At 72.5% G+C, this 57671-nt stretch carries 51 protein-coding genes (1 of these 51 running past the window's edge); 37 read left to right on the plus strand and 14 right to left on the minus strand.

What is annotated here, in order from left to right; all coding sequences use genetic code 11:
* The first annotated feature begins 200 nt into the window (after positions 1-200).
* The 9 genes from NMN56_RS21255 to NMN56_RS21295 all read left to right on the plus strand — a co-directional run bounded on the left by NMN56_RS21255 (position 201) and on the right by NMN56_RS21295 (position 10359).
* Positions 201-1367 carry an inositol-3-phosphate synthase gene (locus NMN56_RS21255; protein WP_274041971.1) on the plus strand — a complete coding sequence of 389 codons (1167 nt, stop codon included), beginning with the start codon at positions 201-203 and terminating at the stop codon, positions 1365-1367.
* Between the two features lie 5 nt (positions 1368-1372).
* Positions 1373-2239 carry an SCO3242 family prenyltransferase gene (locus tag NMN56_RS21260; RefSeq protein WP_430542667.1) on the plus strand — a complete coding sequence of 289 codons (867 nt, stop codon included), beginning with the start codon at positions 1373-1375 and terminating at the stop codon, positions 2237-2239.
* On the plus strand, positions 2236-3105 hold the full coding sequence (locus NMN56_RS21265) for a sugar phosphate isomerase/epimerase family protein (protein ID WP_274041973.1): 870 nt from the start codon (positions 2236-2238) through the stop codon (positions 3103-3105). The genes NMN56_RS21260 and NMN56_RS21265 overlap by 4 nt, the downstream gene beginning before the upstream one ends.
* Entirely contained in the window at positions 3099-3917 is an 819-nt protein-coding gene (locus NMN56_RS21270; protein WP_274041974.1) for an EboA domain-containing protein, read from the plus strand. Before NMN56_RS21265 ends, NMN56_RS21270 begins: the two co-directional genes overlap by 7 nt.
* 5 nt (positions 3918-3922) lie before the next feature.
* Positions 3923-4774: a TatD family hydrolase gene (locus NMN56_RS21275; RefSeq protein WP_274042281.1), complete on the plus strand. Its 852-nt coding sequence runs from the start codon at positions 3923-3925 to the stop codon at positions 4772-4774.
* Between the two features lie 13 nt (positions 4775-4787).
* Positions 4788-5969, plus strand: a complete 1182-nt coding sequence (gene eboE / locus NMN56_RS21280; RefSeq protein WP_274041975.1) for a metabolite traffic protein EboE — start codon at positions 4788-4790, stop codon at positions 5967-5969.
* Positions 5966-7393, plus strand: coding sequence for an alkaline phosphatase family protein (locus tag NMN56_RS21285; RefSeq protein WP_274041976.1), 1428 nt, complete (start codon positions 5966-5968; stop codon positions 7391-7393). The genes eboE and NMN56_RS21285 overlap by 4 nt, the downstream gene beginning before the upstream one ends.
* On the plus strand, positions 7390-8469 hold the full coding sequence (locus NMN56_RS21290) for a sugar phosphate isomerase/epimerase family protein (protein ID WP_274041977.1): 1080 nt from the start codon (positions 7390-7392) through the stop codon (positions 8467-8469). Before NMN56_RS21285 ends, NMN56_RS21290 begins: the two co-directional genes overlap by 4 nt.
* A gap of 246 nt (positions 8470-8715) precedes the next feature.
* Positions 8716-10359, plus strand: a complete 1644-nt coding sequence (locus tag NMN56_RS21295; protein WP_274041978.1) for an aldehyde dehydrogenase family protein — start codon at positions 8716-8718, stop codon at positions 10357-10359.
* 46 nt (positions 10360-10405) lie between these two features.
* On the opposite strand, the gene NMN56_RS21300 is transcribed toward NMN56_RS21295, so the two are convergent.
* Positions 10406-11254: a helix-turn-helix transcriptional regulator gene (locus NMN56_RS21300; RefSeq protein ID WP_274041979.1), complete on the minus strand. Its 849-nt coding sequence runs from the start codon at positions 11252-11254 to the stop codon at positions 10406-10408.
* Positions 11255-11566: 312 nt separating this feature from the next.
* On the opposite strand from NMN56_RS21300, the gene NMN56_RS21305 reads away from it, so the two are divergent.
* From NMN56_RS21305 to NMN56_RS21315, 3 genes are all read left to right on the plus strand, one after another.
* Positions 11567-13105, plus strand: coding sequence for an MFS transporter (locus tag NMN56_RS21305; protein WP_274041980.1), 1539 nt, complete (start codon positions 11567-11569; stop codon positions 13103-13105).
* Entirely contained in the window at positions 13102-13911 is an 810-nt protein-coding gene (locus NMN56_RS21310) for an SDR family NAD(P)-dependent oxidoreductase (protein ID WP_274041981.1), read from the plus strand. The genes NMN56_RS21305 and NMN56_RS21310 overlap by 4 nt, the downstream gene beginning before the upstream one ends.
* Before the next feature lie 229 nt (positions 13912-14140).
* Positions 14141-15433 (plus strand): APC family permease, encoded by a 1293-nt coding sequence (locus tag NMN56_RS21315; RefSeq protein ID WP_274041982.1) that lies wholly within the window; start codon positions 14141-14143, stop codon positions 15431-15433.
* Positions 15434-15575: 142 nt separating this feature from the next.
* Here NMN56_RS21315 and NMN56_RS21320 read toward each other — a convergent pair whose 3' ends face one another.
* The 3 genes from NMN56_RS21320 to NMN56_RS21330 all read right to left on the minus strand — a co-directional run bounded on the left by NMN56_RS21320 (position 15576) and on the right by NMN56_RS21330 (position 19908).
* Positions 15576-16340 (minus strand): S1 family peptidase, encoded by a 765-nt coding sequence (locus tag NMN56_RS21320; protein WP_274041983.1) that lies wholly within the window; start codon positions 16338-16340, stop codon positions 15576-15578.
* A 785-nt stretch (positions 16341-17125) separates the two neighbouring features.
* A complete protein-coding gene (locus NMN56_RS21325) occupies positions 17126-18061 on the minus strand; it encodes a PEP/pyruvate-binding domain-containing protein (protein ID WP_274041984.1) in 936 nt (311 codons plus the stop codon).
* Positions 18058-19908 (minus strand): PEP-utilizing enzyme, encoded by a 1851-nt coding sequence (locus tag NMN56_RS21330; protein ID WP_274041985.1) that lies wholly within the window; start codon positions 19906-19908, stop codon positions 18058-18060. The genes NMN56_RS21325 and NMN56_RS21330 overlap by 4 nt, the downstream gene beginning before the upstream one ends.
* A 162-nt stretch (positions 19909-20070) precedes the next feature.
* On the opposite strand from NMN56_RS21330, the gene NMN56_RS21335 reads away from it, so the two are divergent.
* Entirely contained in the window at positions 20071-21252 is a 1182-nt protein-coding gene (locus tag NMN56_RS21335; RefSeq protein ID WP_274041986.1) for a hypothetical protein, read from the plus strand.
* Here the strand turns inward: NMN56_RS21335 and NMN56_RS21340 are convergent.
* Positions 21191-21994, minus strand: coding sequence for a methyltransferase (locus NMN56_RS21340; RefSeq protein WP_274041987.1), 804 nt, complete (start codon positions 21992-21994; stop codon positions 21191-21193). The two genes, NMN56_RS21335 and NMN56_RS21340, sit on opposite strands and share 62 nt — an antisense overlap.
* A 113-nt stretch (positions 21995-22107) precedes the next feature.
* Here NMN56_RS21340 and NMN56_RS21345 point away from each other — a divergent pair, with 113 nt between their 5' ends.
* The 4 genes from NMN56_RS21345 to NMN56_RS21360 are packed head-to-tail and all read left to right on the plus strand — an operon-like array spanning position 22108 to position 25971.
* Positions 22108-22899, plus strand: coding sequence for an aminoglycoside 6-adenylyltransferase (locus NMN56_RS21345; RefSeq protein WP_280842722.1), 792 nt, complete (start codon positions 22108-22110; stop codon positions 22897-22899).
* Positions 22900-22907: 8 nt separating this feature from the next.
* Positions 22908-24206 (plus strand): protoporphyrinogen/coproporphyrinogen oxidase, encoded by a 1299-nt coding sequence (locus NMN56_RS21350; RefSeq protein WP_274041989.1) that lies wholly within the window; start codon positions 22908-22910, stop codon positions 24204-24206.
* Positions 24203-25390, plus strand: coding sequence for a glycosyltransferase (locus NMN56_RS21355; protein ID WP_274041990.1), 1188 nt, complete (start codon positions 24203-24205; stop codon positions 25388-25390). The genes NMN56_RS21350 and NMN56_RS21355 overlap by 4 nt, the downstream gene beginning before the upstream one ends.
* Positions 25387-25971, plus strand: a complete 585-nt coding sequence (locus NMN56_RS21360) for a 2'-5' RNA ligase family protein (RefSeq protein ID WP_274041991.1) — start codon at positions 25387-25389, stop codon at positions 25969-25971. The genes NMN56_RS21355 and NMN56_RS21360 overlap by 4 nt, the downstream gene beginning before the upstream one ends.
* Positions 25972-26008: 37 nt before the next feature.
* Here the strand turns inward: NMN56_RS21360 and NMN56_RS21365 are convergent, their stop codons facing one another.
* Positions 26009-27154: a cytochrome P450 gene (locus NMN56_RS21365; RefSeq protein ID WP_274041992.1), complete on the minus strand. Its 1146-nt coding sequence runs from the start codon at positions 27152-27154 to the stop codon at positions 26009-26011.
* 285 nt (positions 27155-27439) lie between these two features.
* Here NMN56_RS21365 and NMN56_RS21370 point away from each other — a divergent pair, with 285 nt between their 5' ends.
* The gene (locus NMN56_RS21370; RefSeq protein WP_274041993.1) at positions 27440-28201 is read left to right on the plus strand and encodes a class I SAM-dependent methyltransferase; all 762 of its coding nucleotides are present in this window, start codon (positions 27440-27442) and stop codon (positions 28199-28201) included.
* Positions 28202-28296: 95 nt separating this feature from the next.
* Here the strand turns inward: NMN56_RS21370 and NMN56_RS21375 are convergent, their stop codons facing one another.
* On the minus strand, positions 28297-29043 hold the full coding sequence (locus tag NMN56_RS21375; RefSeq protein ID WP_274041994.1) for a glycosyltransferase family 25 protein: 747 nt from the start codon (positions 29041-29043) through the stop codon (positions 28297-28299).
* Positions 29044-29308: 265 nt separating this feature from the next.
* Here NMN56_RS21375 and NMN56_RS21380 point away from each other — a divergent pair, with 265 nt between their 5' ends.
* Positions 29309-31075 (plus strand): ABC transporter ATP-binding protein, encoded by a 1767-nt coding sequence (locus NMN56_RS21380; protein WP_274041995.1) that lies wholly within the window; start codon positions 29309-29311, stop codon positions 31073-31075.
* Positions 31072-32919, plus strand: coding sequence for an ABC transporter ATP-binding protein (locus NMN56_RS21385; RefSeq protein ID WP_274041996.1), 1848 nt, complete (start codon positions 31072-31074; stop codon positions 32917-32919). The genes NMN56_RS21380 and NMN56_RS21385 overlap by 4 nt, the downstream gene beginning before the upstream one ends.
* Positions 32920-33023: 104 nt before the next feature.
* On the opposite strand, the gene NMN56_RS21390 is transcribed toward NMN56_RS21385, so the two are convergent.
* The gene (locus NMN56_RS21390; protein ID WP_274041997.1) at positions 33024-33785 is read right to left on the minus strand and encodes a class I SAM-dependent methyltransferase; all 762 of its coding nucleotides are present in this window, start codon (positions 33783-33785) and stop codon (positions 33024-33026) included.
* A gap of 207 nt (positions 33786-33992) precedes the next feature.
* Between NMN56_RS21390 and NMN56_RS21395 the strand changes: the two genes are divergently transcribed.
* The 4 genes from NMN56_RS21395 (at position 33993) to NMN56_RS21410 (ending at position 38001) form a co-directional block, all read left to right on the plus strand.
* The gene (locus NMN56_RS21395) at positions 33993-34511 is read left to right on the plus strand and encodes a class I SAM-dependent methyltransferase (RefSeq protein WP_274041998.1); all 519 of its coding nucleotides are present in this window, start codon (positions 33993-33995) and stop codon (positions 34509-34511) included.
* Complete coding sequence (locus tag NMN56_RS21400) at positions 34508-35416, plus strand: NAD-dependent epimerase/dehydratase family protein (RefSeq protein ID WP_274041999.1); 909 nt, start codon at positions 34508-34510, stop codon at positions 35414-35416. The genes NMN56_RS21395 and NMN56_RS21400 overlap by 4 nt, the downstream gene beginning before the upstream one ends.
* Positions 35417-35524: 108 nt before the next feature.
* The gene (locus NMN56_RS21405; protein WP_274042000.1) at positions 35525-37003 is read left to right on the plus strand and encodes an endonuclease/exonuclease/phosphatase family protein; all 1479 of its coding nucleotides are present in this window, start codon (positions 35525-35527) and stop codon (positions 37001-37003) included.
* 149 nt (positions 37004-37152) lie between these two features.
* Positions 37153-38001 carry an SAM-dependent methyltransferase gene (locus NMN56_RS21410; RefSeq protein ID WP_274042001.1) on the plus strand — a complete coding sequence of 283 codons (849 nt, stop codon included), beginning with the start codon at positions 37153-37155 and terminating at the stop codon, positions 37999-38001.
* 763 nt (positions 38002-38764) lie between these two features.
* Here the strand turns inward: NMN56_RS21410 and NMN56_RS21415 are convergent.
* The 4 genes from NMN56_RS21415 to NMN56_RS43040 form a co-directional block, all read right to left on the minus strand.
* Positions 38765-38887 (minus strand): hypothetical protein, encoded by a 123-nt coding sequence (locus NMN56_RS21415; protein ID WP_274042003.1) that lies wholly within the window; start codon positions 38885-38887, stop codon positions 38765-38767.
* A 376-nt stretch (positions 38888-39263) separates the two neighbouring features.
* A complete protein-coding gene (locus tag NMN56_RS21425; protein ID WP_274042004.1) occupies positions 39264-39719 on the minus strand; it encodes a GNAT family N-acetyltransferase in 456 nt (151 codons plus the stop codon).
* A 207-nt stretch (positions 39720-39926) separates the two neighbouring features.
* On the minus strand, positions 39927-41558 hold the full coding sequence (locus NMN56_RS21430) for an amidohydrolase (RefSeq protein ID WP_274042005.1): 1632 nt from the start codon (positions 41556-41558) through the stop codon (positions 39927-39929).
* A 180-nt stretch (positions 41559-41738) separates the two neighbouring features.
* Entirely contained in the window at positions 41739-42755 is a 1017-nt protein-coding gene (locus tag NMN56_RS43040) for a TetR/AcrR family transcriptional regulator (protein ID WP_347178628.1), read from the minus strand.
* A 171-nt stretch (positions 42756-42926) separates the two neighbouring features.
* Here NMN56_RS43040 and NMN56_RS21440 point away from each other — a divergent pair, with 171 nt between their 5' ends.
* From NMN56_RS21440 to NMN56_RS21455, 4 genes are all read left to right on the plus strand, one after another.
* Positions 42927-44366, plus strand: a complete 1440-nt coding sequence (locus tag NMN56_RS21440) for a purine-cytosine permease family protein (RefSeq protein ID WP_274042006.1) — start codon at positions 42927-42929, stop codon at positions 44364-44366.
* 160 nt (positions 44367-44526) lie between these two features.
* Complete coding sequence (locus NMN56_RS21445; RefSeq protein ID WP_274042007.1) at positions 44527-45552, plus strand: agmatine deiminase family protein; 1026 nt, start codon at positions 44527-44529, stop codon at positions 45550-45552.
* A gap of 138 nt (positions 45553-45690) precedes the next feature.
* Complete coding sequence (gene ureA, locus NMN56_RS21450; RefSeq protein ID WP_274042008.1) at positions 45691-46419, plus strand: urease subunit gamma; 729 nt, start codon at positions 45691-45693, stop codon at positions 46417-46419.
* Positions 46416-48149, plus strand: coding sequence for an urease subunit alpha (locus tag NMN56_RS21455; RefSeq protein WP_274042009.1), 1734 nt, complete (start codon positions 46416-46418; stop codon positions 48147-48149). Before ureA ends, NMN56_RS21455 begins: the two co-directional genes overlap by 4 nt.
* 15 nt (positions 48150-48164) lie before the next feature.
* On the opposite strand, the gene NMN56_RS21460 is transcribed toward NMN56_RS21455, so the two are convergent.
* Positions 48165-48560: a GNAT family N-acetyltransferase gene (locus tag NMN56_RS21460; protein ID WP_274042010.1), complete on the minus strand. Its 396-nt coding sequence runs from the start codon at positions 48558-48560 to the stop codon at positions 48165-48167.
* Positions 48561-48920: 360 nt separating this feature from the next.
* On the opposite strand from NMN56_RS21460, the gene NMN56_RS21465 reads away from it, so the two are divergent.
* The 8 genes from NMN56_RS21465 (at position 48921) to NMN56_RS21500 (ending at position 55977) form a co-directional block, all read left to right on the plus strand.
* Complete coding sequence (locus NMN56_RS21465; RefSeq protein WP_274042011.1) at positions 48921-49061, plus strand: lasso RiPP family leader peptide-containing protein; 141 nt, start codon at positions 48921-48923, stop codon at positions 49059-49061.
* Positions 49062-49281: 220 nt separating this feature from the next.
* A complete protein-coding gene (locus NMN56_RS21470) occupies positions 49282-51216 on the plus strand; it encodes an asparagine synthase-related protein (protein WP_274042012.1) in 1935 nt (644 codons plus the stop codon).
* Complete coding sequence (locus NMN56_RS21475) at positions 51197-51457, plus strand: lasso peptide biosynthesis PqqD family chaperone (protein WP_347178629.1); 261 nt, start codon at positions 51197-51199, stop codon at positions 51455-51457. Before NMN56_RS21470 ends, NMN56_RS21475 begins: the two co-directional genes overlap by 20 nt.
* A complete protein-coding gene (locus tag NMN56_RS21480; RefSeq protein WP_430542661.1) occupies positions 51454-51900 on the plus strand; it encodes a lasso peptide biosynthesis B2 protein in 447 nt (148 codons plus the stop codon). The genes NMN56_RS21475 and NMN56_RS21480 overlap by 4 nt, the downstream gene beginning before the upstream one ends.
* A 383-nt stretch (positions 51901-52283) precedes the next feature.
* Positions 52284-53603, plus strand: coding sequence for a cytochrome P450 (locus tag NMN56_RS21485; RefSeq protein ID WP_274042013.1), 1320 nt, complete (start codon positions 52284-52286; stop codon positions 53601-53603).
* A 5-nt stretch (positions 53604-53608) separates the two neighbouring features.
* Positions 53609-54256: a TetR/AcrR family transcriptional regulator gene (locus NMN56_RS21490; protein ID WP_274042014.1), complete on the plus strand. Its 648-nt coding sequence runs from the start codon at positions 53609-53611 to the stop codon at positions 54254-54256.
* A 142-nt stretch (positions 54257-54398) separates the two neighbouring features.
* Entirely contained in the window at positions 54399-54599 is a 201-nt protein-coding gene (locus NMN56_RS21495) for a ferredoxin (protein WP_274042015.1), read from the plus strand.
* Positions 54600-54738: 139 nt separating this feature from the next.
* Positions 54739-55977 (plus strand): cytochrome P450, encoded by a 1239-nt coding sequence (locus tag NMN56_RS21500; protein ID WP_274042016.1) that lies wholly within the window; start codon positions 54739-54741, stop codon positions 55975-55977.
* A gap of 110 nt (positions 55978-56087) precedes the next feature.
* Here the strand turns inward: NMN56_RS21500 and NMN56_RS21505 are convergent, their stop codons facing one another.
* Positions 56088-56537: an SRPBCC family protein gene (locus NMN56_RS21505; RefSeq protein WP_274042017.1), complete on the minus strand. Its 450-nt coding sequence runs from the start codon at positions 56535-56537 to the stop codon at positions 56088-56090.
* 423 nt (positions 56538-56960) lie between these two features.
* On the opposite strand from NMN56_RS21505, the gene NMN56_RS21510 reads away from it, so the two are divergent.
* On the plus strand, positions 56961-57671 hold the beginning of the coding sequence (locus NMN56_RS21510; protein WP_274042018.1) for a sugar porter family MFS transporter. The gene runs 726 nt beyond the window's last position; only the first 711 of its 1437 coding nucleotides appear in the window; it begins with the start codon at positions 56961-56963; its stop codon lies beyond the right edge, outside the window.

The raw sequence follows: 57671 nt of genomic DNA on the forward strand, positions 1-57671 counted from the left end.
ACCCACCCGTTTCCCTCTCCCTGTTGCCCGGGTCGGGGGGTTCCTCTCCCGTTCCTGGGGCGGGGTTTCCTCTCCCGGGGCTCTGCTCCTGTTCGGTGGTCGTGTGCTTGTGCAGGCGGCATACCGGTGGGGAGCTGGACAGGGCAGTGTGGGGGGATCAGCTGCCGCAGACGTACCACCCGCACACAAAGGGAGGCATCGTGCCTGACGCCTACAGCAACCCCGTTGAATCCCACGACAAGGTCCGCACGGGCATATGGCTGATCGGCGCGCGGGGTTCCGTCGCGACGACGGCCGTGACCGGAGCCGCGGCGCTCGCGGCGGGGCTGCATCCGCCGACGGGGATGGTGACGGAGGCGGCGCCGTTCGCCGCGTGCGGGCTCGCTGGGCCTGACACGTTTGTGTTCGGGGGCCATGACACGGTGTCGGCGCCCCTGCCCAAGCGGGCCGAGGCGCTGGCCGAGGGTGGCGTGATTCCGCACGGGCTGCCCTCGGCCGTCCGTGCCGAACTCGCGGCTGCCGACGCCGCGATACGTCCTGGAGGCGGGGCCTCGGACCTGCGCGGCGAGGACGAGTTGGTCGAGACGTACGCGGCTGACCTCGTCGAGTTCACACGGGAGCACGGGCTCGCCCGTACCGTCGTCGTGAACGTCGCGAGCACCGAGGCGCACACGGAGAGGGAGGACACGCTTCCGCCCAGCGCGCTGTACGCGGCGGCAGCGCTGCGCGCCGGCTGCCCCTATGTGAACTTCACGCCCTCGACGGGCCTGCACCACCCGCGGCTCGCCGAAGCGGCGCGTGCGGCGGGCGTGCCGTACGCGGGCCGGGACGGCAAGACAGGGCAGACACTGCTGCGTTCGGTGCTGGCGCCGATGTTCGCGCAGCGTGCGCTGGCCGTACGGGCGTGGTCGGGCACCAACCTGCTGGGCGGCGGCGACGGCGCTGCGCTCGCCGACCCGGCAGCGGCTGCGGCGAAGAACGCGGGCAAGGCGAGGGTGCTCGCCGACACGCTCGGTGAGGTGCCGGACGGCCAGGTGCACATCGACGACGTACCGGCGATGGGCGACTGGAAGACCGCGTGGGACCACGTCGCCTTCGACGGGTTCCTGGGCTCCCGGATGGTGCTCCAGACGATCTGGCAGGGCTGTGACTCGGCGCTCGCCGCACCGCTCGTGCTGGACCTCGCACGGCTGCTGGCGCGCGCGCACGAGGTGGGCATCACGGGACCCGTGGACGGGCTCGGCTTCTACTTCAAGGACCCGGACACGGGGCCCAGCGATCTGCCGGGACAGTGGTGCGCGCTGCTGGAGCTGGCGGAACGGCTGTCCCGCGGGCAGGCGGAAGCGCCGACCGGGGTGGAGCGGTGAGCCGGGTGACGGCGTGGGCCGAACTCCTGCGGGTCTCCGCGCTGTTCACGGTGCCGGGTGACGCGGTCGCCGGTGCGGCGGCCGTGGGGCGCGCGCCGAACCGGGGCACCGCGCTGGCCGCCGCCTCGTCCGTGTGCCTGTACGAGGCGGGCATGGCGCTCAACGACTGGGCCGACCGGGAGACCGACGCGGTGGAGCGCCCCGAACGTCCCCTGCCCTCCGGCCGTATCAGTCCTCCCGCCGCCTTCCTCGCGGCCGGGGCCCTCACGGCGGCCGGTCTCGCGCTCGCCGCGCGTGCGGGGCGCCCCGCGCTGCTGACGGCCACCGCGCTCGCCGGCACCGTGTGGGCCTACGACCTGCGCCTCAACCACACCCGCGCGGCCCCCGCCACCATGGCGACGGCCCGCGCACTCGATGTGATCCTCGGCGCAGCCGCCACCTCGACGGGCACGCCAACGGCAGCCGCGGCACGCGACGTTGCCGGTGCGGCCGGACTCATGGGCGTGCACACGTGGGCGGTGACGGCGGTCTCGCGGCGCGAGGCGGAGGGCGGAGCGCCCGCCGTGCCGCTGGCCGCGCTCGGCGTGGTGGCGGGCATCGCCGCCGTGGTGACGCGGCAGCGCAGGCCACAGGCGCTCGGCGCTGCGGCGGCGTACGTCGCCGGCGCTGCACGCCCCCTCGCGCATGCCGCGCTGAACCCCTCGCCACCGCTGCTCCAGCGCGCGGTCGGCGGCGGCATCCGCGCCATGATCCCGTTGCAGGCCGCGCTCACGGCCCGTACGGACCGCAGGGGCTCGGCGGCGACGGCCGCCGCCCTGCTCGCGCTGCTCCCTCTCGCCCGCCGGCTGTCCAGGAAGGTGAGCCCCACATGACCGGAGCGCTCCGTTACGCCTACGGCACCAACGGCCTCGCCGACCTGCGCCTGGAGGACGCGCTCGCGCTCCTGGCCGACCTCGGGTACTCAGGTGTCGGCCTGACGCTCGACCACATGCACCTCGACCCCCTCGCGCCGGGTCTGGCGGCCCGTACGGCCGAGGTGGGCCGGGCGCTGGAGCGGTACGGGCTGTCGGTGACCATCGAGACCGGGGGCCGCTACGTCCTGGACGCGCGGCGCAAGCACCACCCCACGCTGCTCGACCCGGACGCCGGGGCCCGCGCCTCCCGTACGGAGCTGCTGCTCAAGGCGGTACGGGTCGCGGCCGACCTCGGCGCGCACGCCGTGCACTGCTTCAGCGGGAAGCTGCCTCCCGGCACGGACCCGCACGAGGCGTGGCCCCGGCTCGCCGACGGCATCGGATCGGTGCTCGTGGCGGCCGAGGCCGCGGGGGTGCCTCTGGCCGTCGAGCCGGAGCCCGGTCATCTGCTGGGCGACCTGGCGGGGTTCCACCGGCTGCGTACGGCACTGGACAGTCCCGAACTGCTCGGGCTGACCCTGGACATCGGCCACTGCCAGTGCCTGGAGCCCGAACCGCCGGCCGACTGTGTGCGGGCCGCGGCTCCGTGGCTGCGGCATGTGCAGATCGAGGACATGCGGCGCGGTGTGCACGAGCACCTGCCGTTCGGCGCCGGGGAGATCGACTTTCCGCCCGTGCTCGATGCGCTGCGCGAGGCGCGGTACGGCGGGCTGGTCACCGTCGAGCTGCCACGCGATTCGCACGCCGGGCCCGAACGGGCCGCAGAATCCCTGCACTTCCTGACGACGGCCGAGGCCAAGACGGGAGACAACACCCCATGCTGACCCCTCTCGCCACCCTCCGTACCGGCCTTGAGCTGCGGCTCGGCGCCGGCGCTCGCGCCTGGCTGCACCAGGCCCTCGCCACGGCGGCCGACGCGCCGCACCACGTGAACGAGCCCGGACTGCCGCCCTGGGAGCGCGACTTCGCCCAGGCGGGGCGCCAGTGCGGCCCGCACGCGTTACGGCCCGAAGGGGAGGCGGGTGTCGCTGAGGCAGCCGTGCCGCCGCGCGATCCGGCCGACACCGCACGCGTGCTGATCCTGCACGCCGCGGCACCGGACACCGCGACCCTCGCCCGCCTCTACGAGCACGGCACGGCAGCCGAGCGCCGCGCCGTACTGCTCGCGCTCCCGCACCTGGACCCGCCACCTGAGCGGGAGGGTGCGCTGACCCTCGTCGAGGACGCGCTGCGCACGAACGACACGCGGCTGGTCGCCGCCGCGCTCGGCCCGTACGCCGCCGCGCACCTGGACGCGCACCAGTGGCGGCAGGCGGTGCTCAAGTGCCTGTTCACCGGCGTGCCGTTGAGCGCCGTCGCCGGTCTTGAGCACCGTGCGGCGGGGGACGGCGAGCTGGCCAGGATGCTGGAGGACTACGCGCGCGAACGCACGGCCGCGGGCCGCGAGGTCCCCTCCGACCTGCACACCGCACTGGACCTGGCCCGCTTCCCGCACACCGCCGAAGGCCCGGCGGCGCAGGGCACAGGGACGGACCCCGGAGCCCTCGCCGCTCCCGGCACCGGGGGCGCCGAAGCCCCCGAAGCCGGGGAAGCCCCCGACTCCCACCGCACCCCCCGCTCGCCCCAGGAGCCGTGATCGCGTTGCGCATCTTCGATCCGCACATCCACATGACCTCCAGGACAACCGACGACTACGCGGCGATGCACGCGGCCGGAGTGCGTGCGCTGGTCGAGCCCTCCTTCTGGCTCGGCCAGCCCCGCACCTCGCCCGCCTCGTTCTACGACTACTTCGACTCGCTCCTCGGCTGGGAGCCCTTCCGCGCCGCCCAGCACGGCATCGCGCACCACTGCACGCTGGCCCTCAACCCCAAGGAGGCCAACGACCCGCGCTGTACGCCCGTGCTCGACGCGCTGCCGCGCTACCTCCTCAAGGACAACGTCGTCGCCGTCGGCGAGGTCGGCTACGACGCGATGACACCCGCCGAGGACACGGCCCTCGCGGCGCAGCTCCAGCTCGCGCGCGAGCACGGCCTGCCCGCGCTCGTCCACACCCCGCACCGGGACAAGCTGGCGGGGCTGCACCGCACCCTGGATGTGCTGCGCGAGTCCGGGCTGCCACCGGAACACGTCGTGCTCGACCACCTGAACGAGACGACGCTGGGCGCCGCGTCCGACAGCGGCTGCTGGCTCGGCTTCTCCGTCTACCCCGACACCAAGATGGACCCCGAGCGGATGATCCGCATCCTGCGCGTGCACGGAACCGACCGGGTCCTCGTCAACTCCGCTGCCGACTGGGGCCACAGCGACCCCCTCAAGACCCGGCACGTGGGCGACGCCATGCTCGCCGCCGGCTTCGGTGAGGACGAGGTCGACCAGGTGCTGTGGCGCAACCCGGTCGCCTTCTACGGCCAGAGCGGACGTCTCGTCCTCGACTCCGCGCCCCCGGAAGGCCAGTCGTACGAGGGCAACTCCATCCTGCGCGGCGGAGAGTGAGGAGGGAGCGCACATGCGGTTCCGGCACCCGGACGGCTCGACCGTCCACCTCTCGTACTGCACCAACGTCCACGCGGCGGAAGAACTCGACGGCGTACTACGGCAGTTGACCGAATACGCGGAACCCGTACGGCGCCGGCTGCACCGCGACAGGCTCGGCATCGGCCTGTGGCTGGCCCGCGACGCCGCCCGTACGCTCACCCACGACCCGGCGCGGGTGAGGGAGTTGCGCGCCGCGCTGGACCGCGCCGGTCTTGAGGTGGTCACGCTCAACGGGTTCCCGTACGAGGGCTTCGGCGGCCAGCACGTCAAGTACCGCGTCTACCGGCCCGACTGGACCGAGGACGCGCGCCTCGACCACACCACCGACCTCGCCCGCCTGCTGGCAACCCTGCTGCCCGACGACGTGCCCTGGGGCACGATCTCCACGCTGCCGCTCGCCTGGCGTACGGACTTCGACGCCGGCAGGCGCGGCGCCGCGCTCGCCCGGCTGACCACGCTCGCCCAGCGCCTGGACGCGCTGGAGGAGCTGACGGGGCGCAGCATCCGCGTCGGCCTCGAACCCGAACCCGGCTGCACCGTCGAGACCACGGCCGACGCCATCGCGGCACTCACGGGCGAGGGTGCCCCGCCCGCGCACCGTATCGGCGTGTGCGTGGACACGTGCCACCTGGCCACCGCGTTCGAGGACCCCGCAACCGCCGTGGGCGCGCTCACGGGCGCGGGGGTGCCGCTCGTCAAGTCCCAGCTCTCCGCCGCGCTGCACGCCGAGCACCCTGAGCGCGAGGACGTACGGGCCGCGCTCGCCGAGTTCGCCGAGCCGCGCTTCCTGCACCAGACCAGGGCCCTTACGCGCGACGGCACCCTGCGCGCCACCGACGACCTGGACGAGGCACTCGCGCCGGGTGCGCTGCCCACCGAAGGGCCGTGGCGCTCGCACTTCCACGTCCCGCTGCACGCGCCCCTCGTGCCGCCCCTCACGGCGACGCTGCCGGTGCTGCACGACACCCTCGCCCTCCTGGTTGGCGGGCCCGTCCCGCTCACGCACCACCTGGAGGTCGAGACGTACACCTGGCAGGCGCTGCCCACCGCGCTGCGCCCCACGACGCGGGCCCAGCTCGCCGACGGCATCGCCGCCGAACTGGCCACGGCACGCGACCTGTTGACCGGGCTCGGCCTCAAGGAGCTGCCATGATCCGGCCCCCGGCCGCCGCGCCGCGCGCCCACCCCCTGCTCGTCATCGACGTGGTCGGCCTCACCCCCTCGCTGCTGGAGCACATGCCCAGGCTGCGCGCGCTGGGCCGCGAGGGCTCCTACAGCCCGCTGCGCACGGTGCTCCCGGCGGTCACCTGCGCGGCGCAGTCCACCTTCCTGACGGGCGAGCTGCCCTCGGGGCACGGCATCGTCGCCAACGGCTGGTACTTCCGCGAGCTGGGCGACGTACTGCTGTGGCGCCAGCACAACCGGCTCGTCGGCGGCGAGAAGCTGTGGGACGCGGCGCGTGCGCTGCGGCCCGGCTCCTCCTACACGGTGGCGAACGTGTGCTGGTGGTACGCGATGGGCGCCGACACCGACTGGACGGTCACCCCGCGCCCCGTCTACTACGCCGACGGCCGCAAGGAGCCGGACTGCTACACCAGGCCACCTGAGCTGCACGACGAACTGGTCGCCGAGCTGGGCGAGTTCCCCCTGTTCACCTTCTGGGGCCCCGGTGCGAACCTCACCTCCTCCGAGTGGATCATCGGCGCCACGCGGCACCTCCTGCGCACCCGCCACCCCGACCTCGCGCTGTGCTACGTGCCGCATCTCGACTACGACCTCCAGCGCTACGGCCCCGATGACCCCCGCTCGCACCGCGCGGCGGCCGAACTGGACGCCGCCCTCGCTCCGTTGCTCGACCAGGCCAGGGACGAGGGCCGTACGGTCGTCGCGCTCTCCGAGTACGGGATCACGCGCGTACGCCGGCACGTCGACATCAACCGGGTGCTGCGCCGCGCCGGACTGCTGAACGTCTACACGCAGGACGGCATGGAGTACCTCGACCCCTGGACCTCGCGCGCCTTCGCCGTCGCCGACCACCAGATCGCGCACGTCTACGTCAGCGACCCCGCCGACCTGCCCGCCACCCGCGAGGCGCTCGACGGGCTCCCCGGCCTGGCCCGGCTCCTGGACGAGGGCGGCAAGAAGGAGAACGGCCTGGACCATCCGCGCTCCGGCGAGCTGGTCGCGCTCGCCGAGCCCGACGCGTGGTTCACGTACTACTACTGGCTCGACGACGCCCACGCGCCCGACTTCGCGCAGTTGGTCGAGATCCACCGCAAGCCCGGATACGACCCGGTCGAGCTGTTCATGGACCCCCACGACCCGTACGTCAAGCTGCGGGCCGCAGCCGCGCTGGCCCGTAAGAAGACCGGCATGCGCTACCGCATGGCCGTCGTACCCCTGGACCCCTCACCGATCCGCGGCAGCCACGGCCTCCTGCCCTCACGTACGGAGGACGGACCCGTGCTGCTGTGCTCGCGCCCCGACGCACTCGGCGAGCGCCGGGACGCGCAGCCCTTCCCCGCAACCGACGTGAAGCGCCTGCTTCTCGACCTGGCACTGGGAGACCTGACATGACACACAGACCCGAACACCCCGAGCTGGACAGCGCACTGCGCCGCCGCGGCTTCCTCGGCGTCGCGGCGGGCGCGACGGCCGCAGCCCTGCTCGGCACCACGGCCGCACACGCCGGCTCCCGTACGGACGCGGCCTCCACGGCGAGCACAACCCAGGGCCACGGTCACGGCCGCCGCCCGATCGTGCCGCGCGGCAAGCTCGGCATCCAGCTCTACACGATCCGGGACCAGACCAAGGCCCTGGGATTCGCCCGCGTCTTCGAGGAACTGCGGCGCTACGGCTACGACTCCGTCGAGTTCGCCGGCTACACCCAGGGCACGGGCGACATCAGCCTGCGGCAGCTCAAGAGGCTGATGCGCGACAACGGCCTGCGCGGTATCGGCAGCCACGTCGGCTACTACTCCGGCAATCCCGCCGACTACACCTTCGCCACGCAGCTCGACAAGGTCGTCGACGACGCGGCTGCGCTCGGCGTCCCGCACGTCGGTACGGCGGCCAGCCCCGACCGCTACGGCCGCACGGTCGACGCCTGGAAGCGCGCGGCCGAGGACTTCAACACCTACGGCGCTGCGGCTCGCAAGCGCGGCCTGAAGTTCTACCAGCACAACCACCAGATGGAGTTCGGCTTCGCCGAGGACCGGCCCGACGTGCGCCTCTACGACGTGCTCCTCGCCGAGACCGACCCCGAACTGGTCTATCTGGAGATGGACATCTACTGGGCCTACGCGGGCCAGCACCGCTTCAGCGTCCGTCCCGACGGCACCCCGGCACCCTTCGAGCCCCTGGACTACGTCCTGGCCGCCCCGCACCGCTATCCGCTCTTCCACGTCAAGGACGGCGAGCACGACGAGGCGTCGGCCGACGGCTACCACATGGTGGACGTGGGGGACGGTGACATCGACTACGAACGGTTCATCGGCCGCGTCCTGCGCCACAAGGGGCGGCACGGCCACGGTCACCGCACCGACCACCACTGGCTGATGGAGCGCGACGACGCCGTCGACCCCAACGCCAACCCGGCGGGGTCCCTCAGCTCGGCCCGCCGCTCCGCCGCCTACCTGCGCCGCAAGAGGTAGCAGGGCAGCCGCACTTGAGGCACGTAGGGGGCGGGTGGGGCACGCACCGGTTGCGCGTACCGACGGCACAGCGCCGGTACGCGCACGCGGTACGCGAGGCCGGCTCGACCGGCGCACGTGACGCATCGCATATCCGTGTCAGGCACGGTGCCCGGGGCTCACCGAGTCGCTACCGTTCGGTAACGCAAGCGGTATCGCGTCACCAACCGCACCCGCCCCGTACGTGCAACGAGAGCGGAGAAGACGATGGGACCCACACCCGCGCCCACCCTCACCCTCAAGCCCGGCACCGCCTGGTCCGACGCGTGGCAGCGCTGCGTCGCGCTGGCCCCCGAGGCATTCGCCGGCGGCGACCCCGCCGCGGAGCACCGCCCCACCACCGAGTCAGGCCGCGCTGCCACCGAGTTCGGCCCCGCCACCGAGTACCGCGTCCGCAATCTCTGGGCAGGCACCTGGCACACCGACGGCGACCCCCTGCCCGCCACCAGCCCCGTCGACGGCACCCCGATCGCGGGCCCGCCCCGCCTGGACGCACCAGCGGCGCACCAGGCCGTGCGCGCCGCCCTCGACACACACCGCGAGTGGCGCCACACGCCACTCGCCGAGCGCCGTGCGCGCGTCAACGCCGCCCTCGACGCGCTCACCGAACACCGTGAACTCCTCGCGCTGCTCCTCGTCTGGGAGATCGGCAAGCCGTGGAAGCTCGCGCGGGCCGACGTGGACCGGGCGATCGAGGGAGTGCGCTGGTACGCCGACCACATCGGGCCCATGACCGAGGGCCGCACCCCGCTGCACGGCCCCGTCAGCAACATCGCCAGCTGGAACTACCCCATGAGCGTGCTCGTCCACGCCATGTTCATCCAGGCGCTCGCGGGCAACGCCGTCATCGCCAAGACCCCCACCGACGGCGGCCTCGCCTGCCTCACCCTCGCCTGCGCGCTCGGCGTCCGCGCCGGCCTGCCGCTCACGCTCCTCAGCGGCAGCGGCGGCGAACTGTCCGAAGCGCTCGTGCGCTCCCCGCACGTCGGCTGCGTCTCCTTCGTCGGCGGCAGGGACGCCGGGGCGCGCGTCGCCACCGCCGTCGCCGACCTCGGCAAGCGGCACATCCTGGAGCAGGAGGGGCTCAACTGCTGGGGCGTGTGGGACTACACCGACTGGGAAGCGCTCACGCCGCTGCTGCGCAAGACCTTCGACTACGCCAAGCAGCGCTGCACCGCCTACCCCCGCTTCGTCGTCCAGCGCAGCCGCTTCGCCGACTTCCTGAACGCCTACCTCCCCGCCGTACGCGCCGTCAGCTTCGGTCACCCGCTCGCCGTCGCCGACCCCGGAGACCCGCTGCCCGAGCTGGACTTCGGCCCCCTCATCAACGCGGGCAAGGCACGGGAGCTTGCGGGGCTCGCCGACGACGCCATCGACCGCGGCGCCATACCCCTCCACCGGGGCACCCTCGCCGACGGGCGCTTCCTCCCCGGCCAGGACCTCTCCGCCTACCTGCCGCCCACCACCCTCTTGGGCCCGCCCCCCGCCTCGCCGCTCCACCACGCGGAACCCTTCGGGCCCGTCGATACGATCGTCCTCGTCGACACCGAGGCCGAACTGCTCGCCGCGATGAACGCCAGCAACGGCGCCCTCGTCGCCACCCTCTCCACCGACGACCAGCACCTCTACGACCGCCTCGCGCCCCAGATCCGGGCCTTCAAGACCGGCCACGGCAGGCCCCGTTCGCGCGGTGACCGCGACGAACTCTTCGGCGGCTTCGGCGCCTCGTGGCGCGGCGCCTTCGTCGGCGGCGACCTCCTCGTACGCGCCGTCACCCAGGGCCCGCCCGACGAGCGCCTTCCCGGCAACTTCCCCGACTACCGCCTCCAGCCGGAGGCCATGGCCGCCTGACGGAGCCCCCACCGCCCGGTGCCGAACCCTGGTCCCGCCGCTGGCTTCAGTGGTGGGGGCGGGGTTCGGCCCCGTGCCGGGTGGCGTGGAGGGAGCCCAGGAGATCGAGGGCCTGGGCGCTGGGGCTGCCGGGTTCGGCGTGGTAGATGACGAGTTGCTGACCCGGGGCGTCGCGCACGTCGAACGCCTGGTACGTGAGGGCGAGGGGGCCGACGTCCGGGTGGACGAGCTGCTTGGCGTCCCGCGTCTTGCCGCGCACGGTATGGGTGTCCCACAGGCGGGCGAAGTCCGCGCTCTGCTCGGTGAGGGTGCGGACGAGTTCACAGAGCCGCGGGTTGTCCGGGTCGAAGCCGGCCGCCTGGCGCAGGTTGGCGACGGCTGCCTGGGCGGCCCGGTCCCGGTCCGCGAAGAAGTGCCGCCCCGCGGGGTCGGCGAACGTCATACGGGCCAGGTTGTCCGCCGGCTCGAACGGGGAGTACAAGGCGTCGGCCAGCGCGTTGGTGGCCAGCAGGTCCAGCGTCCTGTTCATGACGAAGGCCGGAGTGTTCGGGTAGCCGTCCATCAACTGCCGCAGCGCCGGGCCGACCTGCTCGACGGCGTGTGCGGAGGCCCCGTCGCGCGGCGCTGTCCCGGCCAGCCGGAACAGGTGAGCCCGCGCGTCCTCGTCCAGCCGCAGCGCACCGCCGAGCGCCTCAAGCACCTGCGGTGACGGGTTGCGCTCACGCCCCTGTTCCAGGCGCGTGTAGTAGTCGGCGTTCACCCCGGCCAGCACGGCGACCTCCTCACGGCGCAGCCCGGCGACCCTGCGGGCCCCGTAACTCGCCATGCCGACGTCTTCGGGCCGCAGCCGCGCGCGGCGTGTGCGCAGGAAATCTCCGAGGTGGTTGCCGTTCATACCTCCAGACTAGGCGGCTGCCCCGAGACCTGCCTGGGTGTGCCGCACCCAGGCAGCAACCGTCCTGGTTGACCCCCGCCGACCGGCCCAGACTCGCTGGAGCAGTACGCAATCGCAGCCACCGGGCAGCCCCGCACCGCGAGCGGAACCCGCACCGCAGAGGGGCCGGCCCCCGTGAACGGAACCCGCACCGCAGCGGACCCGCACCGCAGCGGGGTCGGCCCTGTGAGCGGAACCCGCACCGCGGCGGGGCCGGATCCACAAGCGGGCCCGGCCCTCGCAAGCGGGGCCCCACCACAAGAGAGCAAGCCTGTGCAGCAGAGAACCGATGAACCCGTTCCCACCCCCGGCGCCTCCGCCGGCAATGCCGCCACCGGCGCCGCCGGAGCCGCTACCAGCGCCGCCACCGGCGCTTCCGCCACCGGCGCCTTGCCCAAGGCGCCAACCAGGGACGGGCCCGCGTCCGTGCCCGGCGCCCTGGCGCTCCTGGTCCTGTGCGCCTCCCACTTCATGGACGCCATCGACCTGTCCGACGTGGGCGTCGCCCTGCCCGCCATCCAGCACGACCTGGGCATGACGTCGGCCTCGCTGCAGTGGATCGTCTCGGCGTACGCGCTCGGCTACGGCGGTTTCCTGCTGCTGGGCGGCAGGGCGGCCGATCTGTTCGGGCGCCGGCGTACCTTCATGGCCGCCGTCGCCGTGTTCGCCGTGGTGAGCGTGCTGGGCGCGCTCGCACCGAACGGGGCGCTCCTGATCGCGGCACGCCTGGTCAAGGGGATCGCGGCGGGCTTTCTCGCCCCCGCTGCGCTCTCCCTCATCACCACCGGCTGGCCCGAGGGGCCGCAGCGTGGGCGTGCGCTGGGCTGGTACGCCACGGCCGGAGCCAGCGGCTTCATCAGCGGCCTCGTGCTCGGCGGCGTACTCACGGAGATCTCCTGGCGGCTGGTGTTCGCGCTGCCTGTGCCCATCGCCGCGGCGGCGCTCCTCGCCGGACGCCGTCTCCTTCCCGCCGATCCCCCTGTCACCACGCGCGGGAAGATCGACCTGCCCGGCGCCCTGACCGCGACCGGCGGCCTGGTGACCTTGGTCTACGCCCTCGCGCAGGCACCGGAGCACGGGTGGGGGTCGGTCCGCACCGTCGTCCTGTTCGCCGCCGCTGCCCTGCTCCTCGCCCTGTTCCCGCGGATCGAGGCCAGGTCACGCAGGCCGCTGGTGCCGCTGCTCTTCCTGAAGCGGCGCAGCACAGCGGGCACGAATCTGACGATCTTCGCGATGTGGGGTGCCTACACCTCCTTCGCTTTCCTCGCCACGCTCTACCTGCAGAACGTGCTGCACTGGACACCGCTGCAGACCGCGGGCGCCTTCGTCCCGCTCGGCCTCGTCAACGGCGCGCTGGCGCCCTTCGCGGGACGGCTCGCCGCACGGTTCGGCGCCCACCGGATGATCGGGGCCGGGATGCTGCTGCTGGCGGCGTCCTATGCGCTCTTCTTCCGTATCGGGCCCGACTCCGCCTTCCTCACCGTCGTCCTGCCCGTCATGGCCCTCAACGGACTCGGCACGGCGGCGACCTTTCCCGCCCTGAACATGAGCGCGGTCGCCGGGGTGCCCGACCGGGACCAGGGACTCGCGGGCGCACTGCTCAACACCTCCATGCAGATCGGCGGCGCCGTGGTGCTCGCCGTCGTCACCGCTGTGGTCGAGGCGGGGCAGCGCGCGAACGGCGGTGGCGATCCCCTGGCCGGCTACGCCCCCGGCACCGCCGTCATCGTCGGCACCGTACTGGCCGGCCTGGGCGCCACACTCCTGATCCGGCACCGACGCCCCAACTCACCCTCAAGGAACGCCACATGACCCCCACCACACCGTCCGCAACCACCGCGACCCCGCACACGGACCCCGCGCGGCCGTCCACCGGAGCCGCCGAGTTCGCGGAGAAGACCGCCCTCGTCACCGGGGCCGCGCGCGGCGTCGGCAGGGCGACCGTCGCGCTCCTGCACGCCCGCGGCGCCCGTGTCCTCGCCGTCGACGTGCGTCCCGGCGTCGGCGCCCTGGCGGAGGACTTCCCCGGCGTCCGGACCATGACCGGCGACGTCACACGGGAAGAGACCGCCACCCTGGCCGTACGGTCGGCCGTCGAAGCGTTCGGCGGACTGGACGTCCTGGTGAACAACGCCGGACGCACCCTGAACAAGCCCGTCACCGAAACCACCGCCGAGGACTGGGACGCCGTGATGGCGGTCAACGCGCGCGGCTCCTTCTTCTTCGCCCGCGAGGCGTTCCGGGCCATGAAGGCACGCGGTGGCGGCGCCATCGTCAGCACCGGCTCGTACGCCTGCACCGTCGCGCTGCCCGAAGGCGTCGCCTACAGCGCGTCGAAGGGCGCCCTGGCCCAGCTGACCAAGGTACTTGCCGTCGAGGGCGGACCGCTGGGCATCCGCGCCAACCTCGTCGCCGCTGGCGTCATCGAGACCGACTTCCTCGATACGTTCCGCTCCGACAGCCGCGCGTACCTGGCGTCCTTCGCCGACGCGCAGCCCCTGGGGCGCGTCGCGCAGCCCGAGGAGATCGCCGAGGCACTCTGCTTCCTCGCCTCGCCCCGCTCCAGCTTCGTCACCGGAGCCCTGCTCCCCGCCGACGGCGGCTTCACCGCGCTCTAGCGCGGCTCGCCGGATTCACGCCGGGCGGCCCGCGACGCCTCGTACCCCGGTACGTACCGCACCTCACGGCGTCCGGGTACGCACCGCACTCTGCGGCGACTCCGGACGCACGGCGGCACTTGACGCACGGCGACTCCCGACGCGGCGGCGGCCCCGGCGGGCGGCGTGGCCGGTATCGTCGCGTGGCGGTTCCGCAGGGTGCGTGGTCGCTGGCGCGAGGGAGTGGGCGATGGGCGAGCCGACGGGGCCGGCCGGTGCGGCGGGTGAACTGCGGCGGCGGCTGGGGGTGTTCGACGCGGTGGTCATCGGGCTCGGGGCGATGATCGGCGCCGGTGTCTTCGTGGCGTTCGGCCCCGCTGCCGAGGCCGCGGGGTCAGGGCTGCTGCTCGGGCTGGCGGTCGCCGGGCTGGTCGCGTACTGCAACGCGACATCCTCGGCGCGGCTGGCCGCCCGGTACCCGACCTCGGGCGGCACCTATGTCTACGGCCGTGAGCGGCTGGGCGACTTCTGGGGGTACCTGGCCGGGTGGGCGTTCGTGGTCGGCAAGACCGCGTCCTGCGCGGCGATGGCGTTGACGGTGGGCGCCTACGTGTGGCCGTCCCAGGCGCACCCGGTGGCGGTGGGCGCTGTCGTCGCGCTGACGGCGGTGAACTGTGCGGGCGTACGCAAGTCCGCCTGGTTCACCCGGGCCGTCGTCGCCGTGGTGCTGGCGGTGCTCGCCGCCGTCGTGTGCGCCTGCCTGCTCTCGGGCCCGGCCGAAGCGGCCCGGCTCGGCATCGGCGCCGGGGCGGGGCCTGGCGGCGTACTGCAGGCCGCGGGCCTGCTGTTCTTCGCGTTCGCCGGTTACGCGCGCATCGCCACACTCGGCGAAGAGGTACGCGATCCGGCCCGTACCATTCCGCGCGCCGTGCCGCTCGCGCTCGGCATCACCCTGGCCGTCTACGCGGCCGTCGCTGTTGCCGCGCTTTCCGTACTGGGCGGCGCCGGGCTCGGCGGCAGCACGGCGCCGCTGGCCGACGCGGTACGTGCGGCGGGGGCCGGGTGGCTGGTGCCCGTGGTGCGGACCGGCGCCGCGGCGGCGGCCGTTGGCGCGCTGATGGCCCTGCTGCTGGGGGTCTCGCGCACCGTACTGGCGATGGCCAGGGACCGGCATCTCCCGCATGCGCTGGCGGCGGTCGAGCCACGGTTCTCGGCGCCGCGCCGTGCCGAACTGGCCGTCGGCGCCGTCGTTCTGGTCATCGTGCTGGCGGGCGACGTACGCGGCGCGATCGGCTTCTCGTCCTTCGGCGTGCTCGTCTACTACGCCATCGCCAACGCCTCGGCCTGGAACCTCGCCACGCACACCGCACCCACCACGCCCTCGCGCCGCTTGCGGCACGTCGTACCCGCCGTGGGCCTGGCCGGCTGTGTGGTGCTGGCGGGCGCGCTGCCCGGTCCGTCGCAACGTGCGGGCGCCGCCGTGCTCGCGCTCGGTGCGCTGGCCCATCTGGTGCGGCGCGCCGCGGCGGCCCGTGCGGGGTGACGGCTGTCCGGCTGCGGCAGCCGTCACCCCCGGCGCCTGCCCACCCCGCGCTCGACCGGGCGGGGCGGGCGGACGGAAGGGCCCGGGTTCGGTCGCCGGTCAGGGCGAACTGCCGGGCAGGGGAAGGGAGTTGGCCCTACGGTCAGACGCCGGCGATGGACCGGATCCAGGAGCGGTACTGCGTCACGTTCGTGTAGGCGGTGGTGGTCTGCCGGTCACTGGTGGACGCGACGCCGACCTGGACGCCGTTCGCCATCATCGGGCCGCCCGAGTCGCCGCCGGCCGTGATGCCGTTGCCCCGCCGGGCGCAGATCGCGTTGCCGCCGTAGGCGTCCGCGCAGCCGCCGGTCACGGTGACGTTCGCGTACTTCAGCAGCTGGGACTGACAGTTGATCTCCGGGCTGCACCGGGCCGTGGCGCCCCACCCGTAGACCTGCACGCTCTGGCCGACCGAGACGGAGCCCGGCTGGCCGAGGGTGGCGTAGGTCCCCTGGACGGACCGGTCGAGGCGGACCAGCGCCAGGTCGGACGAGTGCGTGTGGACCTGTGCGCCGTTGGCCATGGTGCCGCCGGAGGTCTGGTCGAGGCTGCCGATACGGAACGACAGCTGGCCGCCGCTGACGCAGTGCTTGGCGGTGAGGATCCAGGTGGGGGCGATGATCGTCGCGCTGCACGTCTGTCTCCCGGCGGAGAACAGCCGTGCTGCCCAGGGGCCGCTCTGCGCGTACCCGCCGCCGATGATCGGTTTCGGGCCGCCGTTGCCGCTGTCGGCGGCGCGGTTCTCGGTCGTGACACCCGCCGGGGCGCGGTCACCGGGGGAGCGGTCCTGGGCGACCGCTGCGGTACTGAGCGTGAGGGCAGCCATTAGAGCGGCTATGAGCGTGGGGAGTAACCTGGTGATTCTCAAGGCTCCTCGTTTCTGAAGGCGCGCGCTGTGTCGCGCGTGCTGTCCGGGGAAGTACCAGGGGACAGGATCCCGGAAGCCGAGAGATTCGGGTAATACCACTTGGCCATAACGCGCGTTTATGGAACGCCGTCGGCGCCCGGAATGAAAGACCTTGAACTTCCCGCACTCGCAGCCGCGTTCACGAGGTCCATTCCCGCGTCCCCCGTCCGGTGGCTGAAGGGCGGGATTCCGCGCCACAGTTACCACACAGGTTGTCTCCCACCGCGCCGGCCGGTCTCCGCCGCACGGCAAGGGGCAGCTCGAATCCGGTGCGTTTCCAGCGCCCGGAAGAGTGCGGCTGCGCGGTATTGCCGGAACTCCCCGTCACGCCGCCAATCGGCGACGAGTAGCTTGAGCAGTGGCATTTACCAGAACTTACTGGAACTTACCGGTACTTCCTGTGAGAACGTGAAGGCCGGGACGCAATGGTCTTTTTGACGGCGATGGCGATTTCCGTGGTACTTATCGTCTGTTTCGCCACGGCCGTACTGGCACGCCGCGAGCGGCGGAGGGACGGTGCCTGTCCCGAAACGCGGCGGACCGAGTCGGCGGCGATGAGGAAGACCCTCGAAGTACGAATCACGGCTCGCGCCTTCCGCGCGTACCCGTCGGCCGCAAACGTGAGCACCCTGCGACGGCGTGACCCGACAATGTGGCGCCTGTGACGCCACCCCTGGCTTGCGCCGGGTACGGCGGAGCGAGGGACGGCGTCACAGCCAGGGCCACAGCCAGGGCCACAGCCAGGGTCACAGCCAGGAGAGCGTCTCCGCGACGGTCGCTGCCGGCCCCGAGGACGTTGGCAGCGTGGTGACGGCCCGGGACTGCAGGACCGTCACCTCGGGCACCGCGCCGCTGTCCGTGGCCCACTCGACGTCCTGCGGCCCCCCGAGTACGCGTTCCAGCGCCAGGCCCGTGCGCGCCACTTCCGCGATGAGCGCGGTGCCGGGGGCCGGCCCGGCGTCGGGTCCGGGCCCGTCGAGCACGGTGAGGGACACCCGGTCGACCCGGTACCGCAGCGGGTTGGCGGTGCCGTCGCACACGGAAGCTGCCGACTCCGGTGCCGCGTCCACCACGAGCACGGCGGGGTCGGGGCGCACCGGGTCGACGGAGAACAGCACACCCGCCCACTCCGGACGCACCATGCGCTGCACGAGAACGGGCATGGCGGGCGCGACGGGTGCGGAGGCGCCGCCTTCGCCCCCGTTCTCGCCTTCGCCCGCGTCCTCGGCTTCGCCCTCGCCCCGGTGGCCGTTCGTCCGCTCCTCCCGGCCGTCCATCCGGCGCCGGTAGCGCTCGGCGCGCCCGTCGGAAGCACCGGCCCTGCAGCGCGCCACGGCAGCGGCGAGCGCGTCGGTCCCGCGGACGTCCAGGACGCTGACGAACTGTCCCGCGTAGGACAGCGCCGGGCCGTCCTCCGCCCGCGCGCTGGAGCGTACGGCCAAGGGCACGTCCGGGTCCGGGCCGATCCACGCACGGCAGGCGGCGGCGAGTCGCGCACGCGCGGACGCCTCCTGGGGCGGGAAGGCCCCGGGCGCCCCCGGGGTGGGGAAGCCCGCGGTCAGTACGAACCCGTCCGGCACCTGGAACCCGTGACGGCGCAGCCGCGCGAGGGTGTGGGCCTTGGCACCGACCGGCCCGCGCTCGGTGCGCCGGTCGTCCAGGGACAGGATCGCGGGCGTCATGGAGCACCCTCACCGTTCTCGCCGCGCGCCCCGCCCTCCCCGCCTTTCCCGCCCTCCCCGTTCTCGCCGACGGGGGTGACCGTGCCCGTTGTCCCGTCGAGTACGACCAGTTGGCCGGTGGAGAGCCGGCCGCGTGCCGAGGGCACGCCGACGACAGCGGGGACGGCGTACTCGCGGGCGACGATGGCCGCGTGTGCCATCACACCGCCGATCTCGGTGACGAAGCCGCCGATCACATCGAAGACGCCCGTCCATACGGCGGAAGCGGTCCGCGCCACCAGAATCTCGCCGGGCTGTACGTATGTCAGGTCGGTGTCGTTCTCGACGAGCCGCACGGGCCCCGTGGCGCGCCCCGGGCTGGCCGGGTGGCCGGACAGTCCGTGCCGCGGCTGCGGAAGAGCGGTGCCGGTGCCGAACAGCATCCGCATCGCCGGGTCGCCACCCGAGGTCGGTTCCTCGCCGAGGTGCGCGGGCGGCTCCCAGCGCTCCAGCGCGGCGATGATGCCGCGCCGGCGCCGGACGCGCTCGCCGAGCCGCCGCCCCGCACCGGTGGGAGCGCCGGTGCCCCAGGAGGCCGCGGTCTCGTACAGGGCCTGTGCGACCTCGAAGCGGTTGAGGAGGAACACGTCGTCCCGTGCCGCCAGCAGGCCGGCTCCGGCCATCACGTCGGCGAACTCCCTGATCTTGCGCCAGAAGGCGAGGTGGAACCAGTTCTCCAGGTAGAAGGAGTGGTCCTCCACGAAGGCGCTGACCCGGCGGGCCAGCGAGAGCGCCTCGTCGAACTGTTCCCTGGCGTCGGGTGACGGCAGCAACCGCCGGTAGGAATCGGCCAGTTCGCCGGCCCGCCGCCTGCGCACCGCCGCCTCGGGCGCCCGGGCGCCGGGCGAGGTGTCGTCGAGGCGCCGGCGGATGTGCTGCCATACGACATCGGGGTGGTCGCGCCACGACCTGCTCCGGTGGTTCAGCCCGCTGTCGGTGGCGATGTTGAACCAGGGGTCGGAGAGCTTCCGCCACGACTCCAGCCAGTCCCGGCCCTCCTGGCGCCCCCGCAGCAGGGGTACGGCCTCCGCGTAGCCGTGCGCACGCACCAGGCCGTCGAGCCCTGACTCCACGGCGGCGGCGGTCAGTTGTGCGACGCCCTCCTGCGCGCGGAACAGCCGGCTGTCGTGCCCGGCGAGTAGCTGCGCCACCGACTGGTCCGTCACTCCGGGGAAGTGCTGCCGCGCCCAGTGGTAGAGCTTGAGGTAGGCCGCGTACCCGAGCGTCAGCAGCTCGAAGTGGTGCTGCCACGCGGCGAAGAGATTCGCCAGCACGGCGTCGTACCGTTCGAGCAGGAGCCTGCTGCTCGCCGCGACGGCGCCCTCGTGCAGTACCCGGTCGTCCTCCAGCCCGGGGAGCCCCGGTACGTGGAGTGCCTCGGTCTCGGAGATGAGGGCCAGGACGCGGTCGAGCCAGCGCTGGTGCAGCTGCTCCCACTGCGCGTAGTAGGTGCGGGACCTGGCGGCGAAGACCTCGGCGCGTGCGGCACGCTCCGCGGCGTCGGTCACCGGCACCGGACTGAGGTAGGAGTACCCGTTGAGGATGCGGTGTTCGGTGCCGTAGCCGCCGGGCAGCGCGAAGACACGGGATGTCCACTGCCCCTTGGTCAGCCGGATGGCCTCATTGACCACCGAGTCGAAGGGGTACTTCACGCCGGGGTGGTGCAGGCTGTCGTGGAGCCAGAACGCGCTGTTCTCCCAGTCGCCGTTCTCCTCGGTGAACAGCAGATGCTCGGGGTACATGTCACGCCAACCCGCGGCGCCGGGCGGCGTCGTGACGTCGCGCGGTGCGGACCAGCCCGCCTGCATGCGGCCTCCTGCGGGTACGAACGTGAGGCGTCGCGAGAGCGTCGGACGCAGGAACGGTAACACCGGCCGTCCACGGCGTGGAAGACGGCAAGGCCGGCCCGGCGGCTGCCCAACACGCCTGCTGGGAAGGACAGTTGGCGAGCTGACCGGGAGGTGGCCGACATGCGGGACGAGCCCCTGGACATGGACGTGGGCGCCCGCCAGGACGCGGGCGCTGACGAGCCCATGGGCGTGGACGTGAGGGAACGCGAGGGGTGGCAGCTGTGCGCGGTGCGGCTGTTGTCCGCGCGGGCGCTGCTGCACGACGCCTCCGTGCCGGTCGCGCTGTGGCGTCAGCGTGAGCGGTACGCGCTTCTGGTCGCCGTCACGCGCGCCCTCGGGCGCTGTGCACGCGCCGCCTCGCCCCGTTGGTGCCTGCCGATCCACGCGACGCCGGGGCACAGCGTGCCGATGTACCACCGGAGCGCGGCGCCGCACGTCGAGGCGGCCGTCGAGGCGGCACGTGCCTGGCTCGCGGACTTGGGCCTGGACACGGAGGTGCGCCGCGCGCCGGCGACGGCGGGGCTGGACGCCGCGTCCTGGCCGCTGTTCGTGGCGGCCTGGCACGACGTCCAGCGCGACCACGGCCCGAAGGCGGCCCTGCGCACGGGCTTCGCTGACAGGGCACCCGCCTCGCTCGACACCGTCCGGGACACGCTGGCCGCCGCCACCGGTCCCGGGCGCACCCCCGCTCCCTGGCCCTCTCCCGCTCCCGGAGCTGCCCGCGCTCCCGCCACCGCCCCCGCTTGCGGGTCCGCGCCCGGATCTGCCTCCGGCGCGTGGCCCATGGCCCGGCTGGTCGCCGAGGAGCTGCGGAGGGTGCTGCGGGCCTGGCGGCGTGCCGAGGTGCCCGCGTTCCTCGCGCACATGCCGGTCGGCGAGCTGCTCGCGGGCAACGTGGTGCCCGGCGGGCTCGCTGTGGCCCGCCTGGACGTGTCCGGGTTCCGGGCGGGGCTGGTACGCGGCGCCGCGAGCGGGCGGCAACTGCTGAACCGGGGCGCGCTGCTGGGCGGTTGGTTCCTCGGCGAGGTGCCCAGGCTGGTCGCGTCCGTCAACCGGGGCCGCCCTGCCGCGTGCCGTGCCGGAGTGCTGCTGTCGGTCTGCGACGACGTGGTCCTCGTGGGCAGCGCGCCGACCCTCGCCGCCGCCAGGCGGGCCCTCGCCGGCGCGTGGGCCGCACACGATGTGGGCGAGCTGTGTGCGGGCACCTCGCCGCCTGGCAGCGGTACGACACTGAGCGCGCTCAGCCGGGCAGCGCTGGCGGATCTGAGCGCGCGGACGGACGATGGCCGACCACATGGATGAGCCGGGCCGTCGCCCGGTACGGGTCCCGCCTGGCGGCCTCGTACTCCACGGCCTGGAGCAGCCGGAGCTGGTCGTCGGGCAGGTCCTCCAGATCCGTACGGTGGTCGCTGAACACGCCCACCCCGTACCAGTCGCGTACGCACACGCCGTACTCGCGCAGCCCGACCGTCAGGTCCTCCACGGTGTCGCCGCGCGTGGGCGCCCCGAGCCAGCCCGTACTGGTCCGTGCGCCGAAGCCGTTCAGGGCCTCGGCGTAGTCACCCTGGAGCGCGGGGCGGAACGCCAGCGCGGCGGCGTTCTTGGTCACCACCGACACCAGCCCGCCGGGCGCGCAGAGTTGGGCGAGGGAGCGCAGCAGCGGGCCGGGCGACGGGAGGTACATCAGCACTCCATGGCACAGCACGCCGTCGTAACCGGCGGCCGGCAACCGGTCGGCCGCCTCCTGCGCGGACATCCGGTGCAGCGACATCCGGCCGCGCACCTCCTCGGGGAGCCCGGCGATCGTCTCCTCGGCCCGCGCCAGCATCAGCGGCGAGGGCTCCACCAGGGTCACCCGGTGGCCCTCCCGTGCGAGCGCCGCCGCCTGCTGGCCGCCCCCCGCGCCGATGTCCACGAGGTGGGCGGGGCCCGGCGGCAGATGCTCGGTGACATGACGGGCGACCAGCTGGATGCGCACCAGCCCCCGAGGCGACTGATAGTGCCTCAGAAACCGTTCGGCGGCCTCGTGATCCTCGTTCCACATGGGCGGACAGCGTAGGGACAGGGGGCACCCGGCGGCCAGGACGGCGCATCGTTGTCATACGCTCACGTAGCGTTTATGGTGCCGCGATGACGCCGGAGCGGACAGAGGGAACGATGGATCCAGACGGTCTCATCAGCAGGATCAGCCAGGTGCTCCAGGACGAGCAGCGGGTGCTCGCCGCGTGGCTGAGCGGCAGCCGGGGGCGCGGTACGGCCGACGCCTACAGCGATGTGGACGTCTGGCTCGTGGTGGCGGCCGACGACGTACGGGACTTCACCGAGGACTGGCCCAAGCTGTGCGACCGGATCACCCCGACCGTGCTGCGCCAACAGGTGCGCGGCGGACCGGTGTTCAACGCCGTCACCCCCGAGTGGCTGCGCTTCGACGTCGCCATCGGCACCCCCGAGGACGTTCCGTCCCGCAGCCGTTCCACCCTCAAGCCGCTCTTCGACCGCGCCGGCCTGACCGAGCGGCTCAAGCCCGAGGGTGAGCCGCTCGGGCCCGATGCCGCCAAGGTCGCGGGGCTGACCACCGAGTTCCTGCGCGTGCTGGGTCTGCTGCCCGTGGTGATCGGCAGGCAGGAGTACGTGGTCGCCGCCTCGGGCGCCGGACTGCTGCGGCAGCTGCTGATCCAGCTGATGCTGGAGGACGTCGCCGTCGAGGACCGCGGCGGCGTGCTGCACCTGGACGGGCTGCTGCCGCCGGAGCGCATGCGGACGCTCAGCGGTCTGCCGCCGATCGAGGCCACCCGCTCGGCCGCCGTCGAGGGACACCTCGCCTGCGCCCGCGCCTTCCTCCCGCTGGCCAGGGAACTGCACGGGCGGTGCGGTCTGGAATGGCCGCGGGAGCTGGAGGAGGCAGCGCGCAGGCATCTGCGTACCGCACTCGACCTCGAACTCGGCTGAGGCCCGCCATGCGGACCGTGATCGTCGGTGCGGGGCCCGCCGGACTCGGTGTCGCCCACGCGCTCGGCGCAGCCCGTACCCCGGCGCGGGACTGTGTGCTGCTGGAACGCGAGGCCGAACCCGCAGGGCTGTGCAGGTCGTTCACGGTGGGAGGCGCGACCTTCGACTACGGGGGACATGCCTTCTTCACCAAGCACCCCGAAGTCGACGAACTCCTCGGCCGGCTCGCCCCGCACGGCCTGTACCGCCAGCCCCGCAACGCCTGGGTCCACTCGCACGGCACCTACGTGCCCTACCCCTTCCAGTCGAACCTGTTCGGGCTGCCCGTCGACGTGGTCGCCGACTGTCTGCTCGGTGCGACACGGCAGGCCGCCGTGCCCGCGGGCGCCCCGCCGGCCCATCTGGCGGAGTGGGTCACCGCGTCGTTCGGCGAGGGCATCGCGCGGCACTTCCTCACGCCCTACAACAGCAAACTGTGGGCGCACCCTCTCGACATGGTGACGCCGCACTGGACCGGTGAGCGCATCGTCCAGCCCGACCTCGACGACATCGTGCGCGGAGCGCTCTCCCGGCGCGAGTACCGCAAGTACCCGAACGCACAGGTGCGTTACCCGGCGCGGGGCGGTTTCAGCGAGCTGTACCGGCCGTTGGGCGAAGCGCTCGGTGACCGCATCCGGCACGACGAGCTGGACCGGCTGGACCTGGCCCGGCGCACGGCGCACACCCGCTCAGGCGCCACGCTGGAGTTCGACACCCTGGTCGCGACCCTGCCGCTGCCCGACCTGGTGGCCCGTACCGCCGACGCGTCCGACGAGATCCGCGACCTGGTCGGGCTGCTGCGCTACAACTCCCTCCACCTGGTGAGCCTCGCGGTCGACCCGGCCAACGCGACGGACAAGCACCGCGTCTACGCGGCCGATCCGGAGATCCCGTTCCACAAGCTGGTGCTCAACAACAACTCCTCGCCCGCGCTCTCCGCCGCTCCCGCCTTCGGCATCCAGGCCGAGGTGTCCTTCTCCCCGTACAAGCCCGTCGCCCGCGAGGGGCTCGTCGACCGCGTCGTGGGCGCGCTGGTCGCGATGGGGCTGCTGCGGACACCCGGGGACGTGCGGGCCGCGGACGTACGCGAGATCCCGTACGCCTACCCCGTCGCCACCGCCGACACGGCACGCGTGGTGACGGCGCTCAGGGAGTTCTACGGACGGCACGGTGTGCTGCTCGCCGGACGGTTCGGGGAGTGGGCGTACATCAACTCCGACAGCGCGCTCCAGCGCGGCCTGGACATCGGCAAGGAACTCGCCCGGTGACCCCAGGCGTGCTGGTGGTCGTGCCGCCCACCGCCGGGCACGTCAACCACGGCATCGCGCTGGCCGGAGTCGTCGGCGCGGCCGGGTGCGAACCGGTACTGGTCACCGGTACAGCCGCCGCCTCCCACCTCGAACGGCTCCGCCCCGGCCACCCCTGGCACTGCCTGCCCAGTCACGACCTGGAGCGGCTCGACCGGTCGGACCCGCGCCGCAGGCCGCACCTTGAGCAGCTGTGCGACCCCGCCCTCGTACGCCCCGCGCTGCGCGACGAACGCGAACTCGCCGACAGGTACGGCGCCGCGCTGGTCATCGGCAAGGACTACTTCGCCGCCGTGCTCGCCGCCGCGGCCCGCGGGATCCCGTACGCGTCCTACTACACCGACGGGATCGAGTCGGTGCTCAACGCCACGTCGCGGCAGACGGTCTCCGACCCGGTGGCGCTCACCCGGCAGCTGCGCGCCGTCGCGGCCGAGGAGTCGATCGACGTCGAACTGGCGCCCGTACCCGAGACGTTGCGCTCCCCGGTGCTCAACATCGTCCGCGGATTTCCCCGCACGGCCGCCGTGTCACCCGGCGCCTGGCAGGCGTACGAGCCAACGGTCGCGTTCGCCGGCGCGCTCACCTACGACGCCTCCCCGGACGAACTCGACCGGTGGACCGCGCGCCTGTCCGGGCTCGAAGGCCCGGTGCACTACGCGACGTTCGGCACCGTCCTGCGCGACCGGAGCCGCTTCACCGCGCTGACCGACGCGGCACGCCTGGTCCCGGGCACCTGGCTCGTCGCCGACCCCGGCGGCGACCTCACGGGTGCGCTGCCGCGCAGTGTCGTCGCCGCACCCTATGTGCCGAACGGCGCCGCGCTGGCCCGCGCGGACGTGGTGATCCACCACGGCGGCTACGGCACCACGCTCTCGGCGCTGCTGGCGGGTGTGCCGCAGCTCGTGGTGCCGGACAACCCGCGCACACAGCAGCGCACCCACGGGCAGGTGCTGCGTGACCTGGGTGTCGGCCGCCTCCTCGCGGCCGGGGACTGCTCGGGCGAGGCCGTGGCGGAGTCCGTCACCTGGCTGCGCGAACCGGACGTCAGGGGCCGGGCAGCACACCTCGCGGCCGAACTCACCGCACAGAGCGCCACCTACCGCGCCGAGTTGCGGGACAGGATCGCGCGGGCGGTGCGCGGATGAGCACCCTGTACGCGGCGTACCCGCGGTGCTTCGTCGCCGTCGCTCCGAGGGAACGGCTGTCCGCCGCGCGGCACTGCCGGCTCTCGGGGGACGCGTCCGCCGGCGTCGACTGGCTCCGGCCCCCGGCGCTCCACGTCACGCTGTGCTTCCTCGGGTGGCTGTCCGCGCGGGAGTGCGCGGCCGTACGCGAGGCCGTCGCTGCGGTGGGCCCGCCGCCGCCCGGCGAGGTCTCGCTGACGGGGGAGATGCGCGTGGTCGGCGGGGAGGAGACACGCAGTCTCGTCGCCGTTGTCGAGCCCGCACCCCAACTCATGCGCTACCAAAGCGAGTTGGCCGGTGCCGTGCACGCGCGACCGGACCGCGGCGACGCCGGGGCACCCTACTGGCCGCACCTGACCGTCGCCAGGATCGCCCCGGGACCGCTGCCCGCCGACACGGCGTGGAGCATCGACCGCCTGGTCCTCCCGATGTCGCCCCCGGGCCTGTTCGCGGGCCGCACGGGCTGGTCCGAGCCCCGCTCCGAGCCTCGCGAGGACGGAGAGGACGGCGAGGACGGCGCCGGGTGCGCGGAGCGCGCGTAGGCGCGCGGTGTCCCCACCCGCACCGGGGGAGCGGGGATCACGCCAGGTGGCCGTGCATCGCCACATAGCGGCGGATCGGGAGTTCCGGGGCGCGCTGGACGGAGTCGGGGCGGAAGACGGCACCCTGCGCCGCCATACCCGCCAGCAGGCTCTCGGTGAGCTGCCGCGCGAGCCCGGCGCCCGGGCAGTAGTGGCGGCCTGCGCCGAACGTGTAGGAGCGGCCGGGCCCGCCCCGCTCGCGCCAGCGCAGCGGCTGCGGGAAGAGGTGCGGATCGAGGTTCGCCGTGGCCAGCCCGACCACCACCCGCTCGCCCGCCTCCAGCCGGTGCGGGCCGATGGTGACCGCCCGTTCCGGGTAGCGGCTCGTGAAGCGGAACGGTGTGGCACAGCGCAGCACTTCCTCGCGGAGCGCCGCCAGGGGGAGGGCGCGCAGGGACGCCGCGTCCAGGTACTCACCGACCGTGCCCAGGGTCGACACCACGGGGTCGTAGGCGCCGGTGACGACCTGCGCCAGGGCAGCGGTTGCCGCGTCGGGGCCGTAGCCCTCCGTGTGCCACAGCGCTGCCAGCTCTCCGAGGAAGGGCGAGCCGGCCGCGTGGCCCCTGCGTATCCCGTCATCCAGCCAGTCCCGGAGCCCGGCGACAGCGGCCAGCGCGCTCTCGGCCCGGTCCCGGTCCAATGCGGGTGTCGCCAGGTCGTGAATCAACAGGGAGCCCAGCTGGATGAGTTCGTCAGCGCTGTCGCCGACAACGGCCGCAACGGCCTCCCGCGCCAGCGGGCGCGCGACACCCTCCATCCAGTCGAACGACGTGCCCCGCAGCGAGGCGAGCCGCCGCGTGGCCGACGCTTCCCACGTGGCACGCAGACGGGCCGTCCTGAGCTGCCCGAGGCCCCGTACGACGGCCTGCCGTACACGGTCGTGGTGGTCACCGTCCGAGAACACGGGCCACTTGGCGAAGAACTCCCGCGTGCTGCGGTACAGATGCCGCTCGTACGGACCGGCCGAGTCCAGCGCGCGTGCCTTCCTCGTGCTCAGGAGAGAGGGGCCCGTCAGCACGCTGTCGGCGTGTGCGGCGGAATAGACGTAGAGGCCGCTGCGCGATCTGAGCAGCGGGCGCTCGGCCACGGTGCGTGCGAGCAGGGGAGTGGCGTCGGCGGAGCTGTGATCGGCGAAGATGTCCATGGAGCGACCGCTCTCGTGGAGGCAGCAGTACCTGGCGCGGCGGTCATGGTCTCAGCCGCCGCCCTGCCGCGGTAGTCGGAAGGCGGCATCTCTTGATCCGCCGCCGTGACCCCGGCCGGGCGCCCGCGTGCCCCGTGCTCGTACCCCGTACCCCGGGCTCAGGCCGTGGCGGTCCGTGTCTTGAGGGGCCCAAGCGCCGCGTGCTCGCATGGAAGGAGCCGGTAGGCGCCGGGTGGGCGCCGACGCGAAGCCGGGTGGGCGCCCTGCCGAGGAGGCCGACATCCCGTGAACGAGCACGCCGATCCCTCCGCCGCTTCCCTGGACACCGTCGAGGGCTGGTTCGACCCCCTGGACCAGGTCCTGTTCGCGTGGTTCCTTGAGCATCAGCGCAAGAGCGGCGTACGCGGCCATCTGCTGGAACTGGGCGCCTACATGGGCAAGAGCGCGATCCTCCTCGGCGGTCACCTGCGCGAGGGTGAGCGGCTGTTCGTCTGCGACCTGTTCGGGGACGACGCCTCGACGCGTGCGAATCAGCGGGAGAACGAGCGCTTCTACACGGGCGTCACCGAAGACGCCTTCCTCGCCAACTACCGGAGGTTCCACGCGACCCCGCCGACGGTCATCAAGGGCGACACCTCGCTCGTACACACCCGTGGCCTCTCGGGGGCATGCCGCTTCGTACACGTCGACGCCTCGCACCAGTACGGCAAGGTGCGGGCCGACATCGGCCTCGCCGAGGACGTGCTCACCGGGGGCCCGGGCATCGCCGCCTTCGACGACTACCGGTCCCCGCACACCCCGGGCGTCGCGCTCGCGGTGTGGGAGGCGGTGCTGAACAGAGGGCTCAACCCCGTATGCTGCTCCCGCGCCAAGCTCTACGGCACCTGGGGGGAAGCGGCGCCCACGCGGGCCGCGCTGGCGGAAGCGGCCCGCGGGTGGAGATTCGCGGAGGTGTTCGAGGAAGACCTCGACGGGCGCGGGCTGCTGCTCGTGAAGCCACACGGAAGAACGAGGCTCTTCGCGCCCCTCCCCACCGGCTCCCCGTGACCCGGAGCTGCCACGGTGAGTTGCCACGGTCTCCCCGGACCCCGCGTGCCCGTCGTGCCGCCGGCTCGCCACGCGCCGTCGGCTCCCGTTTGCCGTCAGCTCTCCATGACCTCGGACTCGCGGGTGTCGCTGCCCACCACACGGCGCGAAAGGCGTGCCAACAGGGGCGGGGAAAAGGCGAAGGCGGAGATCCGGCGCGGGAAGCACCTGCGTACGTCCTCGCGGGGATGGTCCATGTACATCGCGGGCAGGAACTCGTCCACGGGTATGAGCGCCTGCGGAAGTCCGGCCCCCAGGAACTTCTCCGCCGCCTCCCTGCTCAGAACATAGCCACACGTCCAATAGCTGAAGCCGGCGGTGACGAAACCCGGGCCCGCTTCCCTTTCGCGCTCCGGTTCCTCCGGGAACCGCAGCAAATAGAGAAGGCCGGCCTTCGGGTGCCGTTCGAGAAGGGTGCCGATACCCGCGAGAAGGCGGTCGACGAAAAGCGGAGGGAGGCACACATCGTCCTCCAGGACCAGGAAGAACGACGCGTCCGAGGCCACGGCGTCCTGCCAGCAGGCCAGATGGGCGAGCACGCAGCCCACCTCGCCGTACTTCATGGGCCTCTTCCAGAACGCGTTGGTCACCTCGGGCGAGGTCAGATGCCAGTCGAAGAAGCCGTATCCGTCCTGCCGCAGCGCCGCCGCGTTCAACTCACGCCCGTCGAAATTCCGGTCCATGTCGGAGGTGTAGAGGGGACGCAGCGCGGCGGGCACCTCGCTTTCCATGTGCGTACGTCTGTCCCGGCGCCGCGGCAGATTGACCACGTAGGTTCGCAGTTGCCCCGCATCGACGTGCATGGAGTCCCTTTCGGGTGCTCTCGGTCGGTCCCGTCGGCGCATTCATGGTTGGGGCGGCGGAAATCGGCTGTCAAGAGGCGCGGCCCCGTATGCGGCCCCGTATACGGAGAGGCGCGGGCCCCGCACGTATACGGGCGCTCCCGGCCGGCAGCGCGCGAACTCCCGCCCCACGCGCCGCGTGACCCCTACATTCTGAGAGGCGGAGCCGAGCGGCCCCGCCGAGGGCGAACAGGACGACACCACCGGACGAGGGGACGGACCGGACATGCCGACCGGGACACGGAACGCGCGGCCACCCGCGCTGGTCCCTCTGCTGCGCGGCCCGCTCGGCGCACACCGCGCCGGCCTCGCCGCGCTCGTCGCCGTGCAGGCCGCGCAGTCGCTCGCGTTGCTGCTGCTGCCGACGCTCTACGCCGACGTCATCGACCACGGCGTCCTCACCCGCGACACCGGCCGCGTGCTGCGCCAGGGCGGCCTGATGCTGGCCGTGACCCTGGTGCAGATCGGCTCCGCCGCCGCAGCCGTCCACCTCGGGGCGCGGATCGCCATGAGCGTCGGGCACGGGCTGCGCGCCCAGGTCTTCGCCCGCGTACAGCGCTTCTCGGGCCGCGAGATGGCCAGGTTCGGGCCCGCCTCCCTGCTGACCCGTACGACCAACGACGTCCAGCAGGTGCAGATGCTCGTCTTCACCGCGCTGACGCTGTCGCTGGCCGCGCCTTTGACGGGGCTCGGCGGCATCGTGCTCGCGCTCGCGCAGGACGTACCGCTCTCCCTCGTCCTGATCGTGGACATCCCGCTGCTGGTGGCCGTCATCGGCTTCGTGATCAGCCGGATGGTGCCGCACACCAGGGCGATGCGGCAGCGCCTCGATTCGGTGAACCGGGTGCTGCGCGAGCAGATCACCGGCGCCAGGGTCGTCAGGGCGTTCGTACGGGAAGCCCACGAGCGGCGCAGGTTCGCCGAGGCCAACACGGGGCTCGCGGCGGCGGCCGTACGCGCCGGGCGGCTCCAGGTGTTCTTCGGCGCCACCGCCACGCTGATCTCCACCCTGGCCTCCGTCGTGGTCGTCGCCTTCGCCGGGCCCCGTATCGCGGAAGGGAACCTCGAACTCGGCTCCCTGATCGCCTTCCTGAACTACCTGGCGCTGGTCCTCGCCTCGGTGATGGTCGCGATGACCGTCTTCATGATGGCGCCGGGCGCCAAGGTCAGCGCCGCCAGGATCGGCGAGGTCCTGGGCACCGAGCCCGCCGTCGCGGAACCCGCCGACCCGGCACCCGCGCCGACCGGACCGGGCCAACTCGACGCGGGCGGCGTCACGTTCCGCTACCCGGGCGCCGAGGAACCCGTGCTGCACGGCGTCGACCTGATCGCGCGCCCAGGACAGGTCACCGCCGTCGTCGGCTCCACCGGCAGCGGCAAGACCACGCTCGTCCACCTCATGGCGCGGCTGCTGGACGCCGACTCCGGCACGGTGACGCTCGACGGCACCGACGTACGGGCCATGCGGCGCTCCGACCTCGCGGCTGCCGTCGGCCTGGTGCCGCAGCGCGCGTACCTGTTCTCCGGCACGATCGCCTCCAACCTGCGCTACGGCGACCCAGAGGCCGACGACGACGAGCTGTGGCACGCGCTCGGCGTCGCCCAGGCGCGTGACTTCGTCGCCGCGCTGCCCGACGGGCTCGACACCGCCGTGGGACAGGGCGGCGGCACCGTCTCCGGAGGGCAGCGGCAGCGGCTGGCCCTCGCCCGCGCCCTGGTGGCCAAGCCGCGCTGCTACCTCTTCGACGACTCCTTCTCCGCCCTCGACACCGCGACCGAGGCGGCGCTGCGTGCGGCGCTGGACGAGGAGATCGGCCACACCACCCGGCTCGTGGTCTCCCAGCGGGTGGCAGCGGTCCAGGACGCCGACCGCATCGCCGTCCTCGACTCGGGCCGGATCGAGGCCACAGGCACCCACGCCGAACTGCTCGCGGCGAGCCCCGTCTACGCCGAGATCGTCACCTCGCAACTGACCTCCCCGGAGGCCGTATGAGCACCCGAGGGCGCCCGGCACGCGGCGCCGTCGCGTTCCGCGCCACCGCGCTGCGCCTCCTCGCGACCCTGCGCGTGGACAGCACCCGCCTCGGCGGCATCGCCGCACTCGCGGTGACAGGCGTCGGCATGACCGTCCTCGTTCCCGCACTCCTCGGCGAGGCGACCGACACGGTCGTCGACGGGATGCGCGGCGACGGCATCGACTTCGCCCCGGTGCGCGCCACCCTGCTGCTCGCGGCCGGACTCACCGTCTGCGCCTGGCTGTTCCAGGTGGCACAGGGACGGCTGATCGCGGACGTGGTGCAGCGCATGGCCTACCGGCTGCGCGAGCGGACCGAAGCCAAGCTCTCCCGGCTGCCGCTGCGCCACTTCGACACCCGCTCGCGCGGTGACGTGCTCTCACGCGTCACCAACGACATCGACAACGTCGGCCAGACCCTCCAGCGCGTCTTCGCCCGCGTACTCGGCTCGCTCCTGCTGATCGCCGGCACGCTCGTGATGATGTTCCGGATCTCGCCGCTGCTCGCCGCCCTCGTACTGGCCGCCACCCCGGTGACCGTGCTCGCGGCCCGCGCGATCGGCCGCAGGGCCCAGCCGCAGTTCGCCCGGCAGTGGGCGGCCACGGGAGCGCTCAGCGGGCACGTCGAAGAGATGTACACGGGGCACGAGGTGGTCACCGCCTTCGGCCGGCAGGAGGAGACGGCACGCACGCTCGCCGACCACAACGACGAACTGCGCGCGGCGAGCGTCAGGGCACAGTTCGTCTCCGGCCTCATCGCACCGGCCACGACGTTCCTCGGCAATCTCACCTATGTGCTGGTGGCCGTCGTCGGCGGTCTCCGGGTGGCCGCGGGCGCGCTGACCATCGGCGGCATCCAGGCGTTCATCCAGTACGTGATGCAGTTCAACCAGCCGGTGACGATGCTCGCTTCCCTCGCGGGACAGATGCAGTCAGCCGTTGCCTCGGCCGAGCGCGTCTTCGAACTGCTGGACGCCGAGGAGGAACCCCCCGACCCCGTGACCGCCGCCGCGCTGCCCGCACCGGTCACCGGCCGGGTGGTCTTCGACGCCGTCTCCTTCCGCTACGAGCCGGACGAACCGCTGATCGAGGACCTGTCGTTGACGGTGGAGCCAGGCCGTACGGTCGCGATCGTCGGGCACACGGGCGCCGGCAAGACCACGCTGGTCAACCTGCTCCTGCGGTTCTACGAAGCGGAAGCGGGACGGATCAGCGTGGACGGCACCGACATCACCACGCTGCCCCGCGCCGAGCTGCGGCGCACCATCGGCATGGTGCTCCAGGACACCTGGCTGTTCGGCGGCACCGTCGCCGAGAACATCGCCTACGGCCGCCCGGACGCCTCCCGCGAGGACGTCGTCGCCGCGGCCACCGCGGTGCACGCCGACCGTCTGATCCGTACGCTCCCGGGCGGATACGACACCGTCGTCGACGGCGAGAGCGGGCTGAGCGCCGGGGAACGGCAGTTGATCACCATCGCCCGCGCCTTCCTGCTCCGGCCGGCCATCCTGGTGCTGGACGAGGCCACCAGCTCCGTCGACACCCGTACCGAGATGCTGGTGCAGGACGCCATGGCCTCGCTGCGGCGGGGCCGCACCAGCTTTGTGATCGCGCACCGGCTGTCCACCGTGCGCAGCGCCGACACCATCCTGGTCATGGAAGCTGGCCGGATCGCCGAACGCGGCACGCACCACGAGCTGCTGGCCACCAAGGGCCCCTACGCACGGCTGTACGCGGCCCAGTTCGCGCACCGGCCGGCGGCGGAGCCCGGCCGGTGGCCCGGCTCAGGCCCCGACGGCACCGCGCGTTCGGTACGGACGTGACGCGGGAGCCGCCGCCCGAAGGGCGAAGGACCCGCAGGACATCGGCTCACAGCAACCGCGGGCAATCGGCCCCGGGACTCGCGGAGGACCGGCTCAGGCCCGGCTCACGGTGCGGGTTCGAGGACGATCGCCTCGTGCACGGTGGTGCGGTCGCGAGGCACCTCCGCTTCGGGCAGCGCGCGCAGCGCGTCGATCGTCGGCTGGACGATCTCCCGCCACTCGGTCTCGCCCACGTCCTGGAGGCTGGAGAAGTTGCGCCGCTCGATCTCGCGCGCCATGGCGGCGGGGGCGTGCTGGTAGGTCTGCGGCAGGTCCCGCCTGTCCGTCTGCGTGAAGCCGCACTTCTCGGCCAGCCTGAGCAGTTCTCCGGCGCCGCCCTTGTCCGAGCGTTCGCCCAGCAGCCGCACCTGCATGGCGTACACCAGTTGCCCGATCGCGTCCTCGCGGGGCCGGTTGTTCGCGGGGACGACCACCAGCCGTCCACCCGGCCGCAGCACGCGCCGGACCGCGGCCAGCGCCGTCGGCACGTCGGAGGCCAGGTGCAGCATCCAGACCGCGTAACAGCCCGCGAACGAGGCGTCCTTGAACGGGAGACGGCAGACGTCGGCGAGGGCGATCCGGCCTGGCAGCCGGTCGCGCGCGTAACCGAGCATGCCCGCCGACACATCGACGCCGCAGACGTCACGGCCGCGCCGCGCCAGCGCGCCGCCCACCAGCGCCGTGCCCACGCCGAGTTCCAGGAGCGGACCGTCGCCGAGCAGTTCGTCCATGACGCCGGCGAACTGCTCTCCTCGCTCCTCGCCGCCTCTGCTCCTGTCGTAACGGTCAGCGATCTTGTCGAAGGGTGCGGTCGCTTGAGCAGACATGGCAGCCATGACTATCACTGGCGCGATCGCGACACAACAATTGTTCCGCCGGGACACTCTCTGGTGTACTGGACGGGTCAACTGGCGCTTGAGGCACGTTAGTTGGGGGAACGCGTGGTCGAACTGACGGGGCCGGTGTGGTCACGGACCACTGATCTGGACTTCATGCGGAGCGACGGCCGGGGTGACCACCCGTCACGTCAGGTCGTGACACAGAGACTGGGTGAGTTGTTCGACGGGTCGTTCAGCCTGCTCGATTGCGGCGTCATGTCGGGCGTCACGTACGACGACCTCCGGCGGGCCGGGCTCGCCGTCGACTACACGGGCGTCGACATGAGCGACAGCGTGCTCGCCGACTGCCGCGAGCGGCGGCCCGAGGCGACCTGGCGCCGGATGAACGTCATGGATCTGGCCTTTCCCGACGCCTCGTTCGACGTGGCCCACTGCCGGCATGTGCTGGAGCACCTCCCGTACTACGAGACGGCCGTACGGGAGCTGTTCCGTGTGGCACGCCGTTATGTGGTGCTCTGCTTCTTCATCGTGCCGAGCGAGCCGGAGCGGCTGAGCCGGCGCCCGGCCCTCGACGGCTCGGGCTATGTGTGGCTCAACCAGTACGCGCCCGGCCCGCTCGACCACCTGCTGCGGTCACTGGCCACGTCGGTCGAGGTGATCGACGTTCCCGAGGCCAGGCGGCCGAACCGGGTCTACGTCTGCGCCACCTCATGACCACGGTCGTGACGGGTGCCTCCGGCTTCATCGGCCGCGTCCTGTGCCGCGAACTCGTCGGCGCCGGGCACGAGGTGGTGGCCCTCGACCGCGTACCCCCCGAACCGCTCGGAGGGGTCGCCGAGTTGACGGTCGACCTGCTCGCCGACGACGGCCGGATCGACGACGCGCTGGCGGAAGCGACCACCGTCTTCCACCTGGCGGCACGTGCGGGCGTACGGGATCCGCACCCGGATAGCGCCCGCCTCCAGCACCGCGACAACGTCCTCGCCACCGAGCGGCTGCTCTCCCGGGTGCGGCACAGGACACACGTGGTCTTCACGTCCTCGTCGAGCGTCTACGGCGGCTGCAGGGGCGCGCGTGCCAGCGCGGAGGGCGACCCGCTGCTGCCGCGCGGCAGCTACGCGCGCAGCAAGGTCGCGGCCGAACGGCTGTGCCGCCAGCGGTCGGCCGTCTGCGGCCGGACCACCGTCGTACGGCCCTTCACCGTCGTCGGCGAGGGCCAGCGGGACGACATGGCCCTGCGCCGCTGGATTCACGCGGCCGTGGCCGACCGCCCCCTCACGGTCTTCGGCTCGCTCCACAGGACCCGCGACTTCACCGACGTACGGGAGGTCGCCCGCGCGCTGATGGCCCTCGCCGAACGCGGGGTCGACGACGTGGTGAACGTGGGCACCGGCAGCCCGCGCCGGCTGAGCGAGGCCGTCGCCGCCATCGCCGAAGTGACCGGCACACGGCCCGAGGTCGAGGTGGTGGAGGCCCGCACCGACGAGGTCCCCCACACCCGGGCCGACATCACCCGCCTCGTCCACCACACCGGCGTACGCCCCCAGCTCGACCTCCCCTCCGTCATCCGCCGCATAGCCGCCGACGTCCCCACCCCCGGCACCCGCACAACCCCCTGACCGGGGACGGCCGGTGGCGAGTGGCCGGTGACCTGCGGGGGAGAGGCGCGGGTGGTGGTGCTCCGTATGATGTCCGCTCATGGTGAGCTTGTGTGAAAAAGGGGGATCATGCGGCGCATTCTGTGTCTGTTCCTGGCGTTCTGCGGGTTGATGGCTGTCCTGTCGGTGCCTTCTGCGGCGGCGGGCAAGGCCACGGAGGTCTCGGCGGACGCGGAGGCCGTGGCCAAGTCGGCGGGGCAGAAGTGGGCTCTCAAGTCGCTGTCCAACGGCAAGTACGTCTCCGTCGAGATGGAGGACAGCGGCAAGTACGAATGGCGGCTGCGCGCCCGCGCGGACAGCGCCGGTGCGGGGGAGCGGTTCACGCTGCACACCAATCACGCCGCGAGGACCATGGGCCTGCGCTCCGCCTCCACCGGCTTCTTCGCCACGGCGGAGTTCTCCGACGCGGACGACCGCAAGGGGATGCTCAGGGCACGCGGCGGCACGCTCGGCAGCTGGCAGCAGTTCCAGCCGGACTTCACGAAGCTGTCGGACGGCGCCTATCAGGTGACGTTCAAGTCGGTGGCCACCGGCCATGAGCGCGAGTACGTCGATGTCGGCGACGACGGAACCCTCGCCGCCAGGTCTTCCGCGCCGGGACAGCGGGCCCAGTTCGCGCTGGTGCCGGTGCGGGGGACGGCCAACGACAGCCCGCCCGCGCCCCGTTCGGCCCCGGCAGGCGCGCTCAACGTGATGACGTGGAACGTGTGCGCCAACAACACGAACTGCCACTGGACGAACCGACTGGCCGGGTACAAGGAGCTGAACTCCCAGATCAAGGGGCGGCTCAAGGACCCGCAGGGCGGCGGGCTGCCCGATGTCGTCCTCTTCCAGGAGTTCTGCGAGAAGCACGCCAAGCGCGTCGAGGAGATGCTGGAGGAGTCGACCGGCCGCGGCTGGAACGTCAGGTTCGCGCCGATCCACCGCCGCGAGGGCGGTCCGCTCATCCAGACGCAGTGCAAGATGGCGGGGCCCGAGGGCGGCAAGCTCGACCGCGGTGCTTACGGCGTCGCCCTCGCCGTTCCCGATGACAACGTGTGGTACCAGCGCTTCGACTTCACCTCTCCCTCGGACAAGGAACAGCGCACCGCACTGTGCGCCGCGCTGCCTTCGCGCGCCGTGATGGCGTGCACCGGGCACCTCAGCGCCGGCAAGGGGTACGACGACGAGGACGGGAGCGTACGCCGCACGCAGGCCGTTGAACTGCGCAAGCTGGCCGACGGCTGGGCAGCGCGCGGCTACCGCCCGGTCTTCGGCGGCGACATGAACCTCGTCCCGCCCTACCCGGAGGCCGACGTGGACAAGGGCGGGCCCAGCGATGCGCTGAACCCCGTGTACGACCGCTACCTGGAATGCGACCAGAAGAGCCCGGACGCGCCGCGTACGGGTGCCCCGACCGCGAACGGCAGCGGTGGGGTGCCCACCAGGAAGCTGGACTACCTCTTCGGCCCGAACTCGGCCTCTTTCAGCCGCTGTTCCGTATCCGCCACCTCCGGCCTCTCGGACCACTGGACGCTGTACGGCACCCTGTCGCTCCCCGCGACCTGATCGACCCGCTCCCGGGCGCGGCCTGATCCGCCACCGGTCTGATCCGCCACCGGGCAGGGCGCGTGGGCGAGGGCGTCGCGCGAGGCGGGCAACGCTCCTAGGTTGTGGGGGCGAGAACAGCTGAACGAAGCATGGGAGGGCGAGGGCGCATGACCGACAGTCCCGACAGGGCGGACACGGGCGAACGGATCGACACCACGGTGGCGCATTCGGCGCGGATCTGGGACTACTGGACCGGCGGCAAGGACCACTACGAGGCCGACCGGCTGGCGGGCGACAAGGTACAGGACGTCTTCCCCGGCATGACCACCCTCGCGCGCGTGGGGCGGCACTTCATCGGCCGCACGGTGCGGTACCTCGCGGGGGAAGCCGGCATCCGGCAGTTCCTGGACATCGGTACGGGGCTGCCGACCGTGGACAACACCCACGAGGTCGCACAGCGCGTGGCTCCCGGGTCCCGCATCGTCTACGTGGACAACGACCCCCTGGTCCTCGCCCATGCGCACGCCCTGCTCACCAGCACCCGGGAGGGCGCGACCCGTTACGTCGAGGCCGATGTGCGGCAGCCGGAGAAGATCCTGGAGGCCGCAGCACCCACCCTGGACCTGGACAAGCCGGTCGCGGTGATGCTGATGGGCATCCTCGCGCACGTGTCCGACTACGACGAGGCACGCGCGATCGTACGGCGCCTGATGCGGGACCTCCCGCCCGGCAGCCACCTGGCGGTACGGGACGGCACCAACACGGACCCCCTCTACGTGAAGGCACTGGAGGGCTACAACCGCAGCGGCGCCGTCCCCTACGTACCCCGCAGTCCCGAACAGGTGGCCGGGTTCCTCGACGGCCTCGAACTGGTCGAACCCGGCGTCGTCTCCTGCCCACAATGGCGCCCCGAGGCACCCGAGGTCGGGCCGCGCAAGGAGGTCTCCCTGTACGGAGGGGTCGGTCGCAAGCTTGCCGGGGGGCCTCTCCTGGGGGAGTTCGGGAGGACGAAGTGACCGCCAGGGCCTACCGCATGTCGTACGCCGATCGTGACATGAAGGGGCAGGCCATCCGGGCCCGCAGCATTGAGCGATTGATGTGTGTAGCAGGTGGAGTGCAGGCGCCGGCTGGCGGCGGCGGTGAGGTCGGGGTCGATGTCCAGGTGCCAGGCCCCGTCATCACCAACGAGGAAGTCCAGGGCCGCGTACCGGAGTTCGAAGAATCCCACGAGGGCGCCGGCGCCGCGCGCCACCGTCTCGGGCACCTCGCACACTCTGTAGGTGCAGGCGCCGTAGTCGCGGCGGAAGTCGATGCTCGCGGCTGGGGAATGGGTATGGATCTCGGCGGCGAACAGATGGCCGTCCACGGCGGTGAGCCGTACCTCGTACGCCTTGTCGATCCACTCGGAGAAGTGGTGCGCCGTCGCAGCCACCGCTTCGGTGATCTCATCCGCGCAGACCTTCGATGTCCACGAGGCGTACGTCCTGCCCCCGTGGGTGGTGGGCCGCCGCCGACGCTCTTGTAGGCGGCGAGGCCGCCGGGCAGGGAGGCCACGAATCTCCTGGCCGCGGCCGGGTCGTTGGTCACCATGGTCAGCGGAATACGCAGGCCGCACCGCGCTGCCTCGGCCAGCGCGCGGGGCCCGGACCCGGCGGCGGCGTTGGCGCGCGGGCGGTTGACCCATGTGCAGGACAGAGCGGACAGCACGCCACCGAAACCCGCGCTGGCCTCGGCCGGCGCCCACCTCTCGACGTCGGCCGGCATCCCAGCGGCGGGCGGTCACTCTTTGTCGGTGCCGCCGTCGTCGGTGAAGATCTGGTTGTCCTCCTTGGTCTGGGTGACCGTCTGGGCCGAGCTGCCCATGGACGGGCTGTCGATGAACGGGTCGCCGGTCGCGGCCACGACGGTGAGCTGCTGCTCGGGGCTGTAGGCCAGGGGCCCGGGCCAGGCGGGGGGCGCCGTCTCCCGGCCAACGCCCGCTTGCCCTGTTGCTCACGCCTGGGTAGTCCTGCTGCTCACGCCTGGGTAGTGGGGGGAAGGGCCGCAGATGGTCTCCGTTCTGAGACGGCTGTGCGTGCCGGGACCTGCTGGCGCTCCCTCGCGGACCGCCCCGACTCCTGACCGCCGACACGCGAACTCATCGCGCCGCAACCGTCGTTACCCGCGACGACGTCAGATCCGGCGCGCTGCGGTCGCGCGCCCGTGCGGCGGAGCCGCATGTGTTACCGACCCGCGGCTCTTGTGGGGCGCGACTTCCGTGGCGGGGGGCCGGGGCGGTTCAGGGGTGGGCGAGGGGTTTGTGGAGGATGTAGTTGAAGCCGAACTCGGTCTCTGTCTCCCGGACATCGGTGTAGCCGAGCTTGAGGTAGAAGTGGTGCGCGGTGATGCTGGCGCCGGTCTCCATGTGACCGAAGCCGTCGCGTGCGGCCTCGGCTTCGATGTGTTCCATGAGTTGGCGGCCTATTCCCCGTCCGGCCAGGTCGGGGTCGACGAACATCGAGTAGATCGTGTTGCCTTCCCGGGAGACGGTGCCGAGGACCCTGGTGTCCTCGGCCACGGAGATGAGGCGGCTGCGGGACAGTTCGGTGAACCGCTCGGCCGTGAAGTGCGCGCACATCTTGTCGATGATGTGAGCCGGGTAGTCACGGCTGTTCACCTCCCGCAGACAGCGTCGGACGATCTCCGCCACGCGCGGGGCATCGCCGGGACGGAACGGCCGGACTCCGATGGTCATGGCGTCTCCTCGTAGGTGCTCGTCGACAGTGCTCGCGAGGAGAACTCGCTACAGGTGCTCGCTCGCAAGATCCGAATGTCTCAGACGCGCCCCGCCGGTCATCGGCCGGTGCCGGGACCCACGAGTTGATCCGCGTCCGCGACGGTGTGCAGCATGTGCGCGCTCACCAGCGGAGTCCGGTTCCGCCGGCGGTGCTGGGCGTGGACGTCAGAGGCTCGGGTGGCGGTGGGTCGGCCGGCCGTCGACCGCCGTGAGCAGGACGGGGAGTTCGGGCAGTTCGGTGGCCGGCGTGGTGAGCGGGTTGTCGGCGAATACGGTGAGGTCGCCGCGGTGGCCGACGGCGAGGCGGCCCGCCTCGTGCTCCTCGCCTGCCGCGCGTGCCGGGCCCAGCGTCATGCCCTGGAGGGCCTCCAGCGCCGTCAGCGCCTGCTCGGGCCCGTGCGGCGGCTCGGTGAGCGCGCGGGAGGGGCGGCGGTGGCGGGCTCCCGCCATGACGGCGAGCGGGGGGTAGGGGGCGATGGGCCAGTCGGAGCCGAGCACGACCGTGGCTCCCGCGTCCCACAGGTCACGGCAGCGCCAGGCACGTGCGGCACGCTCCTCGCCGAGCCGCCGGGACCAGTTGTCGGTGTGGTCGGCGCGCGTGAAGTCGCAGCAGTGCGTGGGCTGCATGGACGCGACGACATCGAGCTGCGCGAAGCGGCGCAGGGCGTCGTCCGGCACGGTCTCGATGTGCTCGATCCGGTGCCGGGCCCCGCGGCCCTCGCCGCCTCCCTCAGCGAGCGCCTTCTCGACGGAGTCGAGCGCGTGCCGCACGGCCGCGTCACCGATCGCGTGCGTGGCCGTGGGCACCCCGGCCCTGTGGAGCGCTCCGACGACCCGGGTGTAGTCCTCCGGGTCCGGCCAGAAGGCGTGCGCCGACTCGCCGTGACAGTCGGGGTGTTCCAGCCAGGCTGTGCCGTTGTCGATGGTGCCGTCCATGAAGAGCTTCACGCCCTCGGTCCGCCACAGCCCGCCCCCTGCGCCCTGCTGCGCGATGAGCGCGCGCAGCGCGTCGGGGTCGGCGCCCGGCTGGCACCAGGGCGCGACCCGCAGCCGCACCGGAAGTTCTCCCGCCGCTTCGAGTTCGGCGTAGAACGCGAGGCTGTCGCCCCCCGCGTCCATGGCGTGGCCTCCGGTGATCCCGGCGGCTGCCATGCCGCGCAGCGCGGTGGAGAGGAGGGCGCGGCGCTCCTCGTACGTGGGCTGCGGCGCCGCGCGTTCGACGAGTGCGCAGGCGGCGTCCTCCAGGAGCAGCCCGGTGGGCCGTCCCGCGTCGTCGCAGACCACCTCGGCCGCCTGGTCGAAGGTCCGCGGCCCGTCGACGCCCGCGAGTTCGAGGGCACGCGGGGACGCCAGCATCGAGTGCGCGTCGAAGAGCCGGAGCAGGGCGGGTACGCCGTCGAGTACGGGCACGAAGGCGGCGGTCTCCACGGCACGCTCACCGAAGACGTTCGGGTCGAGCCCCCACCCGTGCAGCCAGTCGCCGGGCGCGAGCGTACGCACCTCACGGGCCAGTGCCTCGCGCACCGCGTCGAGGTCGCCGCAACCCGACAGGTCGAGTCCGTGGGTGAGTTCGGCGCCGTGGACGGGGTGGAGGTGCCCGTCCACGAGGCCGGGGGTGACAACGGCTCCGCCGAGGTCGACGACCGTCGTCGAGGCGTTCGCGAGCGCGCGTACCTCGCGGTCGTCGCCCAGGGCCGAGACCCGCCCCCCGGAGACGGCCAAGGCCGTGTCCGGCAGGAAGTCGCCGGTGGCCGGATCGAGCAGACGGGCGGAAAGCAGAACGAGACTGGCGTGCACAGTGCCTCCTTGAGTGGACTGGTCAGTTCGTGCGGCGGACTGCTCGACGCGGGGGCCGCTGGTGCTGCGGGGCCCCGCCGGTGCTACGGGGCACCGCCGGCAGTGCCTCGGTACCGCTGGGTGCCGGGGCGCACCCCCGTTGGCCCCCCGGACCGAGCGCGCGCCGACCGGCGCGGTGGATCAACAACCGGTGCTGGTGGACTCGTCGGCGGAAGGGGCGGCTTCGCCGGGGCCGGTGGGACGGCCGCCGGGAGCGGAAGTGCCGGGCCCGCCAGCCGCATTGGGCCCACCGCCCGCATTGGGCCCACCGCCCGCAGCGGGCCGACCGGCCGCATGGGGCTGACCCGGCGCGGGCTCACCGGCGGCAGCAGGCCCACTGGAGGCAGCGGGTCGACCAGGCGCGGTCCCGCCAGCCGGAGCGGGCCCACTGGCACTGGGCCCACTCGCAGCAGCAGGCCGATCAGGCGCGGGCTCACCGGCCGCATGGGGCCCACTGGAGGCAGCGGGCCGACCAGGCGCGGACCCACCAGCCGGAACGGGCCCACCGGCACTGGGTCGATCAGGCGCGGACCCACCAGCCGGAACGGGCCCACCGGGCGCGGGCCCACTCGCAGCACCGGGCCGACCGGCAGCAGGCGCACCGGGCCCGCCCGCAGCGCCGGGCCCGCCCGCCAGGGCGAACGTGCCGGCCGCGAGGCCGAGTTCGCTCTCGGCGGTGGTCGCGGCCATGCGGGAGACCGTGGGCGGGTGGCCGGCGGTGCCGGTGTTGACGTACGCGGCGAGGCCGTCGATCACCACGATGATCCGGATCGCGGCGACGTACGGATCGTCGGTACGGAACTCGCCCTCGGCGACGCCCTCCTGGATCAGCTCCGCCAGCCGTTCGCGCCACGCGGCCTCCTGGGCGGCGACCCGCTCCCGCAGCGGGGGCCGGTAGCGGCTGAGGTGGCGGGCGTTGATCCAGAGTCGACTGATGTCGTTGTACGCCTCGCCCGTCGCATCTGTGAAGAACCGGGTGAGCCGCAGGACGGGACTGTCCCCTGACCTGGCAGGCGGCAGCAGTACGTCGAGTTCACCGCTCGCGGCGCTGGTGAACGCCTCGGCGACCAGTTCGTCCACGGCGGGGAAGTAGTGGCTGATCAACCCGGGCCGGACGTCGAGCTGTTCGCCGATCCGCCGGAGGGTGATGCACTCCAACCCCTCATTCAGTGCGACAGCGGCGGCAGATTCAACGATTTCCGCACGTCTTTCGGCAGGTGACTTACGGATTCGCTTGCGCGGAACGCTTGACGGCATACCGCGGATGCTATTGAGTGTGCGCCCAATAAGCAAGGCAGGCGGGTAACTACCCAGCACCCGGAGGGGACTATGACTGCCACCATTCCCGACCCGTACCCGGACGGTGCCGAAGCGGACAGTGCGCAGCCCGGCCCGGGTGGAGCGGGCCGCATCGAGGCGCACGGCATCGACTGCATTCCCGACCGGGAACGGCATGGCAAAGCCCGCGAGTTGTTCTCCGTCTGGGCTGCGGGGAACGTCAACTACCTGAGCCTGCTGGTGGGCGGCGCCGTGGTCCTCATGGGCCTCAACCTGTGGCAGGCCGTCGCCGTGATCGTGATCGGCAACCTGTTCTGGGGGCTCACAGGGCTGCTCGCCGTCTCGGGCCCGGCATCCGGCACCCCCAGCGAAGTGATCACCCGCGCCATGTACGGCATCCGCGGAAACCGCGTGAACAACGCGGTCATCGGCTGGATGATGTCCGTCTGCTACTTCGCGCTCAACCTCGCCGCTGCGGCGACCGCGGCGTTCTCCCTGGTCGAACGGGTGGGCATCGCGGCCACCACCCCCGTACGGATCGCCGTGGTGCTGGTCATCGCCGCGCTCACGCTGGTCATCGGCGTGTTCGGGCACGGCTTGATCATCAAGCTCTACCTTCCGATCTCCCTCGTACTCGCCGCCGCCTTCGCCGTCGTCGCCGTCAGCGTGATCGGGCACGCCGACTTCTCCTACGTCCCCGCGCAACCGCTGTCCGGCACCGGGCTGTGGGCCACCCTCATAGCCGGCGTCACCCTGATCGCAGCAGGCCCGCTGTCCTACACCACCAGCGCCGACTTCTCGCGCTATCTGCCCCGCACGACCTCCGCGAAGTCGATCGCCGGCTGGACCGCGTTCGGCGCCTACCTGCCCAGCACCTTCGTATGCGTCGTGGGCGCGCTCGCCGCCACCGTCGTCGACATGAGCGACCCGCGGACCGCGCTGGAGAAGCTGCTGCCCCGCTGGTTCGTACCGGTCTTCCTGCTCGCCCTGGTCCTTGGCACGATCGCCATCAACGCGCTCACCGCCTACAGCGCCGGGCTCGCACTCCAGTCCGTCGGCGTCCGCATCCGGCGGTCGGTGAGCGTCCTCTTCGACGGCGTCGCCGCCGCCTCCCTGACCCTCTACGGGCTTCTGGTCTCCAACCTCCTCGACACCATCAACAACGTCCTCCAGCTGACCGTCGTCCTGCTCGGCCCCGCCATGTCCATCTACGCGACGGACATCCTGCTGCGCCGCAACCGCTACGACGGACCCGCGCTGACGGACGAGTCACCGAGCAGCCCCTACTGGTTCACCGGCGGCGTCAACTGGGCAGGCGCAACAGCCCTGTTGACCGGCTCAGGCACGGCGGCGCTGTGTGTGAACACCCTCTACACGGGCCCGATCGCCGCGGCGCTGAACGGCATCGACCTGGCCCTGCCCGTCGGCATCCTCGTGGCGGCCGGAACCTACGCACTCCTGGGACGGCGCGCGATCGCCGCCCGCATGTGAGGCGTTACGCGCCACGACGGCACGCGCGGCGATACGGACAGCAACGCGCCACTGCCCGCCCGGCACCCAACGGCACGGCAGGGCGGCACCAACGGCCCGGCCGGCACCCACGGCACCCCACGGCACGACCGGCCCGGCCGGCGCCCTTGAAAGGAACCGAATGAACTGGCGGATGCCCTCGGAAACCGCTCTCCAGGAACGCGTCTGGATGGCCTTTCCCCCCAGCTCCTCGTACATCGGCGAGGGGCTGGAGACCGCCGACGAGGCGCGGCGTGCCTGGTCGGGGGTGGCCCTCGCCATCGCGCGGTTCGAACCCGTGACCATGCTCGTCGACCCCGCCGACCTTGGCATCGCCCGCAAGTGGCTGACCGACGACATCGACCTCGTCGAAGTGCCCCTCGATGACGCCTGGTTGCGCGACACGGGCCCCAGCTTCGTACTGGACGAGGACGGCCGCCTCGGCGCCGTGGAGTGGGTGTTCAACGGCTGGGGCCGGCAGGAGTGGGCGAGCTGGGAGCGCGATGCCCACGTGGGCCGTACGGTGAGCGGCCTGTCGGGAGCCCGTAGCGTGCCCTCGCCGCTCGTGAATGAGGGCGGTGGCATCCACGTCGACGGGCTCGGCACGGCCCTGGTGACGGAGACCGTACAGCTCGACCCGTACCGCAATCCCGGATACGACAAGGCCGCCGTCGAGGCCGAACTCGCCCGCACCATCGGCGCCGAGCACGTCATCTGGCTGCCGCGCGGCCTGACCCGCGACGCCCAGCGGCTCGGTACGCGCGGGCATGTGGACCTCCTCGCCACCATCCCCTCGCCCGGCAGGCTTCTCGTCCACACCCAGCCGGACCCGGCGCATCCGGACCACGCCCTCACCCGCGAGATCCTCGATGTCCTGCGCGACAGCAAGGACGTGCGCGGCACGGCGTGGGAGATCACCGAGATGCCCGCGCCCACGGTCCTGCGCGACGCGTACGGCTGGGTGGACCACAGCTACATCAACCATCTCGTCGTCAACGGCGCCGTGATCGCCTGCGGCTTCGACGACCCGCGCGACGAGCAGGCCCGGGAGATCCTCACCGACGCGTATCCGGGCCGGCGGATCGTCATGCTCGACGCCCGCCCGGTCTTCGCCGCGGGAGGCGGAATCCACTGCATCACGCAGCAGCAGCCGGCGGCCAGGCCATGAACTCCGCGCGTACCTCCGTCCGTTCCGGCCCCGCTCCGCCGTCCCTCCCCGTGGCCCGGCGACCCGGCGGCCCGGTGGCCCGGTGGCCCGACGGCCGGGCGCCTCGACGCCCCGACGACCCGAGAGGATTTCTGACCCATGCGTCTGACCCCCGGTGAACGCGATCGGCTTCTGCTGTTCACCACCGCCGAACTCGCCCGTGCGCGCCGTGCCCGTGGCCTGCGGCTCAACGTTCCCGAGGCCACCGCGCTCATCGCCGACACCGTGTGCGAGAGTGCGCGCGACGGTGCACGGCTGACCGACGCGATGCGGGCGGGCCGTTCCGTCCTCGGCCCCGACGACGTGCTGGCCGGAGTGGCGGACGTCGTCACCGAGGTCGAGGTGGAGGCCGTGTTCGACGACGGCACCCGGCTGGTCGTGGTGACCGACCCCATCGGTGGCGGCCACCACGGCGAAGCGGCACCCGGCGCCGTACTGCCCGGGGCCGACGCGCCCACGCGGCGGTTCACGGACACGCTGACGATCCCGGTGACCAACACCGCGACCGTGCCCGTCAGCGTCACCTCGCACTTCCACTTCTTCGAGGTCAACCCGCGGCTGCGCTTCGACAGGGCCGCCGCTTACGGGTGCAGGGCCGCGCTTCCGGCGGGCGCGGCCCTGCGGTTCGGCCCGGGGGAGACCCGCGAGGTCGAGCTGACCCCCGTCAGGGGCGAGCGCGTGGCGATCGGGTTCGCGGGGCTCGTGGACGGCCCGCTGGACGCGCCGGGCGCCCGTGAACAGGCCCTCGAACGCGCCCGCGCCTGCGGCTACCTCGACCTCGGCACACCGGAAGGCCGTTCACTCGACACACCGGAAGGCCGTTCATGAGTTCCGAAGCCCACCACCACGACCACGCGCATGACCACCTCTCCGCGCACGACCGCACCTCAGCGCACGACCACATCTCCACGCACGGCCCCCGCCGTGGCGACCGCGTGCGACTCGGGGACACCGGGCTGCTCATCGAGGTCGAGCACGACTCGGCCGAGCCGGGCGAGGAGTTCCTCGTCGGCTTCGGCAAGACGGCCCGCGACGGTATGCACCTGCGGGCCGCTTCCGTCCGCGACACCTGTGACGTCGTCATCAGCAACGTCCTCGTCATCGACGCCGTGCTCGGCATCCGCAAGGTGTCCATCGGCATACGGGAAGGCCGCATCGTCGCCGTCGGCCGCGCGGGCAACCCGCACACCGTCGACGGGGTCGACGTGGTCGTCGGCACCGGCACAGCGATCGTCCCCGGCGAGGGACTGATCGCCACGGCGGGCGCCGTCGACACCCATGTGCATCTGCTGTCGCCGCGCATCATGGAGGCTTCGCTCGCCTCCGGCGTGACCACGCTCATCAGCCAGGAGTTCGGTCCCGTCTGGGGCGTCGGCGTCAACTCGCCCTGGGCGCTGCGGCACGCGTTCAACGCCTTCGACGCCTGGCCCGTCAACATCGGCTTCCTGGCCCGTGGTTCGTCCTCCGGCACCGCGCCGCTGACCGAGGCCCTGGTCGAGGGCGGGGCCAGCGGCTTCAAGGTCCACGAGGACCTGGGCGCGCACACCCGGGCCCTGGACACCGCACTGCGTGTCGCCGAGGAGCACGATGTCCAGGTCGCCCTGCACACGGACGGACTCAACGAGTGCCTGTCCGTCGAGGACACCCTCGCCGTGCTGGAGGGGCGCACCATCCACGCCTTCCACATCGAGGGCTGCGGCGGCGGGCACGTACCCAACGTGCTGCGCCTCGCGGGCGAGGCCAACGTCATCGGCTCCTCGACGAACCCGACCCTGCCGTTCGGCCGGGACGCCGTCGCCGAGCACCTGCACATGATCATGGCCGTCCACCAGCTCGACCCCGGCAGGCCAGGTGACGACGCCATGGCCCGCGACCGCATCCGCGAGGGCACGATGGGCGCCGAGGGTGTCCTGCACGACCTCGGCGTCATCCCCATCACCTCGTCCGACGCACAGGGCATGGGCCGTGCGGGGGAGACGGTACGGCGGACCTTCGCGATGGCGGCGAGGAACAAGGTCCAGTTCGGCGCCGCCAACCCACGCCACGACAACGACAGGGCCCTGCGCTACATCGCCAAGCTCACCGTCAACCCGGCTCTCGCGCACGGCCTCGCACACGAGATCGGCTCCCTGGAACCGGGGAAGCTGGCCGACATCGTCCTGTGGCGCCCCGACCGCTTCGGCGCCAAGCCCGAACTGGTGCTCAAGTCCGGTTTCCCCGCCTGGGGCGTCACCGGCGACCCGAACGCGTCAGTCGACACCTCGCAACCCCTGGTACTGGGCCCGCAACTCGGCGCCCACGGCTCCACGGCCGCTGACCTCTCCGTCGCGTTCGTGAGCCGCGCTGCGGCCGAGGACGGCCACGACCGCCTGACCACCCGTCGCCGCCGCGTGGGCGTACGCGGAACGCGCGGCATCGGCCCGCACACCATGGTCCACAACGACAGGACGGCCGAGGTCCGCGTCGCCCCCGACACCGGCACGGTCACCCTCGACGGCTCCTCGCTCACCTCGGAGCCCGCCCAGGAAGTGACCCTGAACAGGCTGTACTTCCTGTGACCTGCCGCCGCCCGCTCACAAGGCGATCAGCCCCGCGTCCGTCGCCCTGAAACCGCAGGCGTCGAAGTAGAACGACCGCAAGTGCTCTTCGAAGTCCACATGCAGCCACTCGCACCCGGCGGCGCGCGCCCCTTCCGCAGCCGCCTTGACCAGGGCGGAGCCCACACCCTCCGAACGGCTGCGCCGCGCCACGACCGTGTCCAGGACGAACGCGTGGTCTCCGCCGTCCCAGGCGACGTTGACGAAGCCGGTCAAGTGGTCACCGTGCCACGCACAGACCCAGCCGAGGCTGTGACGCAGCAGTCTCGCGCGCCAGTCGGTCTGTTCCAGCGGGTGGTCGAACCCCTCGGCATGCAGGGCGTTGAGAGCCGCGTTGTCGAAGTCACCGCACCACTCATACGTGATCATCATGACCTGAACATAGCGCTCCGCAGCCGGCCGGTGGTTGCGTCCTGGTGGCGCGGGCGGGAGCGCGGCCCCGCAGTACGGTGATCAACTCATGGAAACCGGCGCCCACTTGGCACCAGGGCGCTCGCGGGAGTGCTCGCGGGGCGCGGTCGTCGGCGCGGTCGCGGGGCGCCGACGCGCGGGATGAGGCGCACAAACGCAAGCGGAATGCCTCGTGTTCTCCCTTTTTCCAGGTGTATATCCGGCGGTGTCGCCCGTGCTGGTGGTGATGGCCCGGCAGCTATGGCGCCGCACGTCCGGACTGTGGATCACTGTCGTCATCGGGGGGACCGTCCACCCGTGTGTACCTGAAAGGTGCTCACCATGAGCGAGACGCTGAACATCGAGACCGCTGACGTGTACGAGGCTCCGCTGCTGGCCGAGGCGGGCGACTTCGCCGACCTCACCCAGGGCGCGGCCGGCCGCTGGCCCGAGGGCATCGGCGGTTACCGCATCGGTAGCTGACCACGCGTCGCTGGCTGATCAGCGCAGGGATGCCGGTCCGTCGGCCGCACACGCGGACCAGGGACCGGCATCCCCCGCCCCCGGGGACCTCCACCGCTAACGGCTCCCCGGGGGCGGGCCCCGAGCGCACCCCACGCGCCGCGAGCTGCGTTCGCCGCCCGAACCGTGACCCAACGCCCAACGCCACGTACATGCCCACCAGTTGGGAGGAGCTGATCCCATGAAGGAAGCCATGGCAGCCACGGGAATCGCGTCAGCCACGGCGCCGTATTGGTTCGTGGCGCTCCCCGACCGGGACCTACCGGAAGGAGGCCGGCTCTCCCGGCTGCGGATGCGGGCCACGCGCGCCGGCATCGCCGGCGACGGAGAACGCGCCGACAGCGTGGTCTCCTACCCGTCGGGGAGGCCCTGGCTGCTGGGTTCCTGGCCAAGGGAGCAGCTGGTCACGGCTTCGGCCGGTACGCGCATGCTGGCGGTGGTGGGAACGTCATCGGCCACCGGAGCCGGCCTGGCGGCCCGCCTGAAGCGCGTACGTACGGTCGCGGATCTGGAGGAGGCGCTGTCGGGACTCCACGGCAGCTTCCACGTCGCCGCCTCCCTGAACGGACACGGATATCTACGCGGCAGCGCCTCCGGTGCCCGTCGCGTCTACCGCGCCAGGATCGGGGGAGCGACGGTCTGCGCCGACCGCGCACGGACCCTCGCCTGGCTCCTCGGCACCGGGCCCGACACCGCGCGCCTCGCCGCCTCCCTCGCCTCCCCGCAGCTGCCGTATCCGCTGTCCGGCGCCGCGATGTGGACAGGAGTGCACCTCGTTCCGCCGGGGCAGGCGCTGCGCCTGCCGCCCGACGGGGCCTGCCGCACCACCACGTGGTGGCAGCCGCCACCCGCCGAACTGCCCCTGCACGAAGGCGCCTCGCACCTGCGGGAAGCGCTGCGCCGTGCCGTTTCCTTGCGGGTGCGGCCTGGCAGCACACTGGCCGCCGACCTGTCAGGCGGCATGGACTCCACGTCCCTGTGCTTCCTGGCCGCCGAGGCCGGGGCCTCACTCGTCACCGCGACGCTGCACTGGGACACGGCAGGCAACGAGGACCACCACTACGCCCGTTACGCCGCCGACCAACTGCCCGGCGCCCAGCCCTTGGTCTTCTCCACCGCCGACCTGCCCCCCTGTTTCGCCGGGCTCGGCCGGCGCCACGACCCCGTGGAGGAGCCCTCCGTCCTGCTCCGCGACCGCGCACGGCAGCAGCACGTGGCCGGCGCGCTGCGTGCCCGGGGCGCGCTGCTCCGGCTGTCGGGTCACGGCGGCGACCACGCTCTCGTACCGCCCGCCACTTATCTGCAGGGACTGCTGCGGCGCAGCCCGGCAACGGCGCTGCGGCACACGGCCGGGTTCAGGGCACGTGACCGCTGGCCGCTGTGGGCGACCGCCCGGATGCTGCTGCGCGACGGCCCCTACTCCGCATGGCTGACCGAGGCGGCGGACCGGCTCAGCGAACCCGCACCGCACCTCGCGGGGCCCGAGTCCTGGGGGCCGCGTCCCGTTCTCCCCGCGTGGGCGAGCGAGCAGGCCGAAGGCCACCTCTCCACGCTCCTGCGCAGCGCCGCCGAGCACGCGGAGCCCCTGGCTGCCGATCCGGGCCGGCAGTCGTGGATCCAACAGGTCCAGGAGGCCGGACGTGTCGCCGCGTTGCTCAGGGACGGCACGTCACTGGACGGACTGCCGATGGACAGCCCTTTCTGCGACGACGCCGTCCTCGAAGCCTGCCTGGCCGTGCGCCCGCACGAAGCGGGCCATCCCTGGTCCTACAAGCCCCTGCTGGCCGCGGCGATGGCAGGACTGGTGCCCGCACGCCTCCTCGCCCGTACGACCAAGGACCACTGCGGCCCCGAATGGCACGACGGTCTGAGGACGAACCGGCGCCTGCTCGCCGCGTGGGCCGACACCTCGCACCTGGTTGCCGCCGGCGTCGCCGACGAGACCCGGCTACGGCGCGCGCTGCTCAGCCCCGGCCTCGACGGCGGCGGCGCCCCCGCGCTGGAGAACACCCTGGGCGCCGAGGAGTGGCTGCGCGACCTCGCCGCCCACCCCACTCCCGCATACCTCGCACACGATCCGCTGGAGGAGCATCCCCTTGACCCAGCTGCGCCCTGATGTCGCCTGCTGTCCCACCGAGGACGGCATGGTTCTGCTGGACGAACGCGACGGCCGGTACTGGCAGCTCAACGCCACCGGCGCCACCGTCCTCCAGGCCCTCCTGGACGGTGCCACCCCCGAGCAGGTGACCGACAGGCTCGCCGCCGCCCGCCCTGTGGCCCCCGAGCGCGCCGCGGCCGACGTGGCGGCGCTGATCGACCAGCTCACCCACGCCGGCCTCGTGACGAGCACACCGTGAGTCAGATCCTGGAGCCCGACGGGGCACGCCCACCGCTGCGCCGCCGCATCACCGCGCACACGGCCGTGGGCATCGCACGGCTGCTGGCCCACCTTTCCCCCAAGCGCCTGCAGGCGATCCTGCGTGTCCTGCGCCGCGGAGCGCCCCCGGCCGACCACGCCACCGCCTTGCGGGCGCGGCAGGACGTGACCTCGGTCAGCACCCTGTGCTCGGGCCGCTACTGCCTCCCCCGTTCCCTCGCCACAGCCCTGCTCTGCCGACTACGCGGCACCTGGCCCACCTGGTGCACCGGCGTACGCACACCACCCTTCGCCGCACATGCCTGGGTCGAGGCCGACGGCCGCCGCGTAGGCGAACCCGAAGACACCACCACCTACCGCCCCTTGCTCACCGTCCCCCCACAACAGCCGCACCGGCGCCGCCGTTCCGCTCGCTCAGCATGACCGGGAACGGCGCGTCGGTGGAGCCCCACATGATCAGGTACCCGGCGTTCCACCAGCCGGCGGCTCCGGCACGTCCGCCGGGTCGCCGAGAGTCTGCGGCGAGGCGACGGCCAGGTCCGCCCGTACCCGCCGGGCCTTCGCCTCCCCATATCGTTGCCCGAGGCAATTTTAAGTCAACTGCTTGACTAGTGCCGGACCGAAGGTATTCACTCGCCGGGCGAGCACGGACCCGCCGCACAGACCCCTTCACGGGACCGCCCGTGGGTCCGTCCACGGAACCGTTCACGTCCACGGGTCCGGTTCCGTCCACGGGTCCGTTCGCCTCCAGGGGCCCGTTCACGGGTCCGTCCAGGAGTCGCCCCCGAGCCCGGAGGAAGATCCCGGTGACAGAAGCGCGGAACGCGGAGTCGCTGCCCTACCCGCTCAAGGCGCCCTCGGCGCTGGAACCTTCGAAGGAGTGGGCAGAGCTTCGTACGCAGTGCCCGGTCGCGCGGATCACGCTCCCGAGCGGGGACGAGGCGTCACTCCTGACGCGGTACGACGACGTGCGCACGGCGCTGTCCGATCCACGCTTCAGCCGCGAGGGGCTGACCCGGCCCGACGCGGCCCGCGTCTCGGCGGGGGAAGCGGGCAGCGTCTTCGACAGCCCGATGGCGCGGACACTCAACGCGGTGGGGCACCAGCGGTGGCGGCGCACGGTCGGAAAGTGGTTCACCGCGAAACGTATGGCGGCGCTGCGGCCCGACATGGAAGCCATGGCCGAGCAGCTCGTCGACGCCATGGCGGAGCGGAGCCGTCCCGCCGACCTCGTCAGCGGGCTGGCGTTCCCGCTGCCGGTGTACGTGATCTGCCGCATGCTCGGTGTCCCGGAGAGCGACAGGGACCGCTTCAAGACCTGGTCGGACACCTTCCTGAACACCACCCGGTACACAACAGAGGAAATGCGCGCGGCGCACAGGGAGTTCGCCGCCTATATGGCCGCCCTCATCGACGGCAAGCGCGCCGAGCCGGGAGACGACCTGCTCAGCCTGCTGATGACCGGCGCGAGCGGTACGGGCGGGGCCGGTGGCACGGGTGGGTTCGGCGGTACGGGCGGGCCCGGTGGTACGGGCGGGCCCGGTGGTACGGGCGGCGCCGGTGATACGGGCAGCGCAGCTCAGCCGATGGGCGAGGACGCGCTCGTGGCCACGGGCCAGGCGCTGCTGCTGGCCGGTCATGAGACCACCGCCGGCTTCATCGCGCTGATGGTGGCCCATCTCCTCGCCGACCGGCAGCGATGGGAACGCCTGCTGGCCGACCCCTCGCTGGTGCGCACGGCGGTGGAGGAGAGCCTGCGGTACGACCCGAACGGGGCCAACTTCGGCATGCTCCGCTACACCCACGAGGACACCGAACTCTCCAGCGGCACCGTGCCGGCGGGGACCACCGTGGTGTGCGGCATGGCGTCGGCCAACCGCGACGAGAGCGTATGGAGCGACGCGCACGGTATGGACCTGGGCCGCAGCCCCAACCGGCATCTCACCTTCGGCGCGGGCCCGCACTCCTGTCTCGGCCAGCCGCTCGCCCGTACCGAGATGCAGGCCGCACTCGACGTACTGCTGCGCCGCCTGCCCACCCTCCGCCTCGCCGTCGACCCCGGCGAACTGCGGGCACACGAGGGGCTGCTCACCGCACCGTTGCGCGCATTGCCGGTGACGTGGTGACCGCCGTGAAGACCGCACGCGACGACCGTACGGCCGAGACCAGGAACGCGATCATGGCCGCCGCTGAACGGCTCTTCGCCGAGCACGGTCTGTCCGTCGTCTCCAACCGCCAGATCGCCGAAGCGGCGGGGCAGCGGAACAACGCCGTCGTCGGCTACCACTTCGGCAGCAAGACCGACCTCGTGCGCGCGATCATGACCAGGCGCGGCGAGCAGACCGACCGGATCCGCGCCGAGCACGTGGCGGCTCTCGGCGACAGCGACGACCTCCGTGACTGGGTCGGCGCCCTGGTCAGACCGGCGACCGAACACCTGGCCTCGCTCGGCACCCCGTCATGGAACGCGCGCCTGACGGTCCAGGTCATGACCGACCCCACCATGCGCGTCCTGGTCTCCGAGGAGGCGTGCACCCGTCCGCACCTGCGGCAGATCCTCGATGGCCTCGGCCGCTGCCTGGCCGATGTGCCGGCCGCCGTACGCACCGAACGCGGCGCCATGGCCCGCAACTTGATCACCAGCATGTGCGCGGAACGCGAGCGCGCCCTGGCCGAGAACACCGGCCTGCTGCACCACTCCTGGGCCCACACGGCCGACGCGCTGACCGACGCGATCGTCGGCCTGCTGACGGCCCCGGTCACGCGGCGCAGGGCGTGACCGCTCGCCCGACCGCGTACGGAGCCGCTCGCACCATCCCCCCGTACGGAACCGCTCGCATCACCGCCCGTACGGAACCGCTCGCATCACCACTCCACGCCGAACCGTCCGCATTACCTCGTACCGGAGGGAACCCCAGCCCATGAAGATCAACGTTGACGAGGAGAGGTGCTGCGGCGCCGGACAGTGCGTCATGCTCGCGCCGGAAGTCTTCGACCAGCGCGACGAGGACGGCATCGTGATGCTCCTCGACGCCGAACCCCCGGCCGAGCAGCACGGTCCCGTACGGGAGGCCGCAGAGATGTGTCCCGCCGCCGCCATCCGCCTCAGCGAGGGCACATGAGCGTTCCGGGAAACGCGGCCGGGAGCGTGCCGCTGCTCGGCGCCTCCGCTGCCTGCCTCGGCACGCCCAGCCGCACAGCGCACCCACCCGGACCGGTAGCTGTGCCCCGACGACCGGTTCCGACTGCCGGAGGACCAACATGACCACCAGGCCCGAGGCGGACGCCAACTCCGCCCACCCGTTCCCCGACTTCCCCCACCCCCGCTCCTCCGCATGCCCCTTCGGAGTCTCGCCGGAGATGCGTGCCCTCCGGGACCGGGGCGCGGTCAGCAGGGTCCGGTCCTGGGGAGGGAGCACGCCCTGGGTGGTTACGAGCCACGCCGAACAGAAGGCCCTGCTGGCCGACCCCCGGCTCAGCGCCGACTTCTCCCACCCCGGCTTTCCCAGCCCCGTCGACCCCGAGAAGGCGGGCAGGGGAAGGCGGGACATGAGCTTTGTCGGCATGGACGACCCGGAACACGCCCGGCTGCGGCGCATGGTCAGCGGCGTCTTCACCGTCAAACGCATGCGGGCGCTGCGCCCCGTCGTACAGAAGATGACCGACGACTTCATCGACAGCATGCTCGCGGGCCCCAGGCCCGCCGACCTGGTCCAGGCGCTCGCGCTGCCCCTCCCCTCGCTCGTCATCTCCCGGCTGCTCGGTGTGCCCTACGAGGACCACGAGTTCTTCCAGACCAACAGCAGGACCATCGTCTCCTCCGTGGCCACGGCCGAGGCCAGGAGCACCGCGCACACCAACCTCGCCGGCTACCTCGACGACCTGGTCGCCAGGAAGACCACCGACCCCGGCGACGACCTGCTCACCCAGCTCGGCGAGCGCGTCGGGGCCGGAGAGCTGACCCGTCAACAGGCGGCCTCCATGGGCGTGTTGCTGCTCCTCGGCGGGCACGAGACCACCGCCAACATGATCACCCTCGGTACGCTCCTGCTGCTGGAGCACCCCGGACAACTGGCCGCCATCCGCGAGGCCGACGACCCCAAGGTGATCGCCGACGCCGTGGAAGAACTGCTGCGCTACCCCTCCATCGTCCACCTCGGGCGCCGCAGGACGGCGCTGGAGGACATCGACATCGCGGGGGAGACCATCCGCGCCGGTGAGGGCGTCATCCTCCTCAGCGAACTCGCCAACCGCGACCCCAGCGCCTTCCCCGACCCCGACACCCTGGACCTGACCCGCGACGCCCGCTCCCACCTGGCCTTCGGAGCCGGTACGCACCACTGCGTCGGCCAGCCACTGGCCCGCATGGAACTCCAGATCCTCTACCCCACCCTCTTCTGCCGCGTCCCCACCCTGCGCACCGCTGTCGAAACGGACCAGGTGCCCTTCAAGCACGACGCCGTCATCTACGGCGTACACGAACTCCCGGTCACCTGGTAGCGCCCCAGACCCTCGCCCGGAGGAGAGCGCACCGGCGTAGTCGCGGCACCCGGTCGGGCGGCAACGAGCCAAGCCCGCCCGCACGCGCGGGCTGCCGCGCCCGACGCGCATCAAGACCGCGGCTCGTCCGCCCCGCCCCCGATCTCCGCCGCGGTCTCCGCCCCGGTCTCCGACTCCTGAGCCGAACAGCTGGCGAGGTCATCAGCCATGCGCCGCATCACCCGGGGCAGAACGAACGGCATGACCCAGCCGACACCGGGCCGCATACGCCAGGCCCCGTGCCAACTTATCGCCGTACCACCCCCGTTGACCGGCTCCAGCCCGACCACAGCCCGGTAGTCCCTCAGCACATGGTTGAAGGCGTCCTCGTACGCCAGGCGCCGACCCCGCACCAGCTCCGTCAGCCGCTCCCCGGTGACAACCCGACCCGTACGCAACGCGCGGACCGCCCCGACACCGCCGCGCCCCTCGGGACCGAGCCCGCTCGAACGCTCCGCCACCAGCTCGTCCGGCCCGGAGGACCACCGCGGCCGGCTACGACCGTCGATCAGCAGCCCCACACGGTGCCGAAAAGCGTACGACGCCCCACTGACAACCCCGTTGGCCTCCACCGCCCCCGCACCTCCCCGACGACTCGGAACCGCACCCGTGGACCGACGGGCACGGCCCCACCGGGAGAACGCGCACCCGCCGCCCGCCGAACAGCAAAGCCCCCGGCCCCTCGACCCCGCCTCCGCCGGGAATTCGTCCGATAAGTGGGCTGTCTCCCTGGCGAAGAGGGCCATCGGTGGCCCAACCGGTGTTGTCGCAGAAAGAACGGGCGACGCCGGTGCGCTGGTACCGGCGTGGGCCCGCTGCGCCCCGTACGCTGACCTGCGGCTGGGCCCGGAATGCGCACATTGCGAGGAGTACGGCATCTCCTCCGGGGCACCCACGGACGAGGACACGAACCGCACACAGAACTTGGCAAGGTGACGCTCTTCATGGTTGAGACGGCCTCGGCAGCGCAGCCATCCAGCCACCACGGCAAGGCCGTGGGCATCTCGATCGCGGCGGCGGTCGGCGGATTCCTCTTCGGCTTCGACTCTTCCGTCATCAACGGTGCGGTGGACGCCCTGAGCGGACACTTCCACCTCGGTGAGTTCCTCTCAGGCTTCGTCGTCTCCATCGCGCTGCTCGCCTGCGCGGTCGGTGCCTGGTACGCGGGCCGGCTCGCCGACGGCTGGGGCAGGCGCCGGGTGATGCTGCTCGGCTCGGCGCTGTTCATCATCAGCTCGGCCGGCTCAGCCTTCGCCTTCTCGGTACCCGATCTGCTGCTGTGGCGCGTCATCGGCGGCCTCGGTATCGGCATCGCCTCCGTGATCGCCCCCGCCTACATCTCCGAGGTCGCCCCCGCCTCCGGCCGCGGCGCACTCGGCTCGCTCCAGCAGCTGGCGATCACCATCGGCCAGCTCGTCGTCCTCAGCTCCAACAAGGGACTGGCCGGAGCCGCCGGCGGCTCCGCGCACGAACTGTGGTTCGGCATGCCGGCCTGGCGCTGGATGTTCCTGGTGGGAGTCATCCCCGCCGCCGTCTACGGCATCCTCGCGTTCGTCATCCCCGAATCGCCCCGCTACCTCGTCCTCGTAGGCAAGGACGAGAAGGCCGCCGGCGTCCTCCGCAGGGTCTCAGGCGTCGCCGAACCAGAGGCCAAG

The sequence above is a fragment of the Streptomyces iconiensis genome (assembly GCF_028657195.3).
Lineage (GTDB): Bacteria > Actinomycetota > Actinomycetes > Streptomycetales > Streptomycetaceae > Streptomyces > Streptomyces iconiensis.

Bases quoted from the DNA above. Each gene is read 5' to 3' on its own strand.
- NMN56_RS21265 (WP_274041973.1), top strand. From the start codon at position 2,236: ATGACCGGAGCGCTCCGTTACGCCTACGGCACCAACGGCCTCGCCGAC.
- NMN56_RS21270 (WP_274041974.1), top strand. From the start codon at position 3,099: ATGCTGACCCCTCTCGCCACCCTCCGTACCGGCCTTGAGCTGCGGCTC.
- eboE (WP_274041975.1), top strand. From the start codon at position 4,788: ATGCGGTTCCGGCACCCGGACGGCTCGACCGTCCACCTCTCGTACTGC.
- NMN56_RS21285 (WP_274041976.1), top strand. From the start codon at position 5,966: ATGATCCGGCCCCCGGCCGCCGCGCCGCGCGCCCACCCCCTGCTCGTC.
- NMN56_RS21290 (WP_274041977.1), top strand. From the start codon at position 7,390: ATGACACACAGACCCGAACACCCCGAGCTGGACAGCGCACTGCGCCGC.
- NMN56_RS21295 (WP_274041978.1), top strand. From the start codon at position 8,716: ATGGGACCCACACCCGCGCCCACCCTCACCCTCAAGCCCGGCACCGCC.
- NMN56_RS21300 (WP_274041979.1), bottom strand. From the start codon at position 11,254: ATGAACGGCAACCACCTCGGAGATTTCCTGCGCACACGCCGCGCGCGG.
- NMN56_RS21310 (WP_274041981.1), top strand. From the start codon at position 13,102: ATGACCCCCACCACACCGTCCGCAACCACCGCGACCCCGCACACGGAC.
- NMN56_RS21315 (WP_274041982.1), top strand. From the start codon at position 14,141: ATGGGCGAGCCGACGGGGCCGGCCGGTGCGGCGGGTGAACTGCGGCGG.
- NMN56_RS21325 (WP_274041984.1), bottom strand. From the start codon at position 18,061: ATGACGCCCGCGATCCTGTCCCTGGACGACCGGCGCACCGAGCGCGGG.
- NMN56_RS21330 (WP_274041985.1), bottom strand. From the start codon at position 19,908: ATGCAGGCGGGCTGGTCCGCACCGCGCGACGTCACGACGCCGCCCGGC.
- NMN56_RS21335 (WP_274041986.1), top strand. From the start codon at position 20,071: ATGCGGGACGAGCCCCTGGACATGGACGTGGGCGCCCGCCAGGACGCG.
- NMN56_RS21340 (WP_274041987.1), bottom strand. From the start codon at position 21,994: ATGTGGAACGAGGATCACGAGGCCGCCGAACGGTTTCTGAGGCACTAT.
- NMN56_RS21345 (WP_280842722.1), top strand. From the start codon at position 22,108: ATGGATCCAGACGGTCTCATCAGCAGGATCAGCCAGGTGCTCCAGGAC.
- NMN56_RS21350 (WP_274041989.1), top strand. From the start codon at position 22,908: ATGCGGACCGTGATCGTCGGTGCGGGGCCCGCCGGACTCGGTGTCGCC.
- NMN56_RS21360 (WP_274041991.1), top strand. From the start codon at position 25,387: ATGAGCACCCTGTACGCGGCGTACCCGCGGTGCTTCGTCGCCGTCGCT.
- NMN56_RS21365 (WP_274041992.1), bottom strand. From the start codon at position 27,154: ATGGACATCTTCGCCGATCACAGCTCCGCCGACGCCACTCCCCTGCTC.
- NMN56_RS21375 (WP_274041994.1), bottom strand. From the start codon at position 29,043: ATGCACGTCGATGCGGGGCAACTGCGAACCTACGTGGTCAATCTGCCG.
- NMN56_RS21380 (WP_274041995.1), top strand. From the start codon at position 29,309: ATGCCGACCGGGACACGGAACGCGCGGCCACCCGCGCTGGTCCCTCTG.
- NMN56_RS21385 (WP_274041996.1), top strand. From the start codon at position 31,072: ATGAGCACCCGAGGGCGCCCGGCACGCGGCGCCGTCGCGTTCCGCGCC.
- NMN56_RS21390 (WP_274041997.1), bottom strand. From the start codon at position 33,785: ATGTCTGCTCAAGCGACCGCACCCTTCGACAAGATCGCTGACCGTTAC.
- NMN56_RS21400 (WP_274041999.1), top strand. From the start codon at position 34,508: ATGACCACGGTCGTGACGGGTGCCTCCGGCTTCATCGGCCGCGTCCTG.
- NMN56_RS21405 (WP_274042000.1), top strand. From the start codon at position 35,525: ATGCGGCGCATTCTGTGTCTGTTCCTGGCGTTCTGCGGGTTGATGGCT.
- NMN56_RS21410 (WP_274042001.1), top strand. From the start codon at position 37,153: ATGACCGACAGTCCCGACAGGGCGGACACGGGCGAACGGATCGACACC.
- NMN56_RS21425 (WP_274042004.1), bottom strand. From the start codon at position 39,719: ATGACCATCGGAGTCCGGCCGTTCCGTCCCGGCGATGCCCCGCGCGTG.
- NMN56_RS21440 (WP_274042006.1), top strand. From the start codon at position 42,927: ATGACTGCCACCATTCCCGACCCGTACCCGGACGGTGCCGAAGCGGAC.
- NMN56_RS21445 (WP_274042007.1), top strand. From the start codon at position 44,527: ATGAACTGGCGGATGCCCTCGGAAACCGCTCTCCAGGAACGCGTCTGG.
- ureA (WP_274042008.1), top strand. From the start codon at position 45,691: ATGCGTCTGACCCCCGGTGAACGCGATCGGCTTCTGCTGTTCACCACC.
- NMN56_RS21455 (WP_274042009.1), top strand. From the start codon at position 46,416: ATGAGTTCCGAAGCCCACCACCACGACCACGCGCATGACCACCTCTCC.
- NMN56_RS21460 (WP_274042010.1), bottom strand. From the start codon at position 48,560: ATGATGATCACGTATGAGTGGTGCGGTGACTTCGACAACGCGGCTCTC.
- NMN56_RS21465 (WP_274042011.1), top strand. From the start codon at position 48,921: ATGAGCGAGACGCTGAACATCGAGACCGCTGACGTGTACGAGGCTCCG.
- NMN56_RS21470 (WP_274042012.1), top strand. From the start codon at position 49,282: ATGAAGGAAGCCATGGCAGCCACGGGAATCGCGTCAGCCACGGCGCCG.
- NMN56_RS21495 (WP_274042015.1), top strand. From the start codon at position 54,399: ATGAAGATCAACGTTGACGAGGAGAGGTGCTGCGGCGCCGGACAGTGC.
- NMN56_RS21500 (WP_274042016.1), top strand. From the start codon at position 54,739: ATGACCACCAGGCCCGAGGCGGACGCCAACTCCGCCCACCCGTTCCCC.